Source organism: Streptomyces sp. NPDC088157 (assembly GCF_044741545.1).
Classification (GTDB): Bacteria; Actinomycetota; Actinomycetes; order Streptomycetales; family Streptomycetaceae; genus Streptomyces.
The window spans coordinates 323,654-379,380 of the sequence record NZ_JBIUSU010000008.1 but is presented as its reverse complement, the minus strand read 5'-3'; the positions used below and the strand labels follow the sequence as shown (position 1 = coordinate 379,380).

Genomic DNA, 55,727 nt, shown 5'->3' with positions numbered 1-55,727 from the left:
CGCACCAAGTACGGTCCCGTGGAGTACCGGGCGACCGTGGGCGGCAAGAAGGTCGCCTACACGACCCTGCGCTCGTCCTACATGCACGAGGCCGACTCGATCATCGGCTTCCAGATGCTGAACGACCCGGACTACGTCAAGAGCCCGCAGACCTTCCAGAGCGCGGTGCAGCACATCAACTACACCTTCAACTGGTTCTACGCCGACTCCACGCACACCGCGTACTACAACAGCGGCGACAACCCGGTACGGGCGAGCGGCGTCGACGCCGAGTTCCCGGTGTGGGCACAGGCGGCGTACGAGTGGAAGAACTGGGTCCCGGCCACCAACACGGCCGATTACACCCCGGCCTCGGCGCATCCCAACTCCATCGACCAGGACTACTACATCTCCTGGAACAACAAGCAGGCCAAGGACTACTCGACGGCTTCCTGGGGCGACGGGTCCGTGCACCGCGGCAACCTGCTGGAGGACCGGGTGAAGAAGCTGGTCGCGGCCGGTGGCGTCACGCGCGCGTCCCTGACGAAGGCGATGGCGGACGCGGCGCTCGCGGACCTGCGCGCCGAGGACGTCCTGCCCGACCTGCTGAAGGTGGTCAACAGCTCCACGGTCACCGACTCCACGGCCGCGGCCGCGGTGACCAAGCTCCAGGCCTGGCTGACGGCGGGCGGCAAGCGGACGGAGACGACGGCCGGTTCGAAGACGTACGCCGACGCCGACGCGATCCGCATCCTGGACGCCTGGTGGCCGCTGCTGGTGAAGGCCGAGTTCGAACCCGGCCTCGGCACCGGCCTGTACACGGCGCTGACCGCGAACCTGCCGATCGACGAGACCCCGTCGGCCGCCCACGGTCCGACCGGGGCACACGCCGGCAGCTCCTTCCAGTACGGCTGGTGGAGCTATGTCGACAAGGACATCCGGGCCGTGCTCGGCGAGACGGTGCAGGGCGGGCTGACGCAGAAGTACTGCGGCGGCGGCACGCTCACGGGCTGCCGGGACATCCTCATCAGCACCCTGAAGGAGGCGGCGGGCAGGACCGCGGCCCAGGTCTACCCGGGCGACACCCTGTGCGCGGCGGGCAACCAGTGGTGCGCCGACTCGATCGTCCAGCGCACCCTGGGCGGCATCAAGCACGGCAACATCGGCTGGCAGAACCGGCCCACCTTCCAGCAGGTGGTCGAGTTCACGTCACACCGGTAGTTCCCACGACGGCGGGTCGCGTCCTAACGGATCCGGCCCGCCGCCAGCACCAGCCGCGCCAGCTCGGGGTGCACGATGTCACTGTGCGCCCCGGCCGGCGCCCCGCCGCGCCTGACCACCGCCGCCGCGTCGACGTTCACGCACCCCGACTTCGGCAGCGGCCCGGACAGCGCGTCGGCGAGCACGCACGCGTGCGTGCCCTGCACGGCCTGCACCCCGTCGTGCCCCATGGCACCCCACTTGACGCCCAGCACCTCCCCGACGAGCCCCTGAGCATCGCCCGCCATCCGCGAGGCCAGCGGGTACATCGTGCTCAGCGCCTGGTCGAACCGCGAGTAGCAGCACACCAGAGGGCCGTCGATCCGGTTCTGCCGGCCCCGGAGGACTCCTTGCGGGGCGAACGCGTAGTGCGAGAAGGCCCCTTGGAGCAGCGTCACCGACTTCACCGTGCGCACCCCCTCCGGCAGCCCGCGCAGCGCGAACGACACCAGTCGCCCGCCGAAGCTGTGCCCCACCAGATGCACCCGAACGGCCGGCGCCACCGCCGCCAACCGCCCCACGAGCGGGCCGAGTCCACGCTCACCCACCGTCCCGGCGCGCCGCTTCATCGCGTAGTACGTCGCCTGCCGCAGTAACTCGTGCGCCCCGTCCCACGGGTTGGGCAGCGCGAACTCCGGGGCCGACGATGCGGATACCAGGCCGGCCAGAGCCCGTCCGAACTCCTCGCAGGCCACCGTCGTCGAGCAGGCGAACATCTCCGGCTCGTCCTGCGGCGCCCCCTCCGTCAGCGTGTCCGCCGCGCACAGTGCCTGCGGTCCCGTCGGCGCCACGTCCACCAGGAGCCGCACCAGCCGCCCGAACTCCTCCAGTTCGGATTCCTCGGCCGGCCGCCGTTCCAGCAGCCGCGCGATCCGGTCGACCACATCGGCCCGGCCCGGGAACGTCTCCAGGAGCGCGCGACGGGTGTCCCCGTCCAGCGCCGGGCGCCGGATCTCCGCGGCCGCCGCGGAGCGGGGGAAGTCGGGGATCGGCTCGTCGGAGAAGCGCATCGACGGCCACACCACGCCCACGTACCCGATGCTCGCCGCCGGGGCGAGTGCGGGGATCGGTGCGAAGAAGCGGCTATAGAGGCGGGTCGCGCCGGAGCGGTCGCTGTTCCAGCCGTGCGAGAAGACGATCAGGTCACGGACCCCGCGCCGGCCCACCTCGGCCAGCAGCCGGTCCCGGCGTGCGCCGTCGACGTCCCCGTCGGCGTCGAAGGTCAGCTCCCAGTAGGGCGTCACGCTCATCGCCGGATCCGCCATCACAGGCCCCCTCGTCCACCCGCAGGGATGCGCCCAGCGCGGGCATCGTCCTGCGAACTCGGGCAATTGGCCATACGTCACGGCTCATCCGTACAAGATGGAATCCTGTGACGGCAGACGCCGCCCTCGGCGATCCCGGGGTAACCCTTCCATCGCAACATACCGACTGGTTAGTCTGGTGGCAGAGCCGATTCGTGCCGCAGTCGCGTCGAAGGAGACCGATGGTGGAAGCCGTGCAGGATGCCGGAGTGGTCGTGACCGGAGCGGGGGGAGGTATCGGAGCCGCGCTGGCCCGCCGCTTCGCCGCCGAGGGAGCCCGGGTCGTCGTCAACGACCTGGACGCGGACCGGGCGCGGTCCGTCGCCGAGGAGATCGGCGGGATCGCGGTCCCCGGCGACGCCTCCACGATCGTCGAGCAGGCCCGGGAGGCGCTCGGCGGCACCGTCGACGTGTACTGCGCCAACGCCGGGGTCGCCTCGGGCGGCTCGGAGTCCGCCGAGGAGGCCGTCTGGGCGCTCGCCTGGGACGTCAACGTCATGGCCCATGTCCGGGCGGCCCACGCGCTGCTCCCGGACTGGCTGGAGCGCGGGCAGGGCCGGTTCGTCTCGACCGTCTCCGCCGCCGGGCTGCTCACCATGATCGGCGCCGCTCCCTACAGCGTCACCAAGCACGGCGCGTACGCCTTCGCCGAGTGGCTGTCGCTGACCTACCGCCACCGGGGCGTCAAGGTGCACGCCATCTGTCCCCAGGGCGTCCGCACCGACATGCTGGACGCCACCGGCAGCGCGGGCGACCTGGTGCTCAAGCCGACCGCGATCGAGCCGCAGGACGTGGCGGACGCCCTGTTCAAGGGCATGGCGGAGGACCGTTTCCTGATCCTGCCGCATCCCGAGGTCGCCGCGTACTACCAGCTGCGGGCCGGTGATCCCGACCGCTGGCTGACCAACATGAACCACCTCCAGCAGAAGTGGGAGACCGCCGAATGACCACGTCCGCCTCCCGTTACGCGGCCAGGCCCTGGGTGGCCCTCCTCGACGAGGCCCAGCGCGCGCCGATCGACCCCGCGGACTCCCTCGTGGACGCCTTCCGCAGGTCCGCCGCCGAGGCGCCGGACCGCCCCTGCCTCGCCTACTTCGACGGGCGGCTCAGCTACCGCGAGGTGGACGAGCTCAGCGACTCCGTGGCCGGTCACCTCGCCGCCCGCGGCCTGGAGCCCGGTGACCGGGTGGCCGTCCTGCTGCAGAACTCCCCGCTCTTCGTCCTCGCCCTGCTCGGCGCCTGGAAGGCGGGCGCGACGGTCGTCCCCGTCAACCCGATGTACAAGTCGGGGGAGGTCGCCCATGTGCTGCGGGACGGCGAGGTGGCCGCACTCATCTGCTCCGACCGGGCCTGGGAGTCGTATCTGCGGCAGACGGCCGCCGACTCGCCGGTACGGATCGTGCTGACCGGCTGCGAGCTGGACTTCCAGACGCGCGGTGACGCGCGCGTGCTCACCTTCGAACGCCTCCCGCGACCGTCCGACACCGACGACCTCACCGCCGTCGCCCGCGCCGGCCACAAGGCGCCGCAGGGCCGCCGCCTCGCCCCCGCCGACGTCGCCCTGATCAGCTACACCTCGGGCACCAGCGGGGCCCCCAAGGGCGCCACCAACACACACGGCAACATCATGTTCAACGCCGAGCGGCAGCGCACCGGGCTGCGTCTGCCCGAGGCGCCCGTCTACTACGCGCTCGCGCCGCTGTTCCACATCACCGGCATGGTCTGCCAGCTCGGCGCCTGTCTGAACAGCGCGGGCACGCTCGTGCTGACGTACCGCTTCGAGGCGGGCGTCGTGCTGGAGGCGTTCGCCGAGCACAAGCCGCACTACACGGTGGGGCCGTCCACCGCCTTCATGGCGCTGGCCGCCCATCCCGACGTCACGCGGGACCACTTCGCGTCCTTCGTGAACATCTCCTCCGGCGGCGCGCCGGTGCCGCCGGCGCTGGTGGAGAAGTTCCGGGCGGGCTTCGGACCGTACATCCGCAACGGCTACGGGCTCACCGAGTGCACCGCGCCCTGCGCCTCCGTCCCGCCCCAGCTGGAGGCGCCCGTCGACCCGGCCTCCGGGACCCTCGCCGTCGGCGTGCCGGGGCCCGACACGGTCGTGCGCATCGTCGACGACCAGGGCGCGGAGGTGCCCTTCGGCGAGCAGGGCGAGATCGTCGTGCGGGGTCCGCAGGTGGTCCCCGGGTACTGGCGCCGGCCCGAGGCCACCGCCGAGACCTTCCCCGGCGGCGAGCTGCGCACCGGCGACATCGGGTTCATGGACGAACAGGGCTGGCTGTACGTCGTCGACCGCAAGAAGGACATGATCAACGCGTCCGGCTTCAAGGTGTGGCCGCGCGAGGTGGAGGACGTGCTGTACACCCACCCGGCGGTGCGCGAGGCCGCCGTGGTGGGGGTGCCGGACGGCTATCGCGGGGAGACCGTCAAGGCGTACATCAGCCTGCGTCCCGGCGCCGACACGGATGCCGATACGCTCGCGGCCTACTGCAAGGACAGGCTGGCGGCGTACAAGTATCCGCGCCAGGTGGAGATCCTGCCCGACCTGCCCAAGACGGCGAGTGGGAAGATCCTCCGGCGGGAGCTGCGTTCCCGCCCGCACGACGCGCGGTAGCACGACGGCCGGCGGCAAGTCGGTTCAGCAGCAAGTCAGCGGCACGACAGCCGGTGAGGATCGCCGATAAGGCATCGAGGAAGGCAGGTGGCGGCAGTGCCCAGGACGACGGACGGTGACGGGACACCCGTGCCGCAGCGGCTGCTGGCCGCCGCCACCCGGCTCTTCGCCGAGCGGGGATACGACCGCACCTCGGTGCAGGAGATCGTCGAGGCGGCAGGCGTCACCAAGGGGGCGCTGTACCACTACTTCGGCTCCAAGGACGACCTCCTGCACGAGGTGTACGCGCGCGTGCTGCGCGTTCAGCAGGAACGGCTGGACGCCTTCGCCAACGCCGACGAGCCGATCGAGACGCGGTTGCGGGGCGCGGCGGCGGACGTCGTCGTCACGACGATCGAGAACCTCGACGACGCGATGATCTTCTTCCGCTCGATGCACCACCTGAGCCCCGAGAAGAACAAGCAGGTGCGCGCCGAGCGCCGGCGCTACCACGAACGCTTCCGCGCTCTCGTCGAGGAGGGCCAGCGGACCGGCGTCTTCTCCACGGCGACCCCGGCCGACCTGGTCGTCGACTACCACTTCGGGTCCGTCCACCACCTTTCGACCTGGTACCGGCCGGACGGGTCGATGGGGCCGAAGGAGGTCGCCGATCACCTGGCCGACCTGCTGCTGCGGGCCCTGCGGCCCTGAGGTCCCGAGGCCCCGAACGAGCCGACGGGTAAGGGGCGGTCGCCATGGCGACCGCCCCTTACCGCGTGTCCTACAGGTACTTCTTCAGCTCCCGTCGCGCCAGCGACCGCTGGTGCACCTCGTCCGGACCGTCGGCGATCATCAACGTGCGCGCCCCGGCGTACAGCTCCGCCAGCGGGAAGTCCTGGCTGACGCCGCCCGCGCCGTGCAGCTGGATCGCCCGGTCGAGGATGTCGACGACCGCGCGGGGCGTCGCGATCTTGATGGCCTGGATCTCCGTGTGGGCGCCCCGGTTGCCGACGGTGTCCATCATCCAGGCGGTCTTCAGGACCAGCAGCCGCAGCTGCTCGACCGTCACGCGCGCGTCCGCGATCCAGTTGTGGACCACACCCTGCTGGGCCAGCGCCTTGCCGAAGGCGTCACGGGAGACGGCCCGTCGGCACATCAGCTCGATCGCCCGCTCCGCCATGCCGATCAGTCGCATGCAGTGGTGGATGCGGCCCGGGCCGAGCCGGGCCTGGGCGATGGCGAAGCCGCCGCCCTCCTCGCCGATCAGGTTCGTCACCGGCACCCGCGCCCCGTCGAAGACCACCTCGGCATGACCGCCGTGGGAGTGGTCCTCGTAGCCGAAGACCTTCATGGCCCGCCTGACCGTGACACCGGGTGTGTCGCGCGGGACGAGCACCATGGACTGCTGACGGCGCGGGTCGGCGCCGTCCGGGTCCGTCTTGCCCATCACGATGAAGATCTTGCAGTCGGGGTTCATCGCCCCGGAGATGTACCACTTGCGGCCCGTGACGACGTAGTCGGCGCCGTCCCGCCGGATGAGCGTGGTGATGTTGGTGGCGTCGGAGGAGGCCACCTCCGGCTCCGTCATCGCGAACGCCGAGCGGATCTCGCCCGCCAGCAGCGGCTCCAGCCACTGCTTCTTGTGCTGCTCGTCGCCGAACTGGGCGAGCACCTCCATGTTCCCGGTGTCCGGGGCGGCGCAGTTCAGGGCCGTCGGCGCCAGCTGCGGGGAGCGGCCGGTGATCTCGGCCAGCGGCGCGTACTGGAGGTTCGTGAGGCCGGCGCCGTGCTCGGCGTCGGGAAGGAACAGGTTCCACAGGCCCTGCCTGCGCGCCTCCGCCTTCAGCTCCTCGACCACGGCCGCGGTGTCCCACGGCGAGGCGAGCAGCGCGCGCTGCTCCTCGGCGACGGGCTCGGCCGGGTACACGTACTCGTCCATGAAGGCGAGCAGCCTGGCGCGGAGTTCCTCGGTGCGTGCGTCGAACGCGAAGTCCATGCCGGTCAGCCTTCCTGGAGAGTGGTCAGTCCGTGCTCGATGAAGACGGGGACGAGCTCCCCGATGCGGTCGAAACCGCGCCCGACCGTCTGGCCCAGCGTGTACCGGTAGTGGATGCCCTCCAGGATCACGGCGAGCTTGAACCAGGCGAACGCCGTGTACCAGGAGACCGCCGAGACGTCGCGCCCCGAGCGGGTCGCGTACCGCTCGATCAGCTCGGCCGGCGACGGGTGGCCGGGGGCCGAGGCGGTCGTCGAGATGGGCGAGTTCGGCAGTTCCAGCGGAACGCTGTACATCACCAGCAGGCCCAGGTCGGTCAGCGGGTCGCCGAGCGTCGACATCTCCCAGTCGAGGATCGCCAGGATCGTGTCGTCGGCCCCGATCAGGACGTTGTCGAGCCGGTAGTCGCCGTGCACGACCGCCGGGGCGGGGGAGTGCGGCAGCCCCCGGCCGAGCGCCGCGTGCAACTCGTCGATCCCGGCCAGCTCCCGGCTGCGGGAGGCGTCCAGCTGCTTGCCCCAGCGGCGCAGCTGCCGGTCCAGGAAACCCTCGGGCCGGCCGAAGTCGGCCAGACCCACCGCCGCCGGGTCCACCGCGTGCAGTTCCACCAGCGTGTCCGCCAGCGACAGCACCGCGTCCCGGGTGCGCCGCTCCCCGAGCGGGGCGAGTTCACCGGCGGTGCGGTAGGGCGTGCCCTCGACGAACTCCATGACGTAGAAGGGCGCCCCGAGCACGTCCTCGTCCTCGCACAGCAGCACCGGGCGCGGCACCGGCACGCTCGTCGGGTACAGGGCGCTGATCACCCGGTGCTCGCGCCGCATGTCGTGGGCGGTGGCCAGTACATGCCCGAGCGGAGGCCGCCGCACGACCCACTTGGCCGCGCCGTCGGAGACCGCGTAGGTCAGGTTCGACCGTCCGCCCTCGATCAGCCGGCCGGTGAGAGGGCCGTCGACCAGACCGGGGCGCTCCCGCTCCAGCAGGGCGCGCAGCCGGTCGAGGTCGAGTCCGGGCGGGTGATCGGGGCTCATGCGTCGCTCCTGTGGACGGGACGGTGAATCAGCACGTGCACCATGATGCCGACCGGTCGGTATGCCGTCCAGTGGGTGCGCCCAACGTGATCGGGGCCACGATAGGGCGACGGCTCCCCGGGCAGAACCCGGGGAGCCGTGTCGGGGCGGTTTCCCGCCACCCCGCGCGTCGCCTTTCGGACGGTCGGAGGCCGTCCTCGGGCGCTCGGAGGTCGTGCTCCGAGCGGTCGGTGGTCGCCTTCCGAAGGCCGGTGGTCGTTTCCCGGACGGCTCAGTGGTCGTCCCAGTGACCCTCGTGCTCGGCGTGCCGGTGGCCGTCGTGCAGGTAGTCCATGTGGTCGCCGTGCCGCACGCGCGTGTGTCCGCAGTCCTCGCCGTGATGGTGCTCGTGCCCGCTGTGGGCCACGTGCCCGCCCGGCTCGCACTCGTCCCAGTGGCCGCTGTGCTCGCGGTGCAGATGTCCGTCGTGGGCGTAGTCGACATGGTCGCCGTGGCTCACCCGGGTGTGCCCGCAGTCAGGGCCGTGCGTGTGGGTGTGGGCGGAGTGTTCGGCGTGGTGGGTGGTCATGGGGTGCTCACCTTCGAAGCTGCGCGTGATGACGTCGGACAGGCTGCCACGCGAACTGCGCGTATCGGGTCATTCCGCTTGCGTGGCGTTCGGGTACCCCGGAGGGTCGAACCCATGAAGGCCATCAGCTACTCACGCTACGGCGGCCCCGAGACGCTCGTGTACGGGGACGTCCGCGAGCCCAGGATCGGCCCCGACTCGGTGCTGGTGAAGGTCCGGGCAGCGGCCGTGAACCCCGTCGACTGGAAGGCCCGGGAGGGCCACCTGGACCCCATCCTCGAGGCCGTCTTCCCCGTGATTCCCGGGTGGGACGTCTCCGGGGTCGTCGTACAGCTCGGGGTCGGGGTGTCCCCCGCGGAGTACGCGGTCGGCGACGAGGTCATCGGATACGTCCGCGAGGACTTCCTTTCCCGCGGCACGTTCGCCGAGTACGTCGCCGCCCCGGTGCGCACCCTCGCCCGCAAGCCCCGCAACCTCACCTGGGAGGAGGCCGCGGGCCTTCCGCTGACCGGGCTCACCGCCTACCAGGTGCTGACCGGGGACCTCCAGGTGAAGCGTGGCGAGACCGTCCTCGTGCACGCGGCCGCGGGCGGCGTCGGCTCCATCGCCGTACAGCTCGCCCGCCATCTGGGCGCCCGGGTGATCGGCACGGCGAGCGAGGCCAACCACGACTTCGTGCGCTCGCTGGGCGGCGAGCCCGTGACCTACGGCGAGGGGCTGTCCGAACGGGTCCGCGGGCTGGCCCCCGAGGGCGTGGACGCGGTTTTCGACACGGTCGGCGGCGACACCCTGAAGGTCTCCGCCAACCTGCTGGCCCCGGAGGGACGCCTGGTGTCGATCGCCGACGGGGACGTCGTCGGGTACGGCGGCCGGTACTACTGGGTCCGGCCCGACGCCGAGGACCTCACCCGGTTGTCGGAACTCGCCGAGCAGGGCGTGGTGTCCGTGCACGTCTCCGAGACGTTCCCGCTCGAGCGCGCGGCGGACGCCCACCGGCTGAACGAGCGGGGCAGCACCCGGGGCAAGATCGTGGTGACGGTGGACTGGACGGACGAGAGCCCGGAGGACGGGGAGCGGTGAGGCGCGGGCGGCCCGGAACGAGGTCCTGGGCCGCGAGCGGGGAGCGGTGGGACGAGCGATGCCCCGGACGAGGTCCTAGACCACCAGGGCCGCGGCGCACACCGCCGTCGCCACCGCGCACGCGACGGCCGCCGTGGCGTGCCGCGGGGCGAGGGCCGCCGGTCTCCCCCTGGCGGACAGGGCATGGATCCGTCGGTGGGCGAGCAGCAGGAAGGCCAGCCACAGGCCGCAGCACAGGGCGCAGGCGAAGATCCCGAACGCCGACACCCCGCCGTGCAACGCCGCCCTCACGGCGAGCACGGCAGCCACCGTGCTCGCCAGCGTCGTACGCCGCCAGGCGAGCCGGGTCCGCTCGGGCTGAAGGCCGGGGTCGCGCTCGGGCCGGGGACCGGGGTCGCGCTCGGGGTCGCGCTCGGGCCGAGGGCCGGGGTCGCGTCCCCGCCGGGCCTCGTCGCTCATCCCGCCCACCCCGCCAGCACCACGACGACCATCGCCACGGCCACCAGCGCGACCAGCACGCCGAGCAGCGCGGGGAAGCGGGACGCCGGCAGGTCCTCGCCCCGGCGCATCGCCCGCTCGCAGCGCATCCAGTGGTTCACCGCGCGCAAGGAGCACAGCACGCCCGCCGCCAGCAGCGCGAGCGCCAGCCCGACCCGCCAGCCCCAGCGCAGGTCCGGCAGGAACTGGTCCACCGCGAAACCCCCGCCGATCAGCGCGAGCGCGGTGCGCAGCCAGGCCAGGAACGTACGCTCGTTCGCCAGCGAGAACCGGTAGTCGGGGGTGTTGCCCTCCTCCCTGGCCTGCTCGGGAGCGAACCACAACCGGACGTTCTGTACGAACTCGATCACCTGAGGACCCTACCCGGCGCCCGTCACCCGGTCGGGTCCCGGCGAGCGGCGGAGCGATTCCCGTCCTGTTCGCCGTCCAGCCCTCCGGCCCGCTCGCCTTTTCCCGCCGCTCACGTTCAGCCTGCGGCCCGGTGCTTCCTGAGCCGCTCGTACGCCGCCAGCCCGTCCGGTACCCACTCCCAGACGGACAGCCGCCGTTCGATCTCCTCCTCGGGGAGGAAGTCGTGCCAGGCGACCTCCTCCACCTGCGGGTCCACCGGCTGATCGCAGCGGACCTCGTAGACGGCCGACCACCAGCTCCCGGCGGCGCCGCCGTCGTAGAGGAACTTGAAGAGGAACTCCGGGCGGGGCAGGCCGCTCACGCCCAGCTCCTCCTCGGCCTCGCGCAGGGCGGCGTCGTCGTAGGCCTCGCCCGCGCCGACGACCCCGCCGACGAACATGTCGTACAGCGAGGGGAACACCAGCTTGGTGTGGGTCCGGCGGTGGACGAAGATCCGGCCCTCGGCGTCCCTGGCCCGGACGAAGACACAGCGATGGCGCAGGCCCTCGGCGTAGGCCCGGCCACGGGGGAACTGTCCGACGACCACGTCGTTCTCGTCGACGATGTCGAGGATCTCGTCAGCAGCGCTCATGGGCCCATCCAAGCAGGCCCGCCGAAGGCGCCGACGGCTACGGCCCAGCACAGCCACAGCCACAGCCCAGCCGCGTGACGGTTACTGGGACTGGAGGTTCGGGACCTGTTCCCGGGGCGCCGCGCCCCGCGGCATCGCCGGGTGCAGTCCGAGGAGCACGATGCCCGCGACGATCGCCGCGAGCCCCGCCGCCTCCCAGGCCAGCGCGCCGGTGTCGGTGTGCAGCCGGTCGCCGAGGAAGCCGACCCCGCAGATGATCCCGGCGAGAGGCTGCGCCGCGGTGAGCGCGGGCAGCGACATGCGCAGCGGCGCGGTCTCGAAGGCGCTCTGGACCAGCACGAGGCCGGTCACGCCGAGCGCGAGCACCGCGTACGGTTGCCAGCCGGCCAGCAGCTCGCCGAGGCCGCCCGCGCCGAAACGCTGCCCGCTGACCCTGGTCAGCGCGTCCTGGACGCCGTACAGCAGACCGGCCGCGAGGGACAGCAGCACCGGGCCGGAGCTCAGCCGGGAGCGCTTGGCGTAGGTGGTGAGCAGCAGGGCCAGCCCGATCATCACGCCGATGATCAGCCAGTGCCGCAGCGGATCCGTGACCGCGCTGCCGCCGCGCGGCTCGCCCGCCACGATGAAGGTGGTCACCCCGCCCGCGAGCAGGGCCAGGCCCGCCCAGCCCTGCCGGCCGAGCGACTGCTTCGTCTGGTGGCGGGACAGCGCGAGGGCGAAGAGCAGGTTGGTCGCGAGCAGCGGCTCCACCAGGGAGATCTCGCCCTGGCCGAGCGCGACCGCGCCCAGAGCCATGCCGGCCACCATGAGGCCGATGCCGCCCAGCCAGCGCGGCACCTTCATGAGGTCGAGCAGCAGCCGCGGTGAGAGGAAGTCTCCGAGTGGCGCCCTCTGGGCGGCGTTCTGCTGGAGTACGAACCCGAAGCCCAGGCAGCAGGCGGCGCTCACGGCGAGGACGAGAACCAGAACCGACACGCTGCCTACCTCGATCATCCGGTCGGACCACGGACGGGATGCGTAGTGGCCGACTGTAGCGTCCCAGGGGGGTCCGTGCCCCTGGGAGTGCCCGAACCGTTCGTTCCGGGGCCGCCCCGGAACGCTGCTTCCGGGGGTACCCGTCACCGGGCTGTTGACTCGGCCGCGGGCACCCACGGACGGGGCCGGGGGTGCGGGGCGACCCTACGGCCATGGTGTGTGCTCCGGCCGGGCCGCGCCATGGCGTACGCCACACAGGAGCGGCGGGACACCCGGGAGCAAGGGGTCCCACCGGGGAGGGTTCATCACCGGATTCCCCCCGCCGCGCGGCGGTCGGTGCCTTTCCTCCCGGCCCGGCCCTTGACGGTGAGTGTTACCTAGGGATTGGCTGTGCGTGTTCGGCCGATCGCGGGCCGATGTCAGAGCCGCCGCCGAGGAGGATGAGGAAGTCCCGCGGTGCCCTTACCTCCGCCCCTTCCCGGACGTGCTCACGAGCACGTCCCCCGGACCCCCGACCCGGCCCTGGACGACAGCGAACTCGCCTGCGCCCGCACCGCGTTCGCGCAGGGCCGCCGCAGGCCCGCCCGCGCCCTGCTGGCCCGCACCGGCGAGGACTGGGACCGTCGCGCCCACCGGATGACGGTCCTCGCCCTCGAGCCGTACGCGGCCGCCCGGGCCCACGAATGGCTGCTGGCCGAGCCCGGCGGCGCCGACGCCTCCGTACTGCTGGCCCTGGCACAGGTCCGCCGGGCACTGCGCGGCAAGGAGGACGCGGCGGTCGCCCGTGCGGCCTGCCGGTCGGCCGCCGCGCTCGCGCCCGCCGACCCCACCCCCTGGTTGGGCCTGCTCCAGCTGGAAGGGGACGGCGGGGCGCAGGCCGTCCGGATCTTCGAGGAGGTCCGGTCCCGGCACCGCGACCACCACCATGCGCACCACCTGATGGTCGCCCGGCTCGCCGAGCGCCGTGCGGACGGCGGTCAGGACCCGCTGCACGAGGTCTACGAGTTCGCCGCCTGGGCCGCCGAGCAGGCGCCCGCCGACTCTCCGCTGGCGATCCTCCCGGTCGTCGCGCACGCCGAGCGCTACCGCGTCCTGGCCGCCCACGGCTTCGCCTCCACGGACCCCGCCGCTTCCGGGCACTGGCGGGACGGCCGGGCCCGGGACGTGATGAAGGCCGCCTTCGACTGGTGGCTGGAGTGGGAGCACGACGATCACGCCCGTCATCTGATCGACCTGAACTTCCTCGCCCACGCCAAGGTCCTGGAGGGCCGGGGCGCCGAGGCCGCCGCCCTCTTCCACCGCATCGGCCGGCACGCCACCCCCGAGCCCTGGTCGTACCCGGACCGCGATCCCTCCCCGGCCTTCCACGCCGCCCGCGCCGCCGCGCTGGGTCTGAGAGCACGGTGAGAAGTCATGACGGAAGTCTGACGGCCGCCCGGGATCCCTGGCCCGGTGGGCCCGCGAGTGCTCGAATGGAGGAGTGAACCCCGAACCACCCGAGTCACCCCGGCCGTCCGAGTCACCCCGGCCGTCCGAGCCGCCCGAGGCATCCGCGCCCGACGACGGGCGCGCGGGACATGGCACACCCGTCGGTCGGCGGGTCTTCCTCGGCACGCTCGCCCTCGGTGCCCTGGGGGTGGTCGCCGCACCTCCGCTCCAGCGCGGTATGGAGGCCTTCCTCGGCAGCGCCGCCGACAAGGACCCCACCGGCCTCACCGGTCTGCTCCCCAACGGGGGCGGCTTCCGCTACTACTCGGTGACGTCCTCGGTGCCGCACCGGAACGCCACGAACTACCGCCTCACCGTGGACGGCCTCGTCGACCGCCCCGCCACCTACACGCTGGCCGACCTCAGGGCCCTGCCCCAGACCCGGATGGTCAAGGACGTCCAGTGCGTCACCGGCTGGCGGGTGCCGGGCACGCCCTTCGAGGGCGTCCGGCTGTCCGCCCTGCTCGACGCGGCCGGAGTGCACGCCGAGGCCGGCGCGATCCGCTTCACCTGCTTCGACGGCGCCTACACCGAGAGTCTGACCCTCGCCCAGGCCCGCCGCGCCGACGTCCTGGTCGCGCTGCGCATGCAGGACAAGGACCTCGGCCACGACCACGGCGGCCCCGTCCGCCTCTACGTGGCGCCCATGTACTTCTACAAGTCGGCCAAGTGGCTCTCCGGCATCACCGTCACCGAGAAGGTGGAGCCCGGCTACTGGGAGGACCGCGGCTACGACGTCGACGCCTGGGTCGGCCGTTCGAACGGACGGGACGATGAGCCTACGAGCTGAGGCGCCGCCGGCGACCACCGAGATCCCCCGCTTCACCCGCGCCGTACGGTGGGTGCACCGCACCACGGCCCTCCTGATGGGGGTGTGCGTGGTGACGGCGGCCTTCCTGTACATCCCCGAGTTCGCCCAACTCGTCGGCCGGCGCGAGCTGGTGGTCCGGGTCCACGAGTGGGCGGGCCTGGCCCTTCCCGTACCCGTCCTGGCGGGCCTCGCCTCCCGTGCGTTCCGCGCCGACCTGGGCCACCTCAACCGCTTCGGCCCGCACGACCGCCGGTGGCTGCGGGCCGCCCTGCGCCGGGACAAGCGTCGGCAGTCGCGTCCGGCCGCCAAGTTCAACGCCGGGCAGAAGATCTACGCGGCCTGGATCGCCGGGGCGACCCTGGTCATGCTCGGCACGGGCCTGCTCATGTGGTTCACCCACCTCGCCCCGATCATGTGGCGCACCAGCGCGACCTTCGTCCACGACTGGCTCGCCCTCACGATCGGCGTCGTCCTGGCCGGCCACATCGGCATGGCCCTCGGTGACCCGGAGGCCCGCAGGGGGATGCGCACGGGCTCGGTGAGCCGGGAGTGGGCCCGCCGGGAACACCGCCTGTGGCGTCCCTAGCGAACCCCTCACCGGCTCCCTCCGAGGCCCCCGGTCCCGTCGGCTCCCGATCCCCTCAACCCGCGAAGTCCAGCAGCACCTTGCAGGAGCGGCCGCGGTCCGCGGCGAGCGCGAACGCGGACTCCGCGTCCCGTACCGGGACCACCGCGCTGATCAGCTCGTCGAACGCGGGCTCGGCCGCGAGGAGGCGCAGGGCCGCGTCGAACTCGGTGTCGAAGCGGAACGCCCCACGCAGCTCGATCTCCCGGCTGACCACCAGGTTCCCGGCGAACGGGCTCTGCCCGGACGGCAGCATGCCGAGCTGCACGACGACCCCGCCGCGCCGCACCAGCCGCAGACAGGTGTCGAGCCCGGCGGCGACCCCGGACGCCTCGACGGCCACGTCCACCTCCGACGGCCACCCGGGGTCCGCCGGATCGTCGGCCCGTACGACGGTGTCGGCGCCGGCGGCGCGCGCGTACCCGAGCGCGCCGGGCAGCAGGTCGGTGACGGTGACCCGGGCCGCGCCGGCCGCCTTCGCCGCCGCGACCACCAGGCAGCCGATGGGTCCGGCGCCGGTGACCAGGACATGCCGTCCGGTCACCGCGCCGGCCCGCCGCACCGCGTGCAACGCCACCGACAGCGGCTCCGCGAGGGCGGCCCGGCGCGGCGAGAGACCCTCCGGGAGCGGCCGCACCTGCTCGACGGGGACGACGATGGCGTCCGCGAACCCGCCCTGTACATGGGGTGTCCGGGCCGCGCTGCCCAGGTAGCGGGTGTCCCGGCAGACGTTGCGCCGCCCGTCCGCGCACTCCGGGCACACCCCGCACGGCGTGGCGGGGTGCACGGCGACCGCCGTACCGGCGGGAGGACCCGAGGGGGAGGGGGAACCGTACGCGACGGCTGTCCCCACCACCTCGTGCCCCAGCACCATCGGCTCCTTCAGGCGGAAGTCGCCGACCCCGCCGTGCCGCCAGTAATGCAGGTCGGAGCCGCAGACCCCGCCGTAGCGGACCGCGACGAGCACCTCGCCCGGTCCGGGCACCGGCGACGTCAACTCCTCGACGCTCAGGTCGCCCCGACCGTGGATCACACAACCGAGCATCCGTCGTCACGCCCCTTCGACACACCGGTCAGAGCACACTGGTCATACCGCCGTCGACATAGAGCACCTGTCCGCCGACGAAGTCCGCCGCGGGCGAGGCGAGGAACAGCACCCCGCCCACCAGGTCCTCGGTGCGGCCCCACCGCCCGGCCGGAGTACGGCGCCGCACCCAGGCGCTGAACTCCTCGTCCTCGACGAGGGGCCGGGTCAGCTCGGTCTCGATGTAGCCGGGACCGAGACCGTTGACCTGGACGCCGTACGGGCCCCAGTCCGCGCACATGCCCTTGGTGAGCATCTTCAGCGCGCCCTTGGTGGCCGCGTAGGGTGCGATGCCCGGGCGGGCCACCTCGCTCTGGAGCGAGCAGATGTTGATGATCTTTCCGTGGCCGCGTTCCGTCATCCGGCGGGCGGCCTCGCGGCCCACCAGGAACGCACTGGTGAGGTTGGTGTCCAACAGCCGGTGCCAGTCGGAGTCGGCGAACTCCAGGAGCGGGGCGCGTAGTTGCATACCCGCGTTGTTGACCAGGATGTCGAGCGGACCGACCCGGTCCTCGATCTCCGCGATCCCGGCTCGGACCGAGGCACCGTCGGTGACGTCGAACACGCTCGTGCGCACCTCGCCGGGCAGTCCGGCGGCCGCCCGCGCGAGGCGGTCCGCGTCCCGCCCGTTGAGGACCACCGTGCAGCCGGCCTCCGCGAGGCCCCGGGCCAGGGCGAGACCGATGCCCCGGCTGGAGCCGGTGACCAGAGCGGTCCGGCCGCCGATGTCGAACAGGGGGTGGCTCATTTCGTGCTCCTCCCGTCTCTTCCCGTGGCCCTAGATGACGAGCGAGAGGAGCAGGACCAGGCCGCCGGCGACCACGGAGATGATGGTCTCCATGACCGACCAGGTCTTGATGTTCTGGCCGACGGTGAGTCCGAAGTACTCCTTCACCAGCCAGAACCCCGCGTCGTTGACATGGCTGAAGAACAGCGAGCCGGCGCCGATGGCCAGGACCAGCAGGGCGGTGTGGGTGGTCGACATGTCGGCCGCGAGCGGGGCGACCAGGCCGGCCGCCGAGATCGTCGCCACGGTCGCCGAACCGGTGGCCAGCCGGATGACGACCGCGATCAGCCAGGCCAGCAGCAGCGCCGGGATCGACCAGTCCTTGGAGATGTCCAGGACCATCTGACCCACACCGCAGTCGATCAGCGTCTGCTTGAAGCCGCCGCCCGCGCCGACGATCAGCAGGATGCCCGCGATGGGCGCGAGGCCCTTCTCGACCAGCCCTGATATCCGGTCCTTGGCGAACCCGGCGGGCCTCAGCAGGGTGAAGATGCCGACGAGCACGGCGGTGAGCAGCGCGATCAGCGGCGAGCCGACGACGTCGAAGACGCGCTGCACGGTGTGCTCGGGGTCGTCCACCACGATGTCGACCAGCGCCTTGGACAGCATGAGGACGACGGGCAGCAGAATGGTCGCGAGCGTGGCGCCGAAGCCGGGCCGCTTCTCCAGGTCCTCGGAGGGCCGCTGGGGGATCATGCGGTCGGGGGCGGGGACGTCGACCCAGCGGGCGGCGACCCGGGAGAACAGCGGGCCCGCGACGACGACCGTCGGGACGGCGATGAGCACGCCGAGCGCCAGGGTGACGCCCAGGTTGGCGCCGACCGCGTCGATCGCGACCAGCGGGCCGGGGTGCGGCGGGACGAGACCGTGCATCACCGACAGACCGGCCAGTGCCGGGATGCCGATCCGCATGAGCGAGTAGTTGCCCCGCTTGGCGACCATCAGCACGACGGGGATCAGCAGCACCACGCCGACCTCGAAGAACAGCGGCAGACCGATGACGGAGGCGATCAGCACCATCGCCCACGGCATCGACCGGCCGCCCGCCCTGGCGAGGATCGTGTCGACGATCTGGTCGGCGCCGCCGGAGTCCGCGAGCATCTTGCCGAGGATCGCGCCCAGCGCGATCAGCACGCCCACCCCGGCCACGGTGGTGCCGAGCCCGGTGGTGAACGAGGCGATGGCCTTGTCGAGCGGCGCCCCGGCGAACGCGCCGAGCGCGAGCGAGCCGATGGTCAGCGCCAGGAAGGCGTGGAGCTTGAACTGGGTGATGAGCAGGACGATCACGGCGATGCCCGCCAGAACGGCGATGCCCAGCTGTGTGTGGCCGGCCGAGGTGATCGGCTCGACGGTGTCCGCTGCCAGTATCTCGACACTGAGTCTGGTCACACGAATTCCCTTGCAGGTGTCAGGAACGGGGGATGGGGGAGGGGCGGTCGTGGTGAAGTGAGGCGGGTCATCCGGCCGTTCGGGGAAGGGCGTCGAGTGCCGTCACTGCCCGCCCGGTGATGGCCTCCGGGCCGCCGGAGACGTCGACGACGACGCCCGCCTCGTCCGCCTGGAGGGGCTGGAGCGTGGCGAACTGGGAGTCGAGCAACGCGGTCGGCATGAAGTGACCCTGCCGGTGCGCCATGCGGTCCTCGATCAGCGCGCGGTCGCCCGAGAGGTGGACGAAGACGATCCCGGGGGCCGTGGCCCGCAGCCGGTCGCGGTACGACCGCTTCAGCGCCGAGCAGCTGACCACCCCGCCGAGCCCGGCCCGCTCGTCCGCCCAGGCGCCGATGGCGTCGAGCCACGGCCACCGGTCGTCGTCGTCGAGCGGGGTGCCGGCCGACATCTTGGCGATGTTGGCCTGCGGGTGGAAGTCGTCGCCCTCGGCGTAGGGGACGCCCAGCCGGGCGGCGAGCAGGGGACCGATGGTGGTCTTGCCCGTGCCGGCGACGCCCATCACCACGACGACGTGGGGGGTACGCATCTCTGCCTCGCTGTCTTCGCGCTGTCTTCCTCGACGTCCGGCGTCAACGGACGCCGGACGACACTGAAACCGATTAGGTAGGACTATTCAAGAGTCTGTGACAAATAAGTCTGACTTTTTGGCTCAGTGATCTACCCCGTACTCTGTGTGCATGACCACTCCGGGCCGGGGTCTGCACGGCCAAGTACTGGACACCCTGGGCCCCGCCATCACCGCGGGCGAGTACCCGCCGGGCAGCGTCCTTCGCACCGACGAACTGGCCCAGCGCTTCGACGTCTCCCGGTCGGTGATGCGCGAGGCGGTCCGCGTCCTGGAGTCCATGCACCTGGTCGAGTCACGCCGCCGGGTGGGCGTGACGGTCCGTCCCAGGTCGGAGTGGAACGTCTACGACCCGCAGGTCATCCGCTGGCGGCTGGCCGGCGCCGACCGCCCGCACCAGCTGCGCTCGCTCACCGTCCTGCGCTCGGCGATCGAACCGGTCGCGGCGGGCCTGGCGGCGAAGCACGCCACGGCGGAGCAGTGCGCCGAGCTGACGGAGTGCGCGCTCGGCATGGTGGCCAACTCACGCGGCCACCGGCTGGAGGGCTACCTCGTCCACGACGTCGCCTTCCACCGGGCGGTCCTCGCCGCCTCGGGCAACGAGATGTTCGCCCGCCTCGGTGACGTCGTCGCCGAGGTGCTGGCGGGCCGCACGCATCACGAGGTCATGTTCGAGGACCCCGACCCGGCCGCCGTCACCCTTCATGTCCAGGTCGCCGAAGCGGTCCGCGAGGGCGACGCGGCCCGCGCGGAACAACTCACCCGGGAGATCACGGTCGGCGCCCTCCAGGAACTCGACATCCTGGCGCCCTAGCGGGTCATTCGGAGCCCTCCGGGAACTCCCCGTCCACGTACACCCACGCCCCGGCCACCCGCTCGAACCGGCTGCGTTCGTGCAGCGCGCCGCCCCGGTAGGACGCCCGGAACTCCACCGTCCCGGTCGTGTGGAAGGCGGTCCCGTCCGCGGTCCGGAGGATCTCCAGGCCCGTCCACCGCGTTCCCGGATCGAGATCGAGCCGCACCGGACGCGTCCGGGGATGCCAGGTCCGCAGCAGATACCCCGCGTCGCCCCGCACGAAGGCGCTGTAGCGCGACCGCATGAGCGCCTCGGCGCTGGGCGCGCTCACGGTGCCTGCTTCGCCGCCCGCGTGATAGCGCCCGCAGCACGCCTCGTACGGCTCGGGGAGCCCGCACGGGCAGTCGGCTGGGACGGCGACAGAGCTGCGCTGCCGAGGGCGGGCGGTACGTCGGACCATGGACCCATTGTGCCCGCCTCCACCCGCACCCCCGAAGGGGCGCCCCCCTGCTCCATCCCCGTACCCCCACCACACCGTTCAGGCCCAGCCCGCCTTCGAGCCCCGGCTCACGGGTGGCGCCCGGAAGGGGCACGGGGAACGGCGCGCTCAACCCCACCGGCCCGCGGGTTCATCACGCACCCTCCAGCGGAGAGCTCAGTCCCAGCCCGCCTTCGAGCCCCGGCTCATGGGTGGCGCCCGGAAGGGGCGCGGGGAACGGCGCGCTCAACCCCCATCGGCCCGCGGGTTCATCACGCACCCTCCAGCGGAGAGCTCAGTCCCAGCCCGCCTTCGAGCCCCGGCTCACGGGTGGCGCCCGGAAGGGGCGCGGGGAACGGCGCGATCAACCCCACCGGCCCGCGGGTTCGTCACCCCGCTCCCAGCGGAGCGCTGACGCGGAGCGCTGACGCGGAGCGCTGACGCGGAGCGCTTACGCCGAGGCCGCGCCGCGGTCCACCGACGGGACCGGCAGGGGCGGCAGCGCCGTGCCGTACACCCACGCCTCGAACAGGTCGTCCAGCGGTTCCGGCGCGAACCGCGCCGTGTGTGCGGTGAGCGTCGACGTCGTCACCGCCCCGCCCCGGTGCACCGCGAGCCAGGCGCGCAGCATCCGGAAGAACGCCTCGTCGCCCAGCGCGCAGCGCAGCGCGTGCACGGTGAGCCCGCCGCGCTCGTAGAGCCGGTCGTCGAACATCGACTTGCGGCCGGGGTCGGCGAGGCGCAGGTCCTGCGGCAGCGAGGACAGCGACCGGTGCGCGGCGGCGGCGAGCTGCTGCGCGCTGCGCCCGCCCGACCGCTCCGACCACAGCCACTCCGCGTACTTCGCGAACCCCTCGTTCAGCCAGATGTGCCGCCAGTCGGCGATGGACACACTGTTGCCGAACCACTGGTGCGCCAGCTCGTGCGCCACCAGCCGCTCCGAACTTCGCGCGCCGTCCAGGTGGTTGGCGCCGAACAGCGACAACCCCTGGGCCTCGACGGGGACATCGAGCTCCTCCTCCGTCACCACGACCGCGTACTCGTCGAACGGGTAGGGCCCGAAAAGCTGTTGGAAGAGATGCATCATCCCTGGCTGGCGCGCGAAGTCCCGCGAGAACTCCGCCAGCAGCTCCGCCGGGAGGTGCCCGTGCTGAGGGACGCCCCCGAGCCCCGGGTCGCCCAGCAGGACGGTCTGGTACTTCCCGATCGACAGGCCGACCAGATAGCTCGAGGTCGGCGCCGACTGCTCGTACACCCACGTGGTCGTCGAGGCCTTCGTGGTCCGCGTGAGGAGCCGGCCGCCCGCGACCACCGAGTACGCCGACGGTGTCGTGACCGATATCAGGTAGGACGCCTTGTCCGCGGGCCGGTCGTTGCACGGGTACCACGAAGGCGCCCCGACGGGCTGGCTCGCCACCAGCGCCCCGTCGCCCAGCTCCTCCCAGCCGAGTCCGCCCCACGGGCTGTTCACCGGCTTGGGATTGCCCGACCAGTGCACCTCGACGGTGAAGGCGGCCCCGGCGCGCAGCGGCTTCGCGGGCCGGATCCGCAGCCGGCCGCCCCGGTGGGTGTAGTGCGTCGGCCGGCCGTCCACCCGGACCCGGCCGATCTTGAAGTCGGCCAGGTTCAACTGGAACTCCGGCAGCGCCGAGCGTCCGGCGATCGCGTTGATCCGCGCCGCGCCCGACAGCCGGTTCGGACCCGGCCGGTAGTCCAGCGCGAGCTCGTAACGGTGCACCCGGTACCGGGAGTCACCGTTGGCCGGGAAATACGGGTCCGGCCCGACCGCCTGCTGAACTGCCACTTCCCCGTCCGCTCCCTGACCTGTGCTCGAACCACCCGCCGCCGGTACACCGCTCCTCACCGACTGCGAGTAGCCCCTTCTCAGGGACGCCATGCCTCGATCGGGTTGCCGAGCCAGCGGGTGTCGTCCGGGACGGACTCCGCGGCCATGACGAGCGACGCGGGACCCAGGGTCGTACGGGCCCCGATCGTGCTGCCAGGCAGCACGATCCCGCCAGGGCCCAGCGTGGCACCCTCACGGAGGACCACAGTATCCGTCCGCAAGATCCGGTCGTGGAAGAGGTGAGTCTGCAGGACGCACCCACGGTTGACCGTGACCCCGTCTCCCAGCGTCACCAGGTCCGACTCCGGCAGCCAGTAGCTCTCCACCCACGTGCCGCTGCCGATCCGTGCGCCGAGCCCGCGCAGCCACGCCGTCAGCACCGGCGTCCCCGGCACCGCGCCCGCCAGCCACGGCACGGCCACCACCTCCACGAACGTGTCCGCCAGCTCGTTGCGCCACACGAAGCCGCTCCACAGCGGGTGCTCGCCACTGCGGTGCCGCCCGACGAGCAGCCACTTGGCGACGATCGAGACGACGGCCGCCGCGCCTCCCGCCCCGAGCAGTACGAGCCCGGACAGCAGCGGCGCCCAGACGCCCAGTGCGCAGAGCGCCGCCACCGTCAGCACGGCCAGCCCGGCCGAGCAGAAGACCGGCACGATCCGGCACAGCTCCACCAGGGCGCGGGCCCACAGCAGTCGCACGGGCGGCTCGTACGTCCGGCTCTGGTCCCCGCCGGTCGTGTTCCGCGGCAGCTTCACCGGCGGCAGTCCCAGGTACGAGCTGCCCTTCTTCGCCTTCTTCGGCGTCGCCGACAGCACACCCACCAGGCCGCCGTCCGGCACGCTCCGCCCGGGCGCGGTCATCCCGGAGTTGCCGAGGAACGCCCGCCGCCCGATCTCCGCCCGGCCGATCCGCATCCAGCCGCCGCCGAGTTCGTAGGGCGCGGTGAGCGTGTCGTCGGCGAGGAACGCGCCCTCGCCAACGGTCGTCAGGCTCGGCAGGGCGAGGACCGTCGACACCTCGGCGCCCCTGCCGATCCGCATCCCGAGCAACCGCAGCCAGACCGGCGTGACCAGCCCCGCGTACAGCGGGAAGAGGGTCTCCCGCGAGTGGTCCATCAGTTGCGTGACGGTCCAGGCCTGCCAGCCGATCCTGCTGTGCGTGGGGTACGTGCCCTCGCGCAGGCCGAGGCTCAGCAGCCGTACGGCGACCAGCAGCGGCACGGCGTACGCCAGACCGAAGGCGAGCGTGGCCGGGACCAGCGCGAGCCCGGCGCCCCGAAGGGCCTGACCGAGCCCGCCGCCCGGACCCACGAAGCGGCTCGCCACCAGCAGGGCCGCCCCGCCCGCCAGTACCGGCAGCGAGGCCAGCGCGAAACCGGACAGGCCGTACGACACCCGCCACCACGTGGTCCGCGCCGGCCGCTCCTTGGGCCAGTTGCGCTTGGCCTTGCCGAGCTTGACCGCGGGCGCGCCCGCCCACCGCTGACCGGTGGGGACCTGACCGGTGACGGCCGAACCCGGCGCCACCTCGGCCCGCTTGCCGACCCGGGCGCCCGGGAAGAGCATGCTGCGCGTGCCGACGACGGCGTGCGCGCCCACCCGGACCGTTCCGAGCTCCAGCAGGTCGCCGTCCAGCCACCAGCCGGACAGGTCCACCTCGGACTCCACGGCCGCGCCCCGGCCCAGCTTCAGCATGCCGGTCACCGGCGGAAGCGAGTGCAGGTCCACGTCCGGCCCGACCTTGGCCCCCAGGGCCCGCGCGTAGCGCTCCAGCCAGGACCCGGTCAGTGAGGTCGCCCCGCTGAACTCGGCCAGCCGCTCCGCCGTCCACAGCCGCAGGTGGACGCCGCCACCACGCGCGTACCGCCCCGGCCGGACACCGCGCAGCAGCAGCCGCGCCCCGCCCGCGGCGATCGCGAGCCGTCCGGGCGGGCTGAACAGCAGCAGGGCGGCCGACCCGACCAGCCACCACGGGGCGGTGGGCAGCCAGGCGTACGTGGGCAGCAGGTTGCCGAGCGCGGCCAGCGGCACCGCCCAGCGCAGCCCCAGCAGCGTGAACAGCGGAGCGAGCAGCAGCAGCTGGATCACCTTGGCGCGCGCGGGCACCGGGGCGATGACGCGGGCCGCCCCGTCGTCCTGCGCGGATCCCTCCAGGTGCCGGGCCAGCTTGCGCAGGGTGGGCCGCTGGTAGATGTCGAGGACGGCCGCGCTCGGGTAGCGGGTGCGCAGCCGGGTCGTCAGCCGGGCGGCGGCGAGACTGCTGCCGCCGATCGCGAAGAAGTCGTCGCGGGCACTGCCCACGGGGATGCCGAGGACTTCCGTCCACTGCTCCGCCAGCCAGGCCTCGGTGCCGTAGAGCTGCTCGGCCGGGCCGCCCGGCTCCAGGCCGTCGAGGGGCCAGGGCAGGGCGTTGCGGTCGACCTTGCCCGACGTCCGGGTGGGCAGGTCGTCCACCGGCGCGAGCAGCGGCACCAGGGCGGCGGGCAGCTCGGCGCGCAGCCGCCGCACGGCCGCCGCACGGTCCCAGCCGTCCTGCGTCACGACGTACCCGACCAGGAGCTGGTTGCCGCTGCGGGCGGTCCGTACGGCGGAGGCGGCCCCGGCGACCCCGGGCAGCGCCTGGAGCGCGGCGTCCACCTCGCCCAGCTCGATCCGCCGGCCGCCGAGCTTGATCTGCTCGTCGGCCCGCCCGAGGAAGACGAGCCCCTCGGCGTCGGCGCGCACGAGGTCACCGCTGCGGTACGCCCGCTCCCAGCCCAGCGACTTGAGCGGCGCGTACTTCTCCGCGTCCTTCTCGGCGTCGAGATACCGCGCGAGCCCGACCCCGCCGATCACCAGCTGTCCGCTGCCGCCCAGCGGCACGGGCTCCCCGGCCTCGTCCACGACGGCCAGCTCCCAGCCCCTGAGCGGCAGACCGATCCGGATCGGTTCCTCGCCGGACATCAGCGAGGCGCAGGCGACGACGGTGGCCTCGGTCGGCCCGTACGTGTTCCAGACCTCCCGCCCCTCCGTCACCAGCCGCTGCACCAGCTCGGGCGGGCACGCCTCACCGCCGAAGATCAGCAGCCGTACGTCGTTGAGGGTCTCGGGCTCCCACAGCGCGGCCAGCGTCGGCACCGTGGAGACGACCGTGATCTCCTGCTCGACCAGCCACGGCCCGAGGTCGGCGCCGCTGCGGACCTGCGAGCGGGGCACCGGCACGAGACAGGCCCCGTACCGCCAGGCCAGCCACATCTCCTCGCAGGACGCGTCGAAGGCCACCGACAGCCCGGCCATGACCCGGTCGCCGGGCCCGATCGGCTCCTCGGTGAGGAACAGCGCCGCCTCGGCGTCCACGAAGGCGGCGGCGCTGCGGTGGCTGACGGCGACGCCCTTGGGCTTCCCGGTGGAGCCGGAGGTGAAGATGATCCAGGCGTCGTGCTCGGTGCCGGGACGGGCGGCGGCCGCCGTGGCCGCGCCGTGGACGGTGATCTCGTGCCCGGCTCCGACGACTGCCCGCACGTCGGCCTCCCCGAAGACCAGCTCGGCCCGCTCGTCGGGGTCCTCGGCGTCCACCGGGACATAGGCGGCGCCGGCGGCGAGGACGGCCAGGACCGCCACATAGAGGTCGTTGGTGCCGGACGGGACGCGGACGCCCACCCGGTCGCCGAGCCCGACCCCGGCGACGGCGAGCCGGCGCCGGAGGTTCTCCACCTCGACGGCGAGGGCGCGGTAGGTGAGGGGCGTGCCGCCGTCGTCCAGGGCGAGCTCGTCCGGGAACGACCGCACGGACGCGTCGAAGACGTCGACGAGGGTGCGCGGAGAGGCGGCCGGGCCGCCGGAGAAGCGTGCGGTGTCACCGAGTTGTGCGCGGATTTCTTCGTCGAGCAGGCCGAGAGCGCCGCTCTCGTGAATGGCTGCCATCGGTCCTCGCGTCTCGAGCCCGGAAGCCTCCGGGGCGCCGGCGGGCCCGCAGGTCTGCCTGGGGTTGTCCGGTCCAGCTCCGTAACAAGCCGGAAATTTTAGTACGAAGCTAGGCTCGCCCGCTTGCGTCGGCCACTCGGGGAGGCCGTCCGGGGCTCCGAGGAAGATCGTCTCCAGTGCCCTGACCTGCGCGGCCCCTGCGGCGGCGAGATCTGCCCCACATCGATGGGAGGGGCGCTCCAGGACTGGCGCAGGTCGGCCCCACGAGGCCGACGGAAAGGCGGAAACACGGAGAGGGTGGCCCGGCCAACCGGCCGGGCCACCCTCTCTGGTTCTGTGTCCGAGGGGGGACTTGAACCCCCACGCCCGATAAAGGGCACTAGCACCTCAAGCTAGCGCGTCTGCCATTCCGCCACCCGGACAAGGTGTCTGTCGTGCGGGGTTTCCCCCGCGGCGACGTCGTAAACATTACCAGGCTTTCCGGGGTGCCCGATCACGCGCAGTCGCCCCGCCGGATGCCGCGTCCCGCGTGAACGGCGTGTGACGGGCCGGGACCGGTCTTGGGCCGCGGCCGGGGGAGAGGGAGGATGAGGGGGACCCACCAGCAGTGACAGCGGGAGGAACCAGCGTGAGCCCGACGGACGACACGGCCAGGAGCGTCACCGGCGAGGACGAGGTCGTGGACCTCTGCCGCGAGCTGATCCGGATCGACACCAGCAACTACGGCGACCACTCGGGCCCGGGCGAGCGCAAGGCGGCCGAGTGGGTCGCCGAGAAGCTCGCCGAGGTGGGCCTCGAACCGCAGATCTTCGAGTCGCACCCGGGCCGCGCCTCCACGGTGGCCCGCATCGAGGGCGAGGACCCGTCCAGGCCCGCGCTGCTCATCCACGGTCACCTCGACGTCGTGCCGGCCAACGCGGCCGACTGGACCCACCACCCGTTCTCCGGCGAGGTCGCCGACGGATGCGTGTGGGGCCGGGGCGCGGTCGACATGAAGGACATGGACGCGATGACGCTGGCGGTCGTCCGTGACCGGCTGCGCTCGGGGCGCAGGCCGCCCCGCGACATCGTGCTCGCGTTCCTCGCCGACGAGGAGGCCGGCGGCACCTACGGCGCCCGGCACCTCGTCGACAACCACCGCGACCTGTTCGACGGCGTCACCGAGGCGATCAGCGAGGTCGGCGGGTTCTCGTTCACCGTGAGCGAGGAGCGGCGGCTCTACCTCATCCAGACGGCCGAGAAGGGCATGCACTGGATGAAGCTGACCGTGGCCGGCACCGCGGGGCACGGCTCGATGATCCACCGGGACAACGCCATCACCGAGTTGTCCGAGGCGGTCGCACGGCTCGGCAGGCACACCTTCCCGGTGCGGGTCACCAAGACGACCCGCGCCTTCCTCGACGAGCTCGGCGACGCCCTCGGCACCGAGCTGGACCCCGAGGACATGCAGGCGACGCTCGCCAGGCTGGGCGGGATCGCCAAACTGATCGGCGCGACCCTGAGCAACACCGCCAACCCGACCCAGCTGGGCGCCGGTTACAAGGTCAACGTCATCCCCGGCGAGGCCACCGCGCACGTCGACGGGCGGTTCCTGCCGGGGCACGAGGACGAGTTCCTCGCCGACCTCGACCGGATCCTCGGCCCGAAGGTGCGCCGCGAGGACGTGCACTCGGACAAGGCGCTGGAGACCTCCTTCGACGGGGCGCTGGTCGAGGCGATGCAGTCCGCGCTGCTCGCCGAGGACCCGACCGCCAAGGCCATCCCCTACATGCTCTCCGGCGGCACGGACGCCAAGTCCTTCGACGACCTCGGTATCCGCGGCTTCGGCTTCGCCCCGCTGAAGCTTCCGCCGGAGCTGGACTTCGCCGGGATGTTCCACGGCGTGGACGAGCGGGTCCCGGTGGACGGGCTCCGGTTCGGGGTGCGCGTGCTCGACCGGTTCATCGACGCGTCCTGAATCGTCCCGGTGGAACGAGGCTTCACCGGGTACGGAAATTCGGCCGCCTGTACGGGTATGACTGGGAAGAGTGAATGCGCCGATAAGCGCGTAGCCTCATTAATTCCTCCTCGTTACTGGTGATGCGATCCGCTGCTTGGGATCGCATTGCCAACAAGGAGGAATAATGATCAAGAAGGTCGTCGCTGCTGCGGCTGCCACTGGTGGGCTGGTTCTCGCGGGTGCGGGTCTGGCTGTTGCCGACGCGGGTGCCCAGGGTGCTGCCGTGCACTCCCCGGGCGTCGTCTCCGGCAACGTGATCCAGGTGCCCGTGCATGTCCCGGTGAACGTCTGCGGCAACACGATCTCGGTGATCGGGCTGCTGAACCCCGCCTTCGGCAACACCTGCATCAACAAGTGACGTCGACCCGCTGAGGGGTCGTCCACACCGTCGGCCCCGGAGCGCGCGTCATGCGCTCCGGGGCCGACCGGTCTTTTTCCGAAGGAAAAGCCGAAGAAGTCGAAGAGCCCGAAATGAATCGAACAGCTGCCATGCTGTGAGCAATTCGGGACGCATGACGAGATTGAAAGCAGGGATTCAGTAATGCGACAGGTCACCCGCAAAAGCCTCATGACCGTGGCGGCTGCGACGGGGGTGATCGCCGCCGCGGGCGGCTACGCCCACGCCGACTCCGGCGCGAACGGCGCCGCCACGGACTCGCCCGGCGTCCTTTCGGGCAACTCGGTGCAGGCGCCGCTCAACGTGCCCGTGAACATCTGCGGCAACACCATCGACGTCATCGGAGCGCTCAACCCGGCCTTCGGCAACTCCTGCGCCAACAAGGGCGGGGGTGCGCACTCGGGCGGATACGGCGACCACCGGGGCGGCGGCGCGCAGTCCGGCGGATACGGCGACCACCAGGGCGGCGGCGCGCAGTCGGGCGGACACGGCGACCACCAGGGCGGTGGCGGCCGGGGCGGGAACCACGGCGGAAGCCAGGGCGGAGGCCACGGCGGCTCCGGCGCGCACGGGGGCTCCGGCGGCGCGCACGCGGGCGGGTACACCGGCGGATCGCCCGGTGTCGGCTCCGGCAACCACGTCCAAGCGCCGATCGACGTGCCGGTGAACGTGTGCGGCAACGGCATCGACGTCGTCGGGATCCTCAACCCGTCGTTCGGCAACGACTGCGCCAACGACAGCGGTCCCGAGGCCCACACGCCTCCGTCCCGCGGCCACGAGACGCCGGGCAAGCCCAGCGGGCACGGCCCCGGCAAGCCGGGCGGGCACGGCCACTCCAGCCCGTCCCGGCCCGGAGGCGTGCCGTCCACCTCGGACCACGTGACCCCGGCCGGCGCCTCCGCCGTCCACCGGCCCGCCGCCCCTGCCGCGCAGCTCGCGCACACCGGCAGCGGACTGCCGGTGGGCCTCGCCCTGCCGGCCGGCGCGGGCGCGCTGCTCGCGGGTGCGGTGCTCTACCGCAAGGCGCGCGCCTCCGCGTGAGCCTTTGGGGTGTCCACGACGAAGCGGGTCCCGCCTTGGCGGGGCCCGCTCCGTTCGTGTCGTCTCACCTCACCACGTGGCCCGCACCTGGCGGATGATCCGCCGGCGCAACCGCACCCTGCGGCTGCCGTCACGCAGCAGGCTCAGGCGGTCCAACTCCCAGTGTCCGTACTCGGCATGGTCGGTCAGCAGTCGGGTCGCGTCCTTGCGGGAGACCCCACGCGGTACGTAGACGTCGACAAATTCGTATTCCGGCATCGCATCTATTGTGCGGTCTGGGGTCCGGTACGGATAGCGTCTGCACTATGTCTGATGCTGCGCAGCCCACCGCTGCCGAGGTACGCGCCGCCGCCGAGGCGGTCAAGACCGCGCTCGACCGCCACCTGGCCGCGGTCGAACGCAGGACGGGGGAGGACGACCCGGCCGTCTACGAAGCGTTCAACGAGCTGGCCGCGGCCGCCGAGGTCTACGACGAACTGCTCTACGACCGTTACGACGAGGTCACGCCCTTCGAGATCCCCGGCGCGGAGGACTCCCTGCCGCCGTACGGGGGCCCCGAGGAGCCGAACGCGCTGAGCGTGCTGATCCGCCGCGACTACGCCGTCGCGGAGCCGCAGCGGCTGCTGGCGCAGGCCCAGCGGGTCGAGGCGGCGGACGACGAGGGAGCGGGCGCGGCGGTCTCGGGCACGGTGCACGGGGCCCTGGGCATTCTGTTCGGCGAGTTCGAGGCGGACGAGATCGCCTCCCGGCACAAGGAGTTCGGCCTGGAGGAGGGCGACTCCACGCTGTGGGTGCTGGCGGCCGAAGAACCCGCCGAGCCGGGCGAGTGGCTGGAGACGCCGTTCGAAGAGGCCGACCCCGGGCGAGTGGTCTGCCGATTCGACGTGAGCTCCGTGTTCGACGAACTCGACGACGGCGACGACGACCTCGTGGACGACCTCGAGGACGAGGAACTGGAGCCGCTGGACGCGGACCGCTGAGGCGGAGACCGGCAGCGGGCGCGAAGCCTCCGGGACGTGACGACGGCGGCGGTCGGGAAGGGGAGACCCTTCCCGACCGCCGCCGTCCGCGTTACTCGGCCGCCGGGACCTGGGTGCGCAGCAGCACCGGCAACCGGGTCGTGCGGGGCTTCGCAGGGCCCTCGGCGACGGCCCTCGGCAGGGCCTGCTCGACGCCGTGCACCACGGACAGATGGCGCTCCGCCCGGCCGAAGGCCGTGTACACCCAGGGGCGGGAGAGGGCCTGCGCGGCGTCCCCGGGCAGCACCACGACCGCCGCGGGCCACCGGCTGCCGACGGCCTGGTGCGCGGTGAGCGCCCACCCGTGCCGGACGGCCTGTTCCACCCGCTCCCTCGGTACGACCACCGAGGCGCCGGCGCAGGACAGGTGCAGCCCGTCCGCGTCGGCCGTCACCACCCGGCCCGGCACCGTACGGCCCGGAGTGGGCGAGTAGGCGATCCGGTCGCCGGGGTCGAAGCCGCCGAACCGGCCGGGGCCGGGATTGAGCCGTTCCTTGAGAGCGGTGTTCAGCGCGCGTGTGCCGGCCGCGCCGCCGTGCCCCGGGGTGATCGCCACCGTCTCCTCGGGCGTGATCCCGAAGGCCCGCGGCACCGAGTCGGCGACGAGCTGCACGGTGCGGTGGACGGCCTCGCCCGCCTCCCGCACCGGCACGATCACGATCTCCTTGCCCGGGGCGTCGACCTGGTTCAGCTCGCCGATGCCGACACCGGAGACGAGCTCGCCGATCGGCCCCGGGTCGGGTGTGCGCGAGGCGACCTGCGGGCACACCCGCGCCGCCAGCAGGTCGGCGAAGACCCGGCCCGGTCCGGCCGACCACAGCACCGCGGGGTCCCCGCTGAGCACCAGCCGTGCCCCGTCCGGCAGTGACTCCGCCAGCATCGCCGCGCTCTCCACGTCCAGTTGCGGCGCGTCGAGCAGGACCAGCAGGTCGAGAGCGAAGGCCCCGTCGGCGTCCCGCCCGGGCCCCTCGGCCCCTGCGAGCAGTCCGGGGACGGTGACGACGGCGCCGTCCCCGTCCGGCTCGCCGAGGAGAGCCGCGAACCGCCGCCGTCCGTCCGCCGTGTGGCAGGCCGCGACCGCGCGCAGGCCCAGGGTCCGGGCCGCGCCGAGCAGGGCCGCCGGTTCGGCGCGGGCGGCCTCGCCGCCGGTGTGCAGCACCAGGCCGTGCCCGGCGACGGCGCGGAGCAGTTCGGCCGTGCTGCCGGACGCGGTGGCCGTCACCGGCTCCCACGGCGCGGCGGCCTCCTTGGCCAGGGAGTTGACCACCCGGGCCAGCGCGTCGGCGAGGCTCTCCTCCGCGAGCGCGTACCGCTCCAGACCCACCAGGACACGAACCGGCCGGGCCTCCTCGCCCTCTTCGCCGGCCTCGTCCGTCTCCGAGGCCGGCTGTGCGGCGCCGGGCGCTTCCAGCGCGTCCTGGAAGGCGAGGGCCTCGCCCTCGGCCAGCGTGCTCTGCACGGCCGCGTCCGCGTCCGGCACGGCCTGCCGGTCGAGGGCGGCGGTGAGCGCCGGCAACTCCAGGGCGGTGTGGCCGGCCAGGGCGGCCTGCTCCAGCAGCCATACGGTCACGGCGCGGCCGCGCCGTTCGTCGTCCGGGGCGCACTCCGGGCCGAGCAGCGCCCGCGCGAAGCCGTCGGCCTGCTCGGGCCGAACGCCGGCGACGCGCAGCAACTGCCAGGGGTCCTCGCGCAGGAGCTCCTCCGCGCCCTCGCCGAGCGCGACGGCGGCCTGCGGCGCGAGCGTCTCGGGCGCCCCACCGGCGGCCAGCACGCGCCGCGCGCCCTCGACGGCGTCCGGCGCGGGAGCCGGTGCGGCGGACGCGGCCGGTACGGACACCACCGGCTGAGGACGCCGTACCGGTTCCGGGTCGGGCCGGCGCGGGGCCGGAGCGGGTTCGGCGAATGCGGTGGCCGGGGGCTTCGCCCCGCCTTCCACCGCACGCACGGCCGCCAGCAGGTCGGCGGCCTTCCCGCTGAGCTTGGCCCCACTGGCGATGGGCTCCGCCTTCTCGGCCCGGCGCCGCTCGATCCGCTCCCGCTCGAGTTTCTGCGCGGCGAGTTCGGCCTCCGCCTCGGAGAGCTGCGCGGCCGCTTGGCCGTCACCGGCTTCCGAAGCGCCGCCGTCACCCCCGGAAGCTTCCCCTCCGGTGTCGCTCGCGCCCACCCCGTCGGCGTCCGGCCCGTCGGCGCCCATCCCGTCGGCGCCCATCCCGTCGGCGTCCGCCTCTGCGGCGAGCGTCTCCTCGGCTCCGCCTCCGGGTTCGCCCTCGTCCGCGCTCGGGCCCTCGCCGGCTGCCCCCGCGGCGGGGGTGCGGTCGTCGCTCGTCGCAGCGCCGTCGGCGGCAGGCTCCGTCGTGGTGCCCTCCGGGGCTCCCGGCTCCCCGGCGGCGTCCGGTGTCGCCGGTCCGGCGGTCTCGGTGCTCTCCGGGGGATCCGGCTCCGTGCTCACAGCGTGCTCCAGTCGTGATCGGGATAGCGGTGCACGGGCGCCGACACGTCGTCGAGGGCCCGGCAGATCTCGTCAGGAAGACTAAGGGCCTCCACTGACAACGCCGCCGTGAGCTGCTGCGCGTTGCGCGCGCCGACGATCGGGGCGGTGACGCCGGGCCGGTCGCGGACCCAGGCGAGGGCGACCTGGAGCGGGGTCACCGCCAGCCCGTCGGCGGCGGTCGACACGGCGTCCACGATGCCGCTCGCGGTGTCGTCGAGGTACGGCTCGACGAAGAGCCCGAAGTGGTCCGAGGCGCCCCGCGAGTCGGGCGGCAGGGCGTCGCCCCGGTACTTGCCGGTGAGGACACCGCGGCCCAGCGGAGAGGACGGCAGCAGGCCGATGCCCAGATCGAGCGCGGCCGGCAGCACCTCGCGCTCGATGCCGCGTTGCAGCAGCGAGTACTCCATCTGCGTGGCCGCGAGGCGGGTGCGGGTGCCCGGCGCGGAGAGCTGCCAGGTGCCCGCCTTGGCGAGCTGCCAGCCGCAGAAGTTGGCGACCCCGGCGTACCGGGCGCGGCCGCTGGCGACAGCGATGTCGAGGGCCTGGAGGGTCTCCTCCAGTGGCGTGTCGGGGTCGAACGCGTGCACCTGCCACAGGTCGACGTGGTCGGTGCCCAGCCGGGCGAGCGAGGCGTCGAGGGCGGCGAGGAGGTGCCCCCGGGAGCCGTCGTAGCGGCGGTCCGGGTCGGGGACGCTGCCCGCCTTCGTCGAGATGATCAGGTCCCGGCGCGGCACCAGGCCCTCCATCAGCCGTCCGAGCAGGTACTCGGCGTCCCCGTCGCCGTACACGTCGGCCGTGTCGACGAGGGTCCCGCCCGCCTCCCAGAACGTCTTCATGACGTCCGCGGCGTCGTGCTCGTCGGTGTCGCGGCCCCAGGTCAGGGTGCCGAGCCCGATGCGGGACACACGCAGGCCGGTGCGGCCGAGATGCCTCTGCTCCATGGACGCCGAGATTACTGGCCAGAACTGGGCAGTGGGTTGCCTGTGGACAACCGAATCCGCGCGAGCTGGAGCGGAGTTCCGCAGGCCGTGGCTCCGGCTGCGATCGGCGCGACCCTCGCCACACTGCCCTCCCCGGCCACCGGCCCCCGCGCTAAGGTCTCCGCAACAGCGTCGTTACTGATCAGTAAGGGGATCGGCCATGCAGCTCGGGATCAACCTCGGCTACTGGGGTGCCGGAATGGACGGCGACAACCTCGCCGTCGCCCAGGAGGCCGACCGCCTCGGATACGCCGTCTGCTGGGCCGCCGAGGCCTACGGCTCCGACGCGGCCACGGTGCTCACCTGGGTGGCCGCGCAGACCGAGCGCATCGACGTCGGCTCGGCCATCTTCCAGATCCCGGCCCGGCAGCCCGCGATGACCGCGATGACCGCCGCCACTCTCGACTCGCTCTCCGGCGGTCGTTTCCGCCTCGGCCTCGGTGTCTCGGGACCGCAGGTCTCCGAGGGCTGGTACGGCGTCAAGTTCGACAAGCCGCTGTCCCGCACCCGGGAGTACGTGGAGATCGTCCGCAAGGCGATGACGAGGGAGCGGCTGTCGTACGAGGGCGAGCACTGGACGCTGCCGCTGCCGGGCGGCCCGGGCAAGCCGATCAAGCTGACCGTTCACCCGGAGCGCGAGCACATCCCGCTGTACATCGCCGCGATCGGCCCGAAGAACCTGGAGCAGACCGGCGAGATCGCCGATGGCGCGCTGCTCATCTTCCCGTCCGCCGACCACATCGAGGACACCGCGATCAAGCACCTGCGGGCCGGACGCGAGAAGGCCGGCAAGACTCTGGACGGCTTCGACGTCTGCCCGACGCTCCCGCTGGCCGTCGGCGACGACAAGGACGTCGAGCGGCTCGCCGACACCTTCCGCCCCTACACCGCGCTGTACGTCGGCGGGATGGGCAGCCGCAAGCAGAACTTCTACAACCAGCTCGCGCGCCGCATGGGCTACGAGGCGGCGGCCGACGAGATCCAGGACAAGTACCTGTCCGGTGACAAGCAGGGCGCCGCGGCCGCCGTACCGCACGAGCTGATCGACCAGACCACGCTGCTGGGTTCGGTGGAGCGGATCGCCGACCGGATGAAGGCCTACGCGGCGGCCGGCGTCACGACTCTCACCCTCGCCCCCGCGGGCTTCACCCTGGACGAGCGCCTCGCCTCGCTGCGGGCCGGTGCGCAGGCCCTGGAGCTCGCCGGTCTGGGATAGCCGGGACCGGTGGGGCCCGGGGAGTTCAGCGGCCGTGGTGGGGGCTCGGGGGTCTTCCCCGCCACGGCCGTCACGCGGAACAACGCGCCGCGCGGCGCGTGGTTACGCTTCCGGGCCGACGCGTGGGGTCCCTCTTTCGGCGGAGTTGTCCGACACAGCTGTTGCAGCGCCTCCCGTGCCGCATTTGACTCGTTCCTTGCGGAATGCTGCGGAATCCTGCGCAATGCGGAGAGGTGCCCCACGATGCTTTCGGCCAAGAGTCTGTTCCAGGAGATCATCGACAACGACGAGTCCTTCGCGCTCTTCTGTTCCATCGCCGCCGGCGGAGAGTCGCAGGGCGGCTGGGAGAACGCGCGGATCGCCGCGCTCGTTCCGCCGAGCGAACGCGACCTGGCCCCCAGGATCACCCGTCACGGCGCCGACGAGGACAAGCACGGACGGATCTTCAACGCCCTGATGAAGAAGCGCGGCCTCGCTCCCGTCCCCGTCCCGGCCGACACCGACTACACGATGCTCCTGGAGCGGGCCGGCATCGGCCTCGCGCACGACCGGCTCAAGGCCGACGAGCCGCTGACCGTGCAGGACGTCGTCACCTACCTCGTCCACAGCCGGGTCACCGAACAGCGGGCCGCCGAACAGATGCAACTGCTGCGCAAGCACTTCGGCGACCACCCCGACCTCGGTCGCGCGGTGCGGATGATCGCGAACGACGAGGACAACCACCTCGCCTACTGCCACGAGGAACTGCTGCGCCTGGCCCGCGCGGGACACGGCCGGGCCATCCAGAGGACGCTGCGCGCGTGCGCGCTCGCCGAGATCCGGATCTACCGCGACGTGAGCCTGGCCGTCATGGCCCACATGGGCGACATCCTCGGCTGGGCGAGGGTCAGGTCCGCGCTCCTCGCGGTCGGCATCCACGCCGTGTACGCATGGGAACGGTTCGCGGGCTGGCGGCGGATGGTCTCCCTGGAGATGCCCGAGCGCCGCGACGCGCTCGGCGGCCCGGCGGCCCCGGCTCCCGAGTTCGCCTGAGCGCCGCGACGCGCTCGGCGGCCCCGGCTTCCGAGTTCGCCTCAGCCCGCCGCGCGGACCGGCCACGGCCTGGTCCCGGCCCCCTTTCCGTGTCCGGCCATTCCCGCCGGACGGGCGACGTCCGACGCGAATGGTCACCAACGTCCCGGAACGGCACGCCTAGAGCCATCCCCGCCGCTTGAACGTCCGGTACAGCACCACCTCGAGCGCGGCCATCAGCGCGATCACCGCGGGATACGACCACACCCACCGCAGTTCCGGCATGTGCTCGAAGTTCATGCCGTAGATCCCCGCGATCATCGTCGGGATCGCGGCCATCGCCGCCCACGCCGAGATCTTCCGCATGTCGTCGTTCTGCCGGACGCTCATCTGCGCCAGATGCGCCGACAGGATGTCCGTGACCAGCCGGTCCAGCCCCTCCACGGACTCGTTCACCCGCGTGAGATGGTCGCTGACGTCGCGGAAGAAGGGCCGTGCCTTTTCATTGACGAAGGGCACGCCCGGGCCGAACCCGCTGGTGCCCGCCAGCCGGGTCACCGGCGGCCCCAGCGGGCCGGTGGCCCGGCGGAACTCCAGGATCTGCCGCTTGAACCGGTAGATGCGCGACGCGGTGTTCCGTGAGCCGCCGCCGTCCGGCGAGAACACCTCCGTCTCCAGCTCCTCCAGGTCCGTCTGGAGCTCCGTCGCCACGTCCAGGTAGTGGTCCACGGTGGCGTCGGCGATCGCGTACACCACCGCCGTGGGCCCCTTGGCGAGCAGTTCCGGCTCGTCCTCCAGCCGGTGCCGTACGGCGGCCAGCGGCGCGCCCTCGCCGTGCCTGACGGTCACCACGAAGCCGTCGCCGAGGAACACCATCACCTCGCCGGAGGAGACCGCGTCGCTCTCCGGCTCGTAGACGACCGGCTTGAACACCAGGAAAAGGGAGTCGTCGTAGACCTCCAGCTTGGGCCGCTGGTGGGCATTCAGGGCGTCCTCGACGGCGAGCGGATGCAGGGCGAACTCCCGCGTGACGTGGTCGAACTCCTTCTCCGTCGGCTCGTGCAGCCCGATCCACACGAAGCCGCCGGCGGCCCGTGCCTCGTCCAGGGCGTCCGAGAAGTCCTCCGGGCCCTCCACGCGGTGCCCGTCGCGGTAGACCGCACAGTCGACGATCACTGGGTGCATCCTTTCTTCGAGCGCTCACCGGCGCACACGCGCGTGCGCCTACGCTGGGCCGCATGCCCACGCTGATCCTCGTCCGGCACGGCCGGTCCACCGCCAACACCTCCGCAGTGCTCGCCGGCTGGACGCCCGGCGTCGCCCTCGACGAGCGCGGAGCCGCGCAGGCCGCCGCACTGCCCGGGCGGCTCGACGGGCTGCCGATCGCCGAGGTCGTCGCAAGCCCCCTGCAACGCTGCCAGGAGACGATCCGGCCGCTCCTCGACGCCCGCCCCGGTCTGCGCGTCCACGGCGACGAGCGGATCGGGGAGTGCCACTACGGCGACTGGTCCGGACGCAAGCTCGCCGAGCTGATGGACGAGCCCCTGATGGAGGTCGTGCAGTCGCACCCCTCGGCCGCCGCCTTCCCCGGTGGCGAGTCCATGCGGGCCATGCAGACCCGCGCCGCCGAGGCGGTGCGCGAGTGGAACGCGCGCGTGGAGCGCGACCACGGCGCCGACGCCGTCTATCTGATGTGCTCGCACGGCGACATCATCAAGTCGCTCGTGGCGGACGCCCTCGGGCTTCATCTCGACCTCTTCCAGCGGATCTCCGTAGAACCGTGTTCCATCACCGCGATCCGTTACACCAGGCTGCGCCCCTTTCTCGTGCGCCTCGGCGACACCGGGGACTTCGCCTCCCTGGCCCCGCGCGAGGAGCCGCCGGCCGGGGACGCGACGGTCGGGGGTGGTGCGGGCGCACCGTGATCGTCGGCCGCAGTAGGGTGAAGCGGTCCGCACACGCGCGTACCCGCAGGGACGTTCCCCCATCCGTTCCCCGGCCCACGATGACCCACGATTCCCATGGAGACAGGACGTGTCCCGTCAGGTGTTCCTCTACGACCCCCCGGACCGTTTCGTGGCCGGTACGGTCGGACTGCCCGGGCGCCGTACCTTCTTCCTCCAGGCCACCGCCGGCGTCCGAGTGACCAGCGTGGCCCTGGAGAAGACCCAGGTCGCCGCGCTGGCCGAGCGCATGGACGAACTGCTGGACGAGGTCGTACGCCGAAGTGGCGGCAGCGCCCCCGTGCCCGCGATGTCGCCCGCCGAGAACACCGACACGGCGCCCCTCGACACACCGATCGAGGAGGAGTTCCGGGTCGGCACCATGGCCCTCGCCTGGGACGGCGAGGAACAGCGCATGATCGTCGAGGCGCAGGCCCTGGTGGAGCTCGACGCGGACTCGGAGGAGGATCTCGCCGAGGCCGAGGAGAAGCTCCTCCAGGACGAGGAGAACGGGCCCCCTATGCTCCGGGTCCGGCTCACCGGCGCCCAGGCGAGGGCTTTCGCCAAGCGCGCGCTCGACGTCGTCAACGCGGGCAGGCCGCCGTGTCCGCTGTGCAGTCTGCCGCTCGACCCGGAAGGACACGTATGTCCGCGCCAGAACGGATACCGCCGGGGGGCGTGACGACCACCGACCCGGCCTCCGTCGAACTCCTCGCGCGTGGCGAGCTCACCGTCCGCGGACGCATCCGCGACGCCTCGAACGCGGCCCTGTACTGCGCCGTCGCGTACGAGGGCCGCGAGGCCGCCTGCGTCTACAAGCCCGTCGCGGGGGAGAGACCGCTGTGGGACTTCCCCGACGGCACCCTCGCCCAGCGCGAGGTCGCCGCCTACGAGGTCTCCGAGGCGACCGGCTGGGGCCTGGTGCCGCCCACCGTGCTGCGGGAGGGGCCGTACGGCGAGGGCATGTGCCAGCTGTGGATCGAGACGGCCCCCGAGTCCGAACTGCTCGCCCTGGTGGACACGGAGGAGCCCGAGCCGGGCTGGAAGGCGATCGGCTTCGCCGAGGTCGGCGAGGGCCGGACCGCGCTGCTGGTGCACGCGGACGACGAGCGGCTGCGCCGGCTCGCCGTCCTCGACGCGGTGATCAACAACGCCGACCGCAAGGGCGGGCACCTGCTGCCCACCGCCGACGGCCGGCTGTACGGCATCGACCACGGGGTCACCTTCAACGCCGAGAACAAGCTGCGCACGCTCCTGTGGGGCTGGGCGGGGGAGCCCCTGACCGGGGAGGCCGTCGAGGCGCTCAAGGGCCTCAGGGCCGCCCTGGAACCCGACGGGCGGCTCGCGGGCACCCTGGCCGCACTCATCACCCCCGCCGAACTCGACGCCACACGCGCGCGTGCCGACGCGCTGCTGGTGGCCGGCAGACACCCGGAGCCGAGCGGCGACTGGCCGGCGATCCCCTGGCCCCCGGTCTGACCCCGACGGACACACCGGGCCGCGTGTGGCCCCGACGGTCAGGCCGGGCGCCGTGCGGCCGCGACGGGTACGCCCGGCCGCGTCTGGCCGCAACGGGTACGCCAGGTCCCCGTGTGGCCACGACGGGTACGCCAGGTCCCCGTGTGACCTCGGCAGGCCGCCTGGCCGCATGTGACCCCGCAGGTACGCCAGGTACCTGTGTGGCCCCGACGTGTACGCCCGGCTGTCTGCGACCCCGGCAGGAACGCCCGGCCCCGAGTGGCCCCGACGTGTACGCGCGGCCCCGTGTGACCCGGCAGCCACGCCCGGCCCCGTGTGGCCTCGTTCTGCACACCGGCCGGGATCACACAAGAGGGCCTTCCCGGCCATCTGGTCCGCTCCGGTTCGTATACGCCACTTCCGTCCGGTTAGGCTCATGACATGCATGCCTGGCCCGCTTCCGAGGTCCCCGCCCTGCCTGGTCAGGGCCGCGACCTGAGGATCCACGACACCGCGACCGGCGGCTTGGTCTCCCTCGACCCCGGTCCCGTCGCCCGTATCTACGTCTGCGGCATCACTCCGTACGACGCGACCCACATGGGTCACGCGGCGACCTACAACGCGTTCGACCTCGTCCAGCGCGTGTGGCTCGACACCAAGCGGCAGGTTCACTACGTCCAGAACGTCACCGATGTCGACGACCCGCTCCTGGAGCGGGCCGAACGCGACGGTGTCGACTGGGTCGCCCTCGCCGAGAAGGAGACGGCGCTCTTCCGCGAGGACATGACGGCCCTGCGGATGCTGCCGCCGCGGCACTACATAGGCGCCGTCGAGGCGATACCCGGCATCGTCCCGCTCGTCGAGCGGCTGCGGGACGCCGGCGCCGCCTACGAGCTCGAGGGCGACGTCTACTTCTCCGTCGAGTCCGACCCGGACTTCGGCAGGGTCTCGGGCCTCGACGCGGCCGCCATGCGGCTGCTCTCCGCCGAGCGCGGCGGCGACCCCGACCGCTCCGGCAAGAAGAACCCGCTCGACCCGATGCTCTGGACGGCGGCCCGCGAGGGCGAGCCCAGCTGGGACGGCGGCTCGCTCGGCCGCGGCCGACCCGGCTGGCACATCGAGTGCGTGGCCATCGCCCTGGACCACCTCGGGATGGGCTTCGACGTGCAGGGCGGCGGCTCCGACCTCGCCTTCCCGCACCACGAGATGGGCGCCTCCCACGCCCAGGTGCTGACCGGCGAGTTCCCCATGGCGCGGGCGTACGTCCACGCCGGCATGGTCGGCCTGCACGGCGAGAAGATGTCGAAGTCCAAGGGCAACCTCGTCTTCGTCTCGAAGCTGCGCCAGGACGGCGTCGACCCCGCCGCCATCCGGCTCACCCTCCTCGCCCACCACTACCGGGCCGACTGGGAGTGGACCGACCAGGTCCTCATCGACGCCGAGGCCCGGCTCGGGCGCTGGCGGGCCGCCGTCTCCCGGCCCGACGGGCCGCCCGCCGAAGCCCTCGTCGACGAGATCCGCGAAGCCCTCGCGAACGACCTCGACGCCCCGGCCGCACTCGCCGCCGTCGACCGCTGGGCTGCGCTCCAGCAGGAGCGGGGCGGCACGGACATCGGTGCTCCGGGCGTCGTCTCGCGGGCCGTGGACGCCCTGCTGGGCGTGGCCCTGTAGCCGAAGGCGCCCGCACACCGGGTATGACCAGGGGCGGTGCGCTTCGGCGCACCGCCCCTCTCGCTCCCCTGTCCCGCCCTCGTCGCTTCGCTGTTCAGCAGCCGGTTCTATTCCTCCGACGAATCGCTGTCGTCGGAGGTGTCCCCGCTCGGCTTCGGCGGCTTCGGGGGCCGGGTCCGCTCCCCGGGGTCCGGCGGGCCGCCGCCGTCCCGGCGCCGCAGGTATCGCTCGAACTCGCGGGCGATCGCCTCGCCCGACGCCTCCGGCAGCTCCGCGGTGTCCCGCGCCTCCTCCAGCGTCTGCACGTACTCGGCGACCTCGGTGTCCTCGGCGGCCAGCTGGTCCACGCCCACCTGCCAGGCGCGCGCGTCCTCGGGCAGCTCGCCCAGGGGGATGCGTACGTCGATCAGGTCCTCCAGGCGGTTGAGGAGGGCCAGCGTCGCCTTCGGGTTCGGCGGCTGCGAGACGTAGTGCGGCACCGCCGCCCAGAGGCTGACCGCGGGCACACCCGCGTGCGCGCACGCCTCCTGGAGGACGCCGACGATGCCCGTGGGGCCCTCGTACTTGGTCTCCTCCAGGTCCATCCGCTGCGCCAGGTCGGCGTCGGACGTGGTTCCGCTGATCGGCACCGGACGGGTGTGCGGGGTGTCACCGAGCAGGGCGCCCAGGATGACCACCAGCTCCACTCCCAACTCGTGTGCGAAGCCCAGCAGCTCGTTGCAGAACGAGCGCCAGCGCATGGACGGTTCGATGCCGCGTACGAGCACCAGGTCGCGTGGCTTGTCGCCGCCCACCCGGACGACCGACAACCTTGTCGTCGGCCACGTGATCTTGCGCACGCCGGCGTCCATCCACACCGTGGGGCGGTTCACCTGGAAGTCGTAGTAGTCCTCGGCGTCCAGCGCCGCGAACACCTCGCCCTTCCACTCCCGCTCCAGGTGCCCGACCGCGGTGGAGGCGGCGTCGCCGGCATCGTTCCAGCCCTCGAACGCGGCCACCATGACCGGGTCGATCAGCTCGGGAACCCCCTCGAGCTCGATCACCCAGCGCCTCCTTCCGACGTGCCCTCGCTTGACCACCCAACCTTACGGCGTTCCGCGGGAGCGCTCGCAGCCCCCTTGCGCGGGGGAGTGAACGGATCACTGCCCCGTTCGCCACCCCCGAACACCCCTCGTCCGACCCGACTCACGGCACCCGCTCACGGCCGGTACACAGCGCGCGTCCCTTGCGCGGGCGCACGGCACGGGCTTTCGGCGCCGACGCGCCGCGTACTCAGAGCGTCGAGCGCAGCCACTGCTCCACGCTCGCGATGTGCACCGTCGCCCACGACCGGGCCGCCTCCGCGTCCCGGTCGCGCAGGGCCGCCAGGATCGCCCGGTGCTCGCGCAGCGTGCCGGCGACCGCGTCCTCCTGCGTCAGGCCGCGCCAGATCCGGGCCCGGGTGGTGGGCCCGGACAGCCCGTCCAGCAGCGAGCACAGCACCGAGTTGCCGGCGCTCTGCACGATGCCCCGGTGGAACTCCAGGTCGCCCGCGACCAGTTCCTCCACCGAGGGCTCGGCTCCGAGCTTGTCCAACTGGGCGTCGAGGGCGGCCAGTTGCTGCTCGCTGATCCGCAGGGCGGCCATCGCCGTGGCGGCCGGCTCCAGAATGCGCCGCACGGCCAGGAACTCCAGGACGGTGTCGTCGCGGTGGAAGTCGACGACGAAACTCAGCGCCTCCAGGAGCAGTTGCGGATCGAGGCTGGTCACGTACGTGCCGTCGCCCTGCCGCACGTCCAGGATCCGGATCAGCGACAGGGCCCGCACCGCCTCCCGCAGGGAGTTGCGGGAAAGGCCCAGCTCGGCGGCCAGCTCACTCTCCTTGGGCAGCCGGTCCCCGGGGCGCAGCGCACCCGAGACGATCATGCCCTTGATCTTCTCGATCGCCTCGTCGGTGACTGCCATGACCGGCCTCCCTGTCGTTCCATCGCCCAGACGCTGAATCCGTCATCGAATCCGTACCCGCACCCACCACGGGATTCAGGCGCCGGATCCATACATCGGATGTCTCAGGGCCATTATGAGGGCAGATCAGAGGAGTGATTCCAGTGCTGCGATCACCGCCCGTTCGTCGAGCGTGGTGAGCCCACGATCGCGCATCAGCACCCGCCCGTCGACGACGGTGTCACGCACGTCCGAAGAGTGCGCCGCGTAGGCCAGCGTCGACCAGGGGTCGTGGCGCGGCCGCAGATGCGGCGCGTCCAGGTCCAGGACGATCAGATCGGCCCGCTTGCCCGCCTCCAGCGAACCGAGCCGCTCCCCGAGCCCGAGCGCCCGCGCGCCCTCGATCGTCGCCATCCGTACGGCCTGCTCGGCGCCGACCGCCGTCGGGTCGCCGCCCGCCTTGTGCACCAGCGCCGCCTGCCGCACCGCCCCCAGGACGTCCAGCGAGTTGGAACTGACGGCGCCGTCCGTGCCGAGCCCCACCGTCACACCCGCGCTCAGCAGCCGCGGCACGGGCGCGATGCCGCAGCCCAGCTTCAGGTTCGACACCGGACAGTGGGCGACGGCCGTGCCCGTACGGGCCAGCGCCGCGATCTCCGGCCCGGTGAGGTCGACGGCGTGCGCGAGCAGCACATCGGGGCCGAGCAGTCCGAGGGAGTCCAGCAGCTCCACCGGCCGCTTCCCGTGCCGCACCTCGACGGTGGCGACCTCGGTGGCGTTCTCGGCCGCGTGGATGTGCACCAGCGCCCCGAACTCCCGGGCCAGCGCGAAGACTTCGGTGAGCTGCTCGGGGGAGAGGGTGTACGCCGAGTGCGCGAAGACGACCGGGCGGTGCCCGGGCCGGGCAGGCCCGCGTGCCGCCAGGTCCCGCCGCGCCCACCCGAGCCGTCCCCCGTAGGCCATGCCGTCCGGCGGCCCGGGCACGTCCATGAAGGTGGGCCCGGTGTGCAGCCGCCAGCCCGCCTCACGGGCCGCCCGCTCGGCCGCCTCGTGGAACCAGTACATGTCCAGCGCCGAGGTCACCCCGGCCCGCACGCTCTCCGCGACCGCCAGCCGCACCGCCGCCGCCACGTTCTCCGGCGCCAGCAGCTCCGCCTCCCACTTCAGGACCCGCTCCAGGAAACCCTGGAGGGTGACGTCGTCGGCACGGCCGCGCAGCAGGGTCATCGCGAGGTGGGTGTGCGTGTTGATCAGCCCGGGGAGGACGAGACAGCCGGCGGCGTCGATCTCCTCGGCGGCGGTGTGGCGCTCGCGCAGCTCGGAGGCCGGCCCCACGGCGAGGATCTCGCCCTCGTGGACCGCGACCGCCCCGTCCCGCACGAGGGTTCCGGCGTCGTCCACCGTCAGGACGTCGCCGCCGTGCACCAGCAGGTCGATGCTCACGCCCGCTCGCCTTCCGCCAGCAGCCGCAGCGCCTCCAGGGACACCACCGCGCCACGTTCGACGCCGGCCGCCACGACCGCCCGGTGCGGGTCGTAGCCGCCCGTCGCCTGCTCGTCGACCAGCTCGTCGGCGTTCGCCCCGTCGATCACCAGCACGCCGCCCGCGACCAGCCCCCGCAGCGAGGCGGTGACCAGCAGCGCGGACAGCTCCATCTCGATGGCGGCGAGCCCGGCGCCGGTGTAGGAGAAGAGCGGGAGCAGGCCCGGCTGGAAGGCCGCCCGGGTCCACACGATGCCCCGGTGGTGCGGAGCGCCGGCCTCGCGGGCCGCACGCTGGAGGGCGAAGACCGCCTCCGGCGCGGACACGGCCGGGTACTCCGGCGGCAGCAACTGGTGGGTGACGCCGTCGTCGCGGACGGCCGCCTCCGCGATGACCAGGTCGCCGTCCCCGATGCCCGGCTTGATCGCGCCCGCCGTGCCGAACCGCAGGACGGTGCGCACGCCCGCGTCCGCCAGCTCCTGGAACAGCAGGATCGCGCCCGGCGCACCCACCCCGTGCGAGGCGACGACGACCGGCACGCCCTTCCAGCTTCCGCCGAACACCCGGTACTCGCGGTGGTACGAGACCTCCTCGGCGCCGTCGAGAAGCGCGGCGACGGCGGCGGCGCGGGCCGGGTCGCCGACGACCACGGCGTGCGCCGGGAGACCGGTGCGGGGAATGCGGGTGACGGGCTGCAGGTCCTGCGTCATTGGACGGCTCCGGTGGTCCGGGGGCGGCGACGGCGGCGGGCCGTCGTGAGGAAGAGGGCGCCGAGCGTGACGACGTAGGGCGCGGCGTCGGTCGCCTGCTGCGGCAGGCCGAGACCCTGGAGGCGGAACCCGGCCGCCTCGGCGAGCCCGAACAGCAGCGCGGCGAGCAGGACGCCCAGGGGCGCGGCGCGGCCCAGCATGACGGCCACGACAGCGATCCAACCACGGCCCGCCGTCATGTTCTCCGTGAACAGCGTGACGTTGCCCAGCGCGAGCTGCGCGCCCGCGAGCCCGCACAGCACTCCCGACAGCAGGATCACGCCGTACCGGTACTTCGCCGGGCTCACCCCGAGGGTGGCCGCGGCGTCGGGAGCCTCGCCGACCCCGCGCAGCCGCAGCCCCCACACGTGCCGCGACAGCAGCAGCGCGGCGACCGCGACCGCCGCCCACGACAGGTACGCGAGCGGGGTGAAGCCGCCGACCAGCGGCAGTCCGGCGAGCGACGGGTCGTCGAAGGTGCCCTGCACGCCGAAGACCGTGCGCAGCAGGAAGCTGGTCAGGCCGACGGCCAGGAGGTTCATCGCGATGCCGAGGACCACCGCGTCCCCGCGCAGGGTGACCGCTCCCACCGCCAGGATCAGCGAGTACGCGGCCGCCGCGAGGGCCGCCGCCAGGACGCCGAGCCAGGGGCTGCCGGTGAACCAGCTGGTCGCCACGGAGGTGAAGCAGCCCATCAGCATCATGCCCTCGAGGCCGATGTTGAAGACCCCGGCCCGCTCGCACAGCGCGCCGCCGAGGGCCGCCAGCAGGATCGGGGTGAGGGCGCGCAGCGCCGACATGAGGAGATCGGAGTCGAGGAACATCACACCGCCTCGCTTTCCCGGGAGCGGCGGCCGAACCAGCGGCTGGGGAAGCGCAGCCGGGCCGCGAGGAACACGATCACGATCGCCTGGAGCACCTGGGTCAGTTCGCGCGGTACCTCGGTGGTGCGCTCCATCGCCAGCCCGCCGACCTGGAGGACGGCGAAGAAGAAGGCGGCGACCACCGTGCCCACTGGAGCCGCGGCGGCGAGCAGGGCGGCCGTCAGACCGGTCCAGGTGTAACCGGGACCGGTGAGCGAGCCGTCCACGAAGCGGTAGGGGAAGCTCAGCACCCCGATCGCGCCCACGAGTCCGGCGAGCCCCCCGGAGACCGCCATCAACCTCAGCGTCAGGCCCCGGCGTTCGACACCCGCGTACGCGGCGAAGCGGGGGTTGAGGCCCGTCATGCGGATCTCGTAGCCGACGGCGGTGCGCCGGTCGGCGAACCAGTACGCGGCGGCGGCGATCGCGACGAGGACCAGCCCGAGGGTCACCGTGGAGTCGCCGAACGCGGGCAGCGCCACTCCGTCGGGCAGCGCCCGCGTCTGGGGCAGGCTGGAGCCGGGCTCCTTGAGCGGGTAGCGGGCCAGGTAGGAGGCGAGCGACACCGCCGGGTAGCTGAGCAGCAGGCTGCTGACCAGCAGCGGGACCCCGAGGTGGTTCTCGCACAGGGCGGCCAGGACGGCGTATCCGGCGCCTGCGGCCATGCCGGCCAGCAGCGCCAGTACGACGGTGAGGGGCGCGGGAAGCGGTGAGTACAGGCCGGTCACCGCCGCCGTGATCCCGCCGAGCACCAGCTGCCCGTCGCCGCCGAGGTTGATCAGCCCGGCCCGCAGCGGGATGGCCAGCGCGAGCGCCAGACCGAGCACGCTGGTGCCGGTGGTCAGGGTCGAGCCGATGCCGTCGGCGCCCAGCGCGCCGGTCACGACGGCCTCGTAGGCCGAGACCGGGTCCGCGCCGGTGCCGAGCAGGAACAGCGCGCCGATGACGAGGCCCGCGAGGACGGAGAAGGTGAGGGGGGAGCGCAGGGCTCCGGATACGCGTGTCATGTCAGTGGGTTCATGTCGGTGGCCTCCACGGGAGCACCGGCCATCGCCAGGCCCAGCGTCCGCTCGTCCGCCTCTTCCTTGGTGTACGAGGCCGCGACCCGGCCCTCGTACATGACGAGCACACGGTCCGCGAGGCCGCGGATCTCGCTCAGCTCGGCCGAGACGAGGAGGACGGCGTGACCGGCGTCGCGGTAGGCGATCAGCTGGTCGTGGATGTTCTGGATGGCGCCGATGTCGACGCCCCGGGTCGGCTGCTCGACCAGCAACAGCGGTGCGTCATGGGCGAGTTCGCGACCTATGAGCAGCTTCTGGAGGTTCCCGCCGGACAGCGCGGAGGCGGGGACCCCGGTGGTCGCCGTTCTGATGCCGAAGCGCTCGACCAGCCGCCGGGCGTGCGCGCGGACGGCCGCCGGGGGCAGCAGGCCGCGGGCGGAGAGGGTGGTGCGGTGGTGGCCCATGGCCAGGTTGTCCGCGACCGAGGCGGCGGGAGCCGTACCGACCGCGTGCCGGTCCTCGGGGACATAGGCGAGACCCTTCGCGCGCCGCTCGGTCGCCGAGGCGTGCGTGATGTCGTCGCCCTGGAGCGTGACCCGGCCGGCGGTGCCGGGGCGCAGCCCGGCCAGTGCCTCGACCAGTTCGCTCTGCCCGTTGCCGGCGACGCCCGCGACTCCGACGATCTCACCGGCGTGGACGGTGAGATCCACATCGTGGACCGAGTCCGTGCTGAACCCGGTCACCCGCAGCACTGTCCCACCGGGTGTTCCCGGCGCGTGGACGCGGTCCAGTTCGACCGCGCGGCCGGTCATCGCGGCGGCGATCCCGTCGGCCGTGGTGTCGGAGGTGACCAGCCGGGCGACGACCCGGCCGTCCCGCAGGACGGTCACCCGGTCGCTGCCCTCCAGCACCTCGCGCAGTTTGTGGGTGACGAGGACGACCGTACGGCCCTGCGCGGTCAGCGACTTGAGCACGCCGAACAGGGCGTCGGCCTCGGCCGGCGTGAGCACCGCCGTCGGCTCGTCGAGGATGAGCGTACGGGCGCCCCGGTGCAGGAGTTTGAGGATCTCCACGCGCTGACGAAGCCCGACGGGCAGGTCGCCCACCCGGGCGTCCGGGTCGACGGCCAGCCCGTGCTCCTCGGCGAGTTCGCGCACCCTGCGGCGGGCCGCGGCCCGGTCCACCAGGCCGAAGCGGCGCGGCTCGGCGGCGTAGACGACGTTCTCGGCGACCGTCAGCGAGTCGAACAGCTTGAAGCTCTGGTGGACCATGCCGAGCCCGGCGGCCATGGCGTCGGAGGGGCTCGTGAGACGCACTTCCCGCCCGTCGATCCGTACCGACCCGGCGTCGGCGCGCTCCATGCCGTACAGGACCGACATCAGCGTGGACTTGCCCGCGCCGTTCTCACCCATGAGGGCGTGGATCTCACCGCGCCGGACGGTCAGGTCGACGGCGTCGTTGGCGAGCGTGCCGGGGAACCGCTTGGTGATTCCCCGGAGTTCGACGGCGAGGTCCTCAGGAGGCGGCGGGGTCATCGACCTTCAGCTCTCCGGAGACGATCTGGTCGCGCAGCGCCTCGACCTTCGTCAGGACGTCCTTGTGGTCGGCGATCACGCACTTCGACGTGTCCACGCCGCTCTCCAGGCCGGTCAGGCTGATGCCGCCCTCCTTGAGACCGTACGAGACCGTCGTGCCGGTCGTGCCGCCGAGGACCGTCTCGACGCCCTTCTCGACGGCGACGTCCGTGCGCTTGATCACGTTGTCGACGACCGTGCCGGGCGCCGAGGGGCACTGGTTGACGTCGACGCCGTAGGCGAACGCGCCCTTGGCCTTCGCCGCCTCGAAGACGCCGTAGTTGCCGGCCGCCGCGGCCGCCATGATCTGGTCGTAGCCCTTGGCGAGCAGAGTGTTCGCCTGCTCCTTGGCGCGGGCCGAGTCGTCGAAGGGGGACTGGCCGCCGACGAAGCGGGTGGACGTCTCGGTCTTGGCGGCGACCTTCTCGGCGCCGGCCGCGAACGGGTCGCTGTAGCGGCGGAACTGGGGAGTGTCGAGCACGTCGACCGCGCCGACCTTGCCGGTCCTGCTCAGCAATCCCGCCTCGGCGCCCGCGAGGTACACGCCCTCGTGCTCGCGGAAGACCGCGCAGCTGACGTTCTTGAAGGTCTTGGCGGTGCAGGCGTCGACGATCAGGAACTGCTGGCTCGGGTTCTTCGCGGCCTGCTGGGCGACGATGTCGGCGAACTCGAAGCCGACGAGGACGATGACGTCCGGCTCGGCGTCCACCGCGGCCTGCACGTTCTGCTGCTGGGAGGCGGTGTCCGTGGACTCGTAGACCTTCTGGGTCCCGTCGTGCTGCTTCGCCGCGCTCTTGATGCCAGTCACCGCGAGCTTGAGGAACTCGTTCTGGCCGACGGCGTCGGGGGTGACGAGGGTGAAGGACTTGCCGCTGCCGCCGCTCGCGCCGGCGGCGGAGTCGTCCTTCTTCGCGGCGGCGTTGCAGGCGGTGGCGAGGAGCACGGTGCCGGTCGCGAGGGCGGCGAGCCGCACGGAGCGGCGGTGTCTGCGGGGCATCGGAGAACCTTCCGGGTATGCCGAGAGGCGCATCACGATGCTGAGGTGCGCGCGTACGGCGGGGTGAGGTGAGCGACGGTGCTCGGTGCGGGAGGAACCGCGGGGGAGGGCCGAGGGAGCGGACTCAGCCGCGACAGCCGTCGCCTGCGCAGCGGCCGAAGTCGAGGAAGCGGCGCCGGGTGAGCAGCGGCATGCCTTCCTCCTTCGTCTCGTTCTGCGGGATGCTGGTATCGCCCTGCGGATGCAGGTGCTGGACTCTAACACTCCTTTCCGGACACCCGCCGGGCTGTCTCGAACTGTGGTTCGCCCACCGCCATTCGGGAGTTATTCGAGGTCATGTACGGTGTCGAACACCATTGGAGCATCAGGAGCGTCCCGTTATGTCCGAGGAACTGCGTGCCGTCGAGTGGACCGGAACCGGCCTCGCGCTGATCGACCAGACCGCCCTGCCGCACCGCACCGCGACCGTCGATGTCCACGATGTGGACACCTTGGTCGACGCGATCCAGCGGCTCGTCGTGCGCGGCGCCCCCGCGATCGGCGCGGCGGGCGCCTACGGTGTCGCGATCGCGCTCATGGAGGGTGAGCGCGAGGGCTGGACGGACGACGAGATACGCAAGGCCGTCGCCCGCGTCCGCGAGGCCCGTCCGACCGCCGTGAACCTCATGGTGTGCGTGGACCGGGTCATGACCCGCTTCGACGACGGGCTCGACGCGGTCCTGGCGGAGGCGGCCGCGGTGCAGCGCGAGGACGTCGAGGCGAACCGCGCGATGGGCGCCTTCGGCGCGGACTGGCTGCTGAAGCGGGTCGGTGAGGACCGCCCGCTGCGGATCCTGACGCACTGCAACACCGGCGCGCTCGCGACCGCGGGCTGGGGCACCGCCCTCGGCGTCATACGGGAGCTGCACGCGCGCGGACGTCTCGAGGTCGTCTACGCCGACGAGACCCGTCCGCTGCTCCAGGGCTCGCGCCTGACCGCCTGGGAGCTGGTCCAGGAGGGCATTGCGCACTTCGTGCAGGCCGACGGGGCCGCCGCCGGCACCATCCTGCGCGGCGCGGTCGACGCGGCGATCGTGGGCGCCGACCGCATCGCGGCCAACGGCGACACCGCCAACAAAGTCGGCACCGTGGGGGTCGCCCTCGCCTGCGCCGACGCCGGCATCCCGTTCCTGGTGGCGGCGCCCACCACCACGGTCGATCTCTCCACCCCGGACGGCGCCGCCATCCACATCGAACTCCGCGGCGAGGACGAGGTGCTGGAATGGGGCGGGATACGGACGGCGCCCGCCGAGTCACGCGGCCACAACCCGGCGTTCGACGTCACGCCCGGCCGCCTGGTCACGGGCCTGGTGACCGAGCGGGGCGTGCTGGAGATCTCCGCGGGCGAGTTGCCCGCAGACCGCCTGCGCTGACAGAAGGGGTTGCACGGTCGGGCCGCGCCGAGAAGGCCGGCCCCGCTGACACACCGAAGGCCACGGTCGGGGGGACCGTGGCCTTTCGGCGTTGCTCGTGGTCAGCGCCGCGTCAGTTCCAACTCCAGGAGCCATTCGACGACTTCGGTGTGGTGGCGGGCCTGGCGCGGGGTGTCGCCCCATACGTACAGGCCGTGTCCGGCCACGACCACCGCGGGCATCCGGGGCTCGCGGGCCGCCTCGAGGCGGTCGCCGAGGACCTTCATGTCCTGGCTGTTGGCGATGACGGGCAGGGTCACCTCGACGTCGTGCGCGGGCTGGCCCACGCCCTTGAGCATCTCCACGTCCTTGAAGACGATCCCGCCCGGGTGCCGGTGGCCGAGCGCCACGGACGCCACCGTGTGGACGTGCACGACCGCGCCCGCACCGGTCAGCGCCGCCACGCGCGCGTGCAGCTCCGCCTCGGCGGACGGCTTGCCCTCGTCCAGGGCGGCGCCGTTCTCGTCCACCAGCACCACGTCCGCGGGGGTCAGTTCGCCCTTGTCGCGGCCGCTCGCGGTGACCGCGAGCCGCAGCGGGTCGCGGGTGAGTACGACCGACAGGTTGCCGGAGGTGCCGCGCATCCAGCCGAAGGAGGCGAAGCGGGCGGACTCGGCGGCGAGGACCGCCCCCGCCTCCTCCAGGTCGAGCGCGGTCGGGTCGGCGGTCATGAAGTGCTCCTGGAATTGCTGACGGTGATCTCGTCGAACGTCCCCGCCTGCGCGTGGTCGCCGACGCCCTGCTCGAAGTACGGCTCGCCGGGCCGCCGGACGCCGACCGCGTGCCAGCCGGCCGCGCGGGCCGCGTCCAGCTCCCCCGGCCGGTCGGAGAGGAAGAGCAGCCGGTCGGCCGCCACGCCGGTCGACCCGGCGATACGGCGGTACGACTCCGGCTCCTGCTTGGGACCGGCGTTCTCGGTGTCGTACAGACCGGAGAGGAGTGAGGTGAGGTCGCCCGCCGGGCTGTTGGTGAACCACGCCCGCTGGGCGGACACCGACCCCGACGAGTAGACGTACAGCCGCAGCCCGGCCGCGTGCCAGGCGCGCAGCCGCGGCACGACGTCCTCGTAGAAGTGCGAGACGAGGTCGCCGCGTGCGAAGCCCTCGGACCAGATGACACCCTGGAGGCTCTTCAGCGGGGTCGCCTTGCGGTCCTCGTCGAGCCAGGCGTTCAGGGTCTTCTCGATCGCGGCCGCGTCGGCGTCCGGCCCGCCCGTCAGCTCCCGTACCTGCGCGATCGCCCGTGCCACGGCCGGCTCATCGGCACGCTCGATGAGCAGCTCGGCGAAGCGGGCGCGCGAGTACGGGTACAGCACGTCCACCACGAAGCCCGTGGCGCTCGTGGTGCCCTCGATGTCGAGCACCACGGCGTCCACGTCGTACGTGAGGTCCCGCACGCTCACGCGGCGGCCCGGTCGGCCTCGTAGCCGGCTGCGATCGTGTCGTAGTCCGGGAAGCGGGCGGCGATGGCGGACCCGGTGAAGTTGCCGATCCAGCCGTCATCCTCGTGGAAGAAGCGGATCGCGGTGAACGACGGCGCGGTGCCCATGTCGAACCAGTGGGTGGTCCCGCGCGGCACGCCCAGCAGATCGCCCTTCTCGCAGAAGACCGCGTGCACCTCGCCGTTCACGTGCAGGTAGAAGATGCCGGAGCCGGAGACGAAGAAGCGGACCTCGTCATCGTCGTCGTGGGTGTGCTCCTGGAGGAACTTCTCCCGGGCCGCCTTCGCCTTCGCCGGGAACTCCGGGTCGTCGCTGGGGTGCAGACCGAGGACGTCGACGGTGGTGAAGCCCTCCTGCGCGTTCAGCTTCTCGATCTCCGGGCCGTACGCGGCGAACACCGTCTCGCTGTCGGCGTCGGACGGCACGTCCGCGCGGACCGGCCACCGCTCGTAGCGCACGCCCAGCGGCTCGAGGGCCTCGGCGATCTCGGCGGGGTCGGAGGTACGGCGGACCAGGGCCTCGGGGCCGGACTCGGACCAGGTCGTCAGCAGCGTCATGGAAGCAACTCCAGGATTCTGTATGGGATGTCCGGATACCGAGACGGATCGGACGGGGAGGTGAAGGGGAGAGGCAGGCGGCCGGGACAGTCGCTCAGCCGCGACACGGCGCGCCGGGGCAGCGCCGCATGCGGGGCATGCGCAGCGCGTTCGCGCGATCTGTCGTCATCGGGGCCTCACTGTGCCGGGTCGGGTGCCGGTTCCGTGATGGTAACTCCCGGCGGCACGTCCACCTCCTGTGACGTAATCGTCGTCCCGCATGGTGAGATCCGGCGTCCATTCCTTTGACGGGTGGCTGAAAACGTTCTCATGATCTGCATATGAAGACGCTGCTGCTCGTACGGCGGCTGTACGTGGACTTGCTCCGGTCGACCACAGCCAGCTGTCGCTGACCCCTCCCGGAGCTCCGACGCGCCCCCGTTCCGCCGGGCGCGCCCCGCTGTTCGCGGTGGCTCATTCCTGTCCTTCGCTCCGGGCTCAGGCATCCCCTGCTTCGCATCCCCCGCTGTGCGCTTTCCGCCTCGCATCCCCTCCGCGCCCTCGCTCGGTACCACCCCGCACCTGGAGCCCCTCATGTCCCGTGTCCTTCTGCCTCTCGCCGCGCTCTCGCTGGCCTCCGTCTCTGCCCTCGTGCTCTCCGGTTGCTCGCAGTCCACGGACGCCTCCAAGGACACCGGCAACGCGGCCGCCCCGGCCTCCGCCGCCACCGGCAAGAAGCCCGCACCCTTCGGCGCCGGCGCGGTCAAGGTGGCCCTGGTCCGGCAGAGCGGCGCCGGCGACTACTTCGAGCAGTGGGGCAACGGCGCGAAGGCCCAGGCGAAGGCCCTCGGCATCGACCTGACCGTGTACGACGCCCAGGCCGACAACGCCAAGCAGGCCACCGACCTCTCCTCCGCCATCAACTCCGGCGCGAAGGCGATCATCATCGACCACGGCTTCCCGGCGACCATCCAGCCGGAGATCGACAAGGCCGTGAAGCAGGGCGTCAAGGTCGTCGTCTACGACGTCGAGACCCCCACCAAGGGCGTCGTCTCCACCGAGCAGGACGACGCGAGCATGGCCCAGGCCGTTCTCGACGTGATGGCCAAGGAGGTCGGCAAGAACGCCAAGGTCGGTTACGTCAACGTGGCCGGCTACGCCGCCCTCGACAAGCGCGACACCGTCTGGAAGTCGACGGTCGCCTCCGAGGCCTGGAAGCAGCAGTTCAAGGTCGGCAAGGTCACCGACTCCACGGCCACCGACAACGTTCCCCTGGTCTCCGCCGCGCTCACCCAGCACTCCGACGTGGCCGGCGTCTTCGCGCCCTACGACGAGCTCGCCAAGGGCACCGTGCTCGCCGTGCAGAACAAGAAGCTCCAGGACAGGGTGAAGGTCTTCGGCGCGGACGTCTCCAACGCCGACATCCAGCAGATGACGGCGGCCGACAGCCCCTGGGTCGCCACGGCGGGCACCGACCCGTCCGCCGTCGGTGCGGCCGTCGTGCGCACGACCGCGCTGGAGTTGGCCGGTCAGCTGAACAAGACCACCGTGTCGTTCCCGGCCGTCGCCATCACGCAGGACTTCCTGCGCGAGAAGAAGATCGAGAACATGGACCAGCTGCGGGAGGCGCTGCCCGCGCTGAACCTGTCGCAGGTCTCCACCGCGGACTGGATCTCGAATGTCGCCCACTGAGCCCGCGGAGCGTGCGGAGCCTCGTGAGGCGGCCCCCGCCGTCGGTCTCACCGACGTCAGCATGGCCTTCGGCGGCAAGACGGTGCTCGCCTCCGTCTCGCTGGACATCGCGGCCGGCAGCGTCGTCGCGCTGCTCGGCGCGAACGGCGCCGGCAAGTCCACGCTGATCAAGATCCTTTCGGGCGTCCACGCGGACCACGGGGGAGAGGTGCGCGTCGACGGCTCGCCGGTCACGCTCGACTCCCCGCTGGCCGCCCGCCGGCTGGGCATCCGGACGGTGCACCAGCGCATCGGCGAGGGCATCGTGCCCGGTCTCACCGTCGCCGAGAACCTGGTCTTCGAGGAGCTGGCGCAACAGCGTGGCAACCCGTTCCTGAGCGGCCGCACCACGCTCGCCCGCGCCCGCCAGATCCAGGCCGGCCTCGGTCTGGCCTGGAGCGACCAGGTGCTCAGGCAGGACGTCACCGAACTCGGTATCTCCGACCGGCAGTTGCTGATCCTGGCCCGCGCCCTGGCGACCCGCCCGCGGCTGCTCGTCCTCGACGAGCCGACCTCCGCGCTCTCCGCCGCCGAGGCGGAGCGGCTGTTCGCGCTCGTCGAGAAGATGCGCGAGGACGGCATCGCCGTGCTCTACGTCTCCCACCGGCTCGGCGAGATCGACGCGCTCGCCGACCGGCTGGTCGTCCTGCGCG

At 72.5% G+C, this 55,727-nt stretch carries 52 protein-coding genes and 1 tRNA gene (2 of these 53 running past the window's edge); 22 read left to right on the top strand and 31 right to left on the bottom strand.

Annotated elements, in window-relative coordinates; translation table 11 throughout:
* Window positions 1-1,200, top strand: partial view of a penicillin acylase family protein gene (locus tag ACIPFH_RS31405; protein ID WP_401831709.1) — the 3' end only. It extends 1,587 nt beyond the left edge of the window; only the last 1,200 of its 2,787 coding nucleotides appear in the window; its start codon lies off the left edge, out of view; it ends in the stop codon at window positions 1,198-1,200.
* A gap of 23 nt (window positions 1,201-1,223) precedes the next feature.
* Here ACIPFH_RS31405 and ACIPFH_RS31400 read toward each other — a convergent pair whose 3' ends face one another.
* Window positions 1,224-2,504, bottom strand: coding sequence for a serine-threonine protein kinase (locus ACIPFH_RS31400; protein ID WP_401831707.1), 1,281 nt, complete (start codon window positions 2,502-2,504; stop codon window positions 1,224-1,226).
* A 221-nt stretch (window positions 2,505-2,725) separates the two neighbouring features.
* On the opposite strand from ACIPFH_RS31400, the gene ACIPFH_RS31395 reads away from it, so the two are divergent.
* The 3 genes from ACIPFH_RS31395 (at window position 2,726) to ACIPFH_RS31385 (ending at window position 5,850) form a co-directional block, all read left to right on the top strand.
* The gene (locus ACIPFH_RS31395) at window positions 2,726-3,490 is read left to right on the top strand and encodes an SDR family oxidoreductase (protein ID WP_401831704.1); all 765 of its coding nucleotides are present in this window, start codon (window positions 2,726-2,728) and stop codon (window positions 3,488-3,490) included.
* Window positions 3,487-5,160 carry a class I adenylate-forming enzyme family protein gene (locus ACIPFH_RS31390; protein WP_401831702.1) on the top strand — a complete coding sequence of 558 codons (1,674 nt, stop codon included), beginning with the start codon at window positions 3,487-3,489 and terminating at the stop codon, window positions 5,158-5,160. The genes ACIPFH_RS31395 and ACIPFH_RS31390 overlap by 4 nt, the downstream gene beginning before the upstream one ends.
* A gap of 96 nt (window positions 5,161-5,256) precedes the next feature.
* Window positions 5,257-5,850 carry a TetR/AcrR family transcriptional regulator gene (locus tag ACIPFH_RS31385; RefSeq protein WP_401831701.1) on the top strand — a complete coding sequence of 198 codons (594 nt, stop codon included), beginning with the start codon at window positions 5,257-5,259 and terminating at the stop codon, window positions 5,848-5,850.
* A gap of 70 nt (window positions 5,851-5,920) precedes the next feature.
* On the opposite strand, the gene ACIPFH_RS31380 is transcribed toward ACIPFH_RS31385, so the two are convergent.
* The 3 genes from ACIPFH_RS31380 to ACIPFH_RS31370 all read right to left on the bottom strand — a co-directional run bounded on the left by ACIPFH_RS31380 (window position 5,921) and on the right by ACIPFH_RS31370 (window position 8,731).
* A complete protein-coding gene (locus ACIPFH_RS31380) occupies window positions 5,921-7,135 on the bottom strand; it encodes an acyl-CoA dehydrogenase family protein (protein WP_401831698.1) in 1,215 nt (404 codons plus the stop codon).
* A 5-nt stretch (window positions 7,136-7,140) separates the two neighbouring features.
* Window positions 7,141-8,163 (bottom strand): phosphotransferase family protein, encoded by a 1,023-nt coding sequence (locus ACIPFH_RS31375; protein ID WP_401831697.1) that lies wholly within the window; start codon window positions 8,161-8,163, stop codon window positions 7,141-7,143.
* Window positions 8,164-8,434: 271 nt separating this feature from the next.
* Complete coding sequence (locus tag ACIPFH_RS31370; RefSeq protein ID WP_401831694.1) at window positions 8,435-8,731, bottom strand: hypothetical protein; 297 nt, start codon at window positions 8,729-8,731, stop codon at window positions 8,435-8,437.
* A 114-nt stretch (window positions 8,732-8,845) separates the two neighbouring features.
* On the opposite strand from ACIPFH_RS31370, the gene ACIPFH_RS31365 reads away from it, so the two are divergent.
* Window positions 8,846-9,811, top strand: a complete 966-nt coding sequence (locus tag ACIPFH_RS31365) for an NADP-dependent oxidoreductase (protein ID WP_401831692.1) — start codon at window positions 8,846-8,848, stop codon at window positions 9,809-9,811.
* A gap of 75 nt (window positions 9,812-9,886) precedes the next feature.
* Here ACIPFH_RS31365 and ACIPFH_RS31360 read toward each other — a convergent pair whose 3' ends face one another.
* The 4 genes from ACIPFH_RS31360 to ACIPFH_RS31345 form a co-directional block, all read right to left on the bottom strand.
* Window positions 9,887-10,270: a DUF202 domain-containing protein gene (locus ACIPFH_RS31360; RefSeq protein ID WP_401831690.1), complete on the bottom strand. Its 384-nt coding sequence runs from the start codon at window positions 10,268-10,270 to the stop codon at window positions 9,887-9,889.
* Window positions 10,267-10,659, bottom strand: coding sequence for a DUF202 domain-containing protein (locus tag ACIPFH_RS31355; protein WP_356258388.1), 393 nt, complete (start codon window positions 10,657-10,659; stop codon window positions 10,267-10,269). The genes ACIPFH_RS31360 and ACIPFH_RS31355 overlap by 4 nt, the downstream gene beginning before the upstream one ends.
* Before the next feature lie 116 nt (window positions 10,660-10,775).
* Window positions 10,776-11,291 (bottom strand): NUDIX hydrolase, encoded by a 516-nt coding sequence (locus ACIPFH_RS31350; protein WP_401831689.1) that lies wholly within the window; start codon window positions 11,289-11,291, stop codon window positions 10,776-10,778.
* Window positions 11,292-11,372: 81 nt separating this feature from the next.
* Complete coding sequence (locus ACIPFH_RS31345; RefSeq protein WP_401831687.1) at window positions 11,373-12,266, bottom strand: DMT family transporter; 894 nt, start codon at window positions 12,264-12,266, stop codon at window positions 11,373-11,375.
* A 456-nt stretch (window positions 12,267-12,722) separates the two neighbouring features.
* Here ACIPFH_RS31345 and ACIPFH_RS31340 point away from each other — a divergent pair, with 456 nt between their 5' ends.
* From ACIPFH_RS31340 to ACIPFH_RS31330, 3 genes are all read left to right on the top strand, one after another.
* Window positions 12,723-13,673: a hypothetical protein gene (locus ACIPFH_RS31340; protein WP_401831685.1), complete on the top strand. Its 951-nt coding sequence runs from the start codon at window positions 12,723-12,725 to the stop codon at window positions 13,671-13,673.
* 73 nt (window positions 13,674-13,746) lie between these two features.
* Complete coding sequence (locus ACIPFH_RS31335) at window positions 13,747-14,544, top strand: molybdopterin-dependent oxidoreductase (RefSeq protein ID WP_401831683.1); 798 nt, start codon at window positions 13,747-13,749, stop codon at window positions 14,542-14,544.
* The gene (locus tag ACIPFH_RS31330; protein WP_356258374.1) at window positions 14,528-15,151 is read left to right on the top strand and encodes a cytochrome b/b6 domain-containing protein; all 624 of its coding nucleotides are present in this window, start codon (window positions 14,528-14,530) and stop codon (window positions 15,149-15,151) included. The genes ACIPFH_RS31335 and ACIPFH_RS31330 overlap by 17 nt, the downstream gene beginning before the upstream one ends.
* A gap of 55 nt (window positions 15,152-15,206) precedes the next feature.
* Here the strand turns inward: ACIPFH_RS31330 and ACIPFH_RS31325 are convergent, their stop codons facing one another.
* From ACIPFH_RS31325 to ACIPFH_RS31310, 4 genes are all read right to left on the bottom strand, one after another.
* Window positions 15,207-16,235 carry an L-idonate 5-dehydrogenase gene (locus ACIPFH_RS31325; RefSeq protein WP_401831680.1) on the bottom strand — a complete coding sequence of 343 codons (1,029 nt, stop codon included), beginning with the start codon at window positions 16,233-16,235 and terminating at the stop codon, window positions 15,207-15,209.
* Between the two features lie 28 nt (window positions 16,236-16,263).
* Complete coding sequence (locus tag ACIPFH_RS31320; RefSeq protein ID WP_401831677.1) at window positions 16,264-17,022, bottom strand: SDR family oxidoreductase; 759 nt, start codon at window positions 17,020-17,022, stop codon at window positions 16,264-16,266.
* Window positions 17,023-17,052: 30 nt separating this feature from the next.
* A complete protein-coding gene (locus ACIPFH_RS31315) occupies window positions 17,053-18,450 on the bottom strand; it encodes a gluconate:H+ symporter (RefSeq protein WP_356258367.1) in 1,398 nt (465 codons plus the stop codon).
* 67 nt (window positions 18,451-18,517) lie between these two features.
* On the bottom strand, window positions 18,518-19,036 hold the full coding sequence (locus ACIPFH_RS31310; protein WP_401831674.1) for a gluconokinase: 519 nt from the start codon (window positions 19,034-19,036) through the stop codon (window positions 18,518-18,520).
* Between the two features lie 151 nt (window positions 19,037-19,187).
* Between ACIPFH_RS31310 and ACIPFH_RS31305 the strand changes: the two genes are divergently transcribed.
* Window positions 19,188-19,889 carry a FadR/GntR family transcriptional regulator gene (locus tag ACIPFH_RS31305; RefSeq protein ID WP_356258362.1) on the top strand — a complete coding sequence of 234 codons (702 nt, stop codon included), beginning with the start codon at window positions 19,188-19,190 and terminating at the stop codon, window positions 19,887-19,889.
* Window positions 19,890-19,893: 4 nt separating this feature from the next.
* On the opposite strand, the gene ACIPFH_RS31300 is transcribed toward ACIPFH_RS31305, so the two are convergent.
* The 4 genes from ACIPFH_RS31300 to ACIPFH_RS31285 all read right to left on the bottom strand — a co-directional run bounded on the left by ACIPFH_RS31300 (window position 19,894) and on the right by ACIPFH_RS31285 (window position 26,522).
* The gene (locus tag ACIPFH_RS31300; protein ID WP_401831672.1) at window positions 19,894-20,331 is read right to left on the bottom strand and encodes a YchJ family protein; all 438 of its coding nucleotides are present in this window, start codon (window positions 20,329-20,331) and stop codon (window positions 19,894-19,896) included.
* Between the two features lie 469 nt (window positions 20,332-20,800).
* Window positions 20,801-22,153: a M1 family metallopeptidase gene (locus ACIPFH_RS31295; protein ID WP_401831670.1), complete on the bottom strand. Its 1,353-nt coding sequence runs from the start codon at window positions 22,151-22,153 to the stop codon at window positions 20,801-20,803.
* A gap of 80 nt (window positions 22,154-22,233) precedes the next feature.
* Window positions 22,234-26,100 carry a Pls/PosA family non-ribosomal peptide synthetase gene (locus ACIPFH_RS31290; RefSeq protein ID WP_401831668.1) on the bottom strand — a complete coding sequence of 1,289 codons (3,867 nt, stop codon included), beginning with the start codon at window positions 26,098-26,100 and terminating at the stop codon, window positions 22,234-22,236.
* A gap of 337 nt (window positions 26,101-26,437) precedes the next feature.
* Window positions 26,438-26,522, bottom strand: a tRNA-Leu gene (locus tag ACIPFH_RS31285).
* Between the two features lie 206 nt (window positions 26,523-26,728).
* Here ACIPFH_RS31285 and ACIPFH_RS31280 point away from each other — a divergent pair.
* The 3 genes from ACIPFH_RS31280 (at window position 26,729) to ACIPFH_RS31270 (ending at window position 29,537) form a co-directional block, all read left to right on the top strand.
* The gene (locus ACIPFH_RS31280; protein WP_356258353.1) at window positions 26,729-28,057 is read left to right on the top strand and encodes a M20/M25/M40 family metallo-hydrolase; all 1,329 of its coding nucleotides are present in this window, start codon (window positions 26,729-26,731) and stop codon (window positions 28,055-28,057) included.
* 166 nt (window positions 28,058-28,223) lie between these two features.
* Window positions 28,224-28,457, top strand: a complete 234-nt coding sequence (gene chpH / locus ACIPFH_RS31275) for a chaplin ChpH (RefSeq protein WP_054239358.1) — start codon at window positions 28,224-28,226, stop codon at window positions 28,455-28,457.
* Window positions 28,458-28,640: 183 nt separating this feature from the next.
* A complete protein-coding gene (locus ACIPFH_RS31270; RefSeq protein ID WP_401831667.1) occupies window positions 28,641-29,537 on the top strand; it encodes a chaplin in 897 nt (298 codons plus the stop codon).
* A gap of 69 nt (window positions 29,538-29,606) precedes the next feature.
* Here ACIPFH_RS31270 and ACIPFH_RS31265 read toward each other — a convergent pair whose 3' ends face one another.
* Entirely contained in the window at window positions 29,607-29,795 is a 189-nt protein-coding gene (locus tag ACIPFH_RS31265) for a DUF5703 family protein (RefSeq protein WP_005485166.1), read from the bottom strand.
* 47 nt (window positions 29,796-29,842) lie between these two features.
* Between ACIPFH_RS31265 and ACIPFH_RS31260 the strand changes: the two genes are divergently transcribed.
* Window positions 29,843-30,517: a hypothetical protein gene (locus tag ACIPFH_RS31260; RefSeq protein WP_401831664.1), complete on the top strand. Its 675-nt coding sequence runs from the start codon at window positions 29,843-29,845 to the stop codon at window positions 30,515-30,517.
* 91 nt (window positions 30,518-30,608) lie between these two features.
* Here the strand turns inward: ACIPFH_RS31260 and ACIPFH_RS31255 are convergent, their stop codons facing one another.
* Both ACIPFH_RS31255 and ACIPFH_RS31250 read right to left on the bottom strand, forming a co-directional pair.
* The gene (locus ACIPFH_RS31255) at window positions 30,609-33,005 is read right to left on the bottom strand and encodes a helix-hairpin-helix domain-containing protein (RefSeq protein WP_401831661.1); all 2,397 of its coding nucleotides are present in this window, start codon (window positions 33,003-33,005) and stop codon (window positions 30,609-30,611) included.
* Window positions 33,002-33,988 carry an aldo/keto reductase gene (locus ACIPFH_RS31250; RefSeq protein ID WP_356262225.1) on the bottom strand — a complete coding sequence of 329 codons (987 nt, stop codon included), beginning with the start codon at window positions 33,986-33,988 and terminating at the stop codon, window positions 33,002-33,004. The genes ACIPFH_RS31255 and ACIPFH_RS31250 overlap by 4 nt, the downstream gene beginning before the upstream one ends.
* 199 nt (window positions 33,989-34,187) lie before the next feature.
* On the opposite strand from ACIPFH_RS31250, the gene ACIPFH_RS31245 reads away from it, so the two are divergent.
* Together ACIPFH_RS31245 and ACIPFH_RS31240 are read left to right on the top strand one after the other, a co-directional pair.
* The gene (locus ACIPFH_RS31245; protein WP_401831659.1) at window positions 34,188-35,243 is read left to right on the top strand and encodes an LLM class F420-dependent oxidoreductase; all 1,056 of its coding nucleotides are present in this window, start codon (window positions 34,188-34,190) and stop codon (window positions 35,241-35,243) included.
* A gap of 243 nt (window positions 35,244-35,486) precedes the next feature.
* Window positions 35,487-36,275, top strand: a complete 789-nt coding sequence (locus ACIPFH_RS31240; protein ID WP_401831657.1) for a ferritin-like domain-containing protein — start codon at window positions 35,487-35,489, stop codon at window positions 36,273-36,275.
* A gap of 159 nt (window positions 36,276-36,434) precedes the next feature.
* Here the strand turns inward: ACIPFH_RS31240 and corA are convergent, their stop codons facing one another.
* Window positions 36,435-37,430 (bottom strand): magnesium/cobalt transporter CorA, encoded by a 996-nt coding sequence (corA, locus tag ACIPFH_RS31235; RefSeq protein WP_401831655.1) that lies wholly within the window; start codon window positions 37,428-37,430, stop codon window positions 36,435-36,437.
* Between the two features lie 62 nt (window positions 37,431-37,492).
* Here corA and ACIPFH_RS31230 point away from each other — a divergent pair, with 62 nt between their 5' ends.
* From ACIPFH_RS31230 to mshC, 4 genes are all read left to right on the top strand, one after another.
* The gene (locus ACIPFH_RS31230; protein ID WP_401831653.1) at window positions 37,493-38,179 is read left to right on the top strand and encodes a histidine phosphatase family protein; all 687 of its coding nucleotides are present in this window, start codon (window positions 37,493-37,495) and stop codon (window positions 38,177-38,179) included.
* A 109-nt stretch (window positions 38,180-38,288) separates the two neighbouring features.
* Entirely contained in the window at window positions 38,289-38,879 is a 591-nt protein-coding gene (locus ACIPFH_RS31225) for a DUF3090 domain-containing protein (protein ID WP_401831651.1), read from the top strand.
* A complete protein-coding gene (locus ACIPFH_RS31220; protein WP_401831650.1) occupies window positions 38,843-39,676 on the top strand; it encodes an SCO1664 family protein in 834 nt (277 codons plus the stop codon). Before ACIPFH_RS31225 ends, ACIPFH_RS31220 begins: the two co-directional genes overlap by 37 nt.
* A 420-nt stretch (window positions 39,677-40,096) precedes the next feature.
* A complete protein-coding gene (gene mshC / locus ACIPFH_RS31215) occupies window positions 40,097-41,326 on the top strand; it encodes a cysteine--1-D-myo-inosityl 2-amino-2-deoxy-alpha-D-glucopyranoside ligase (protein ID WP_401831648.1) in 1,230 nt (409 codons plus the stop codon).
* 107 nt (window positions 41,327-41,433) lie between these two features.
* On the opposite strand, the gene ACIPFH_RS31210 is transcribed toward mshC, so the two are convergent.
* The 8 genes from ACIPFH_RS31210 to ACIPFH_RS31175 form a co-directional block, all read right to left on the bottom strand.
* Window positions 41,434-42,369, bottom strand: a complete 936-nt coding sequence (locus ACIPFH_RS31210; RefSeq protein WP_401831647.1) for a PAC2 family protein — start codon at window positions 42,367-42,369, stop codon at window positions 41,434-41,436.
* 229 nt (window positions 42,370-42,598) lie between these two features.
* Window positions 42,599-43,270 (bottom strand): FadR/GntR family transcriptional regulator, encoded by a 672-nt coding sequence (locus ACIPFH_RS31205; RefSeq protein WP_401831645.1) that lies wholly within the window; start codon window positions 43,268-43,270, stop codon window positions 42,599-42,601.
* Between the two features lie 126 nt (window positions 43,271-43,396).
* Window positions 43,397-44,692, bottom strand: a complete 1,296-nt coding sequence (locus tag ACIPFH_RS31200; RefSeq protein WP_401831643.1) for an amidohydrolase — start codon at window positions 44,690-44,692, stop codon at window positions 43,397-43,399.
* On the bottom strand, window positions 44,689-45,441 hold the full coding sequence (locus ACIPFH_RS31195; RefSeq protein ID WP_401831640.1) for a nucleoside phosphorylase: 753 nt from the start codon (window positions 45,439-45,441) through the stop codon (window positions 44,689-44,691). Before ACIPFH_RS31195 ends, ACIPFH_RS31200 begins: the two co-directional genes overlap by 4 nt.
* Complete coding sequence (locus ACIPFH_RS31190) at window positions 45,438-46,304, bottom strand: ABC transporter permease (RefSeq protein WP_401831638.1); 867 nt, start codon at window positions 46,302-46,304, stop codon at window positions 45,438-45,440. The genes ACIPFH_RS31195 and ACIPFH_RS31190 overlap by 4 nt, the downstream gene beginning before the upstream one ends.
* Window positions 46,304-47,350: an ABC transporter permease gene (locus ACIPFH_RS31185; RefSeq protein WP_401831635.1), complete on the bottom strand. Its 1,047-nt coding sequence runs from the start codon at window positions 47,348-47,350 to the stop codon at window positions 46,304-46,306. The genes ACIPFH_RS31190 and ACIPFH_RS31185 overlap by 1 nt, the downstream gene beginning before the upstream one ends.
* On the bottom strand, window positions 47,347-48,879 hold the full coding sequence (locus ACIPFH_RS31180; RefSeq protein WP_401831633.1) for an ABC transporter ATP-binding protein: 1,533 nt from the start codon (window positions 48,877-48,879) through the stop codon (window positions 47,347-47,349). Before ACIPFH_RS31180 ends, ACIPFH_RS31185 begins: the two co-directional genes overlap by 4 nt.
* Window positions 48,860-49,915: a BMP family ABC transporter substrate-binding protein gene (locus tag ACIPFH_RS31175; RefSeq protein WP_401831631.1), complete on the bottom strand. Its 1,056-nt coding sequence runs from the start codon at window positions 49,913-49,915 to the stop codon at window positions 48,860-48,862. The genes ACIPFH_RS31180 and ACIPFH_RS31175 overlap by 20 nt, the downstream gene beginning before the upstream one ends.
* Window positions 49,916-50,295: 380 nt before the next feature.
* On the opposite strand from ACIPFH_RS31175, the gene mtnA reads away from it, so the two are divergent.
* Window positions 50,296-51,327 carry an S-methyl-5-thioribose-1-phosphate isomerase gene (gene mtnA / locus ACIPFH_RS31170; protein WP_401831628.1) on the top strand — a complete coding sequence of 344 codons (1,032 nt, stop codon included), beginning with the start codon at window positions 50,296-50,298 and terminating at the stop codon, window positions 51,325-51,327.
* Window positions 51,328-51,428: 101 nt separating this feature from the next.
* On the opposite strand, the gene mtnB is transcribed toward mtnA, so the two are convergent.
* Genes mtnB through ACIPFH_RS31155 form a run of 3 tightly spaced genes read right to left on the bottom strand, consistent with a single transcriptional unit; the run spans window position 51,429 to window position 53,364 of the window.
* Window positions 51,429-52,037 (bottom strand): methylthioribulose 1-phosphate dehydratase, encoded by a 609-nt coding sequence (gene mtnB / locus ACIPFH_RS31165; protein WP_401831626.1) that lies wholly within the window; start codon window positions 52,035-52,037, stop codon window positions 51,429-51,431.
* On the bottom strand, window positions 52,034-52,768 hold the full coding sequence (gene mtnC, locus ACIPFH_RS31160; RefSeq protein ID WP_401831624.1) for an acireductone synthase: 735 nt from the start codon (window positions 52,766-52,768) through the stop codon (window positions 52,034-52,036). The genes mtnB and mtnC overlap by 4 nt, the downstream gene beginning before the upstream one ends.
* Window positions 52,765-53,364: a 1,2-dihydroxy-3-keto-5-methylthiopentene dioxygenase gene (locus tag ACIPFH_RS31155; RefSeq protein WP_401831621.1), complete on the bottom strand. Its 600-nt coding sequence runs from the start codon at window positions 53,362-53,364 to the stop codon at window positions 52,765-52,767. Before ACIPFH_RS31155 ends, mtnC begins: the two co-directional genes overlap by 4 nt.
* 573 nt (window positions 53,365-53,937) lie before the next feature.
* On the opposite strand from ACIPFH_RS31155, the gene ACIPFH_RS31150 reads away from it, so the two are divergent.
* Window positions 53,938-55,035: a substrate-binding domain-containing protein gene (locus ACIPFH_RS31150; protein WP_401831618.1), complete on the top strand. Its 1,098-nt coding sequence runs from the start codon at window positions 53,938-53,940 to the stop codon at window positions 55,033-55,035.
* Window positions 55,022-55,727, top strand: partial view of a sugar ABC transporter ATP-binding protein gene (locus tag ACIPFH_RS31145; RefSeq protein WP_401831615.1) — the 5' end (the start) only. 845 nt of this gene lie beyond the right edge of the window; only the first 706 of its 1,551 coding nucleotides appear in the window; its start codon is at window positions 55,022-55,024; the stop codon falls past the right edge of the window. The genes ACIPFH_RS31150 and ACIPFH_RS31145 overlap by 14 nt, the downstream gene beginning before the upstream one ends.

Coding starts and splice junctions, on each gene's coding strand:
- ACIPFH_RS31400 (WP_401831707.1), bottom strand. CDS start 2,504: ATGGCGGATCCGGCGATGAGCGTGACGCCCTACTGGGAGCTGACCTTC.
- ACIPFH_RS31395 (WP_401831704.1), top strand. CDS start 2,726: ATGGTGGAAGCCGTGCAGGATGCCGGAGTGGTCGTGACCGGAGCGGGG.
- ACIPFH_RS31390 (WP_401831702.1), top strand. CDS start 3,487: ATGACCACGTCCGCCTCCCGTTACGCGGCCAGGCCCTGGGTGGCCCTC.
- ACIPFH_RS31380 (WP_401831698.1), bottom strand. CDS start 7,135: ATGGACTTCGCGTTCGACGCACGCACCGAGGAACTCCGCGCCAGGCTG.
- ACIPFH_RS31375 (WP_401831697.1), bottom strand. CDS start 8,163: ATGAGCCCCGATCACCCGCCCGGACTCGACCTCGACCGGCTGCGCGCC.
- ACIPFH_RS31370 (WP_401831694.1), bottom strand. CDS start 8,731: ATGACCACCCACCACGCCGAACACTCCGCCCACACCCACACGCACGGC.
- ACIPFH_RS31365 (WP_401831692.1), top strand. CDS start 8,846: ATGAAGGCCATCAGCTACTCACGCTACGGCGGCCCCGAGACGCTCGTG.
- ACIPFH_RS31360 (WP_401831690.1), bottom strand. CDS start 10,270: ATGAGCGACGAGGCCCGGCGGGGACGCGACCCCGGCCCTCGGCCCGAG.
- ACIPFH_RS31350 (WP_401831689.1), bottom strand. CDS start 11,291: ATGAGCGCTGCTGACGAGATCCTCGACATCGTCGACGAGAACGACGTG.
- ACIPFH_RS31330 (WP_356258374.1), top strand. CDS start 14,528: ATGAGCCTACGAGCTGAGGCGCCGCCGGCGACCACCGAGATCCCCCGC.
- ACIPFH_RS31325 (WP_401831680.1), bottom strand. CDS start 16,235: ATGCTCGGTTGTGTGATCCACGGTCGGGGCGACCTGAGCGTCGAGGAG.
- ACIPFH_RS31320 (WP_401831677.1), bottom strand. CDS start 17,022: ATGAGCCACCCCCTGTTCGACATCGGCGGCCGGACCGCTCTGGTCACC.
- ACIPFH_RS31310 (WP_401831674.1), bottom strand. CDS start 19,036: ATGCGTACCCCCCACGTCGTCGTGGTGATGGGCGTCGCCGGCACGGGC.
- ACIPFH_RS31305 (WP_356258362.1), top strand. CDS start 19,188: ATGACCACTCCGGGCCGGGGTCTGCACGGCCAAGTACTGGACACCCTG.
- ACIPFH_RS31300 (WP_401831672.1), bottom strand. CDS start 20,331: ATGGTCCGACGTACCGCCCGCCCTCGGCAGCGCAGCTCTGTCGCCGTC.
- ACIPFH_RS31290 (WP_401831668.1), bottom strand. CDS start 26,100: ATGGCAGCCATTCACGAGAGCGGCGCTCTCGGCCTGCTCGACGAAGAA.
- chpH (WP_054239358.1), top strand. CDS start 28,224: ATGATCAAGAAGGTCGTCGCTGCTGCGGCTGCCACTGGTGGGCTGGTT.
- ACIPFH_RS31270 (WP_401831667.1), top strand. CDS start 28,641: ATGCGACAGGTCACCCGCAAAAGCCTCATGACCGTGGCGGCTGCGACG.
- ACIPFH_RS31265 (WP_005485166.1), bottom strand. CDS start 29,795: ATGCCGGAATACGAATTTGTCGACGTCTACGTACCGCGTGGGGTCTCC.
- ACIPFH_RS31260 (WP_401831664.1), top strand. CDS start 29,843: ATGTCTGATGCTGCGCAGCCCACCGCTGCCGAGGTACGCGCCGCCGCC.
- ACIPFH_RS31250 (WP_356262225.1), bottom strand. CDS start 33,988: ATGGAGCAGAGGCATCTCGGCCGCACCGGCCTGCGTGTGTCCCGCATC.
- ACIPFH_RS31245 (WP_401831659.1), top strand. CDS start 34,188: ATGCAGCTCGGGATCAACCTCGGCTACTGGGGTGCCGGAATGGACGGC.
- ACIPFH_RS31240 (WP_401831657.1), top strand. CDS start 35,487: ATGCTTTCGGCCAAGAGTCTGTTCCAGGAGATCATCGACAACGACGAG.
- ACIPFH_RS31230 (WP_401831653.1), top strand. CDS start 37,493: ATGCCCACGCTGATCCTCGTCCGGCACGGCCGGTCCACCGCCAACACC.
- ACIPFH_RS31220 (WP_401831650.1), top strand. CDS start 38,843: ATGTCCGCGCCAGAACGGATACCGCCGGGGGGCGTGACGACCACCGAC.
- mshC (WP_401831648.1), top strand. CDS start 40,097: ATGCATGCCTGGCCCGCTTCCGAGGTCCCCGCCCTGCCTGGTCAGGGC.
- ACIPFH_RS31205 (WP_401831645.1), bottom strand. CDS start 43,270: ATGGCAGTCACCGACGAGGCGATCGAGAAGATCAAGGGCATGATCGTC.
- ACIPFH_RS31195 (WP_401831640.1), bottom strand. CDS start 45,441: ATGACGCAGGACCTGCAGCCCGTCACCCGCATTCCCCGCACCGGTCTC.
- ACIPFH_RS31190 (WP_401831638.1), bottom strand. CDS start 46,304: ATGTTCCTCGACTCCGATCTCCTCATGTCGGCGCTGCGCGCCCTCACC.
- ACIPFH_RS31185 (WP_401831635.1), bottom strand. CDS start 47,350: ATGACACGCGTATCCGGAGCCCTGCGCTCCCCCCTCACCTTCTCCGTC.
- ACIPFH_RS31180 (WP_401831633.1), bottom strand. CDS start 48,879: ATGACCCCGCCGCCTCCTGAGGACCTCGCCGTCGAACTCCGGGGAATC.
- ACIPFH_RS31175 (WP_401831631.1), bottom strand. CDS start 49,915: ATGCCCCGCAGACACCGCCGCTCCGTGCGGCTCGCCGCCCTCGCGACC.
- mtnA (WP_401831628.1), top strand. CDS start 50,296: ATGTCCGAGGAACTGCGTGCCGTCGAGTGGACCGGAACCGGCCTCGCG.
- mtnB (WP_401831626.1), bottom strand. CDS start 52,037: ATGACCGCCGACCCGACCGCGCTCGACCTGGAGGAGGCGGGGGCGGTC.
- ACIPFH_RS31155 (WP_401831621.1), bottom strand. CDS start 53,364: ATGACGCTGCTGACGACCTGGTCCGAGTCCGGCCCCGAGGCCCTGGTC.
- ACIPFH_RS31150 (WP_401831618.1), top strand. CDS start 53,938: ATGTCCCGTGTCCTTCTGCCTCTCGCCGCGCTCTCGCTGGCCTCCGTC.